This is a genomic window from Candidimonas nitroreducens, from assembly GCF_002209565.1.
Classification (GTDB): domain Bacteria; phylum Pseudomonadota; class Gammaproteobacteria; order Burkholderiales; family Burkholderiaceae_B; genus Candidimonas; species Candidimonas nitroreducens.
The window spans coordinates 230,372-288,042 of the sequence record NZ_NJIH01000010.1; the positions used below are offsets into that span (position 1 = coordinate 230,372).

The window sequence follows — 57,671 nt, forward strand, 5'->3', positions numbered from 1 at the left end:
AAGGGGGCTGAACGCCATAAGCCGGCCGTCGCTCAGGAACAGCGCCAGCCCGAAATCCGGTAGCGCCACAACAACCACCAGCCCCCTTTATCGGCCTTGCATGGAGCCGTAGGTAGCATGCTCCAGATATTTGTAACGCCAATAATAGATACAGCATGGCCACATCACGTGCCAACGTACCTTCGAGTTCACCTAGGCAATTGATGCTCAGCGGCCCCATGTTGCAAAGGGCTTCGCTCCGAAAATCGCTTCGAGCACATATACGCCACCAAGGACGCGGGATTAATCACTAGAAAAGTAAAGCGATCTCCACCCTTCCATGGCCGAAATCGGCAGCACGGCATACACCGTGGAGCCCGATACGACCAAACTCGAAATTCGGTAAATTACATCAAGCTGCCGCCATAATCTCTGGTATAGCCCAAGGCTTTGGAAAGTTGTAGAGCCACCCTGGCAATCAGTGGCCCAAACTCTTTGATCGCTGCAGCGGTCTGACGCTCAAGAGGGCCGGAAATGCCCAACGCTGCAACAGCTTTATTCGATCCGTCGAAAACCGGAGCAGCAACTCCTCCCACACCGTCACGCCATTCGCCACGGTTGACCGCATAGCCATTGGCCATTACTTTGCGCAACTCTCGCTTCAGTACCGATAAGTCGGTGATAGTGGCAGGGGTGTAGCCTACAAACTCATTGCCGAATCTGCTTAGATACTCATCATCCGCAGCGGCTAGCAATGCTTTTCCAGTCGCTACTGCATAGGCAGGGGCACGGCCGCCTAACGACGTATACGCTCGAATCGGCAGCACACCGTCTATCTTTTCGATGTATACGACTTCAAGGTCAATCAGAACCGACAGATGCAAGGTTTCATGAGTCACCTTCGACAACCGCTCCATGAAAGGCAATGCCACCTTCCTGATATCCAACTTTCTTACCGAACGGGCACCCAACTCAAACAACTTCATCGTGCTGTGAAAACCGCTGCGGCCTTTGTCCCGTTCGACATAGCCGGCATGAATGAGAGTCTGCAAGGTGCGATGCGCATTACTGCGGGTCAAGCCCATTTGCGAGGCCAGCTCGTCTATGGTCTGTACGTCGCCCCGCATACTGGCAACCGTCTCGAGTACGGCAAGTCCTTTGAGCAATGTCTTGTCCATAGGGGCACTGGCCTTTCAGAAAAATAGCTTGCCACTTTCGCTACGTCGGCTCGCTTAGCTAGATGATCTTAGGGCGATAGCTACCTTAATTGCCCGTTTTGTTCAAATAGTTTGAACTATGTTTATTTATTTTGAACAAAATTTTAGGTAGGTCTGGCCCACAAGTCAAGCACACCCATGCAAATGACTTGCCGCCCAGTCGATGCCGACTGCCAGCGCCCGGATCCGTGCATCGGTGCTGATCGGTTATCGCGGCATTGGTACGACCTGGCGCGCCCAGCCGATCAAGAGGTGGAATGTAAGGCTTTGCCAATACCGAACTGCTTTCGTAACGTGCTGCACATCAAGGAGACTTTCTATCGCAGCAGGCTCAATCAATACGGCCTGTGCCAGGCTTAAGGCCTACGGCTGATTCCAAATGCTCCGGTGTTCAATGCGCTCCAACAGGGCTACCAAAACATGTCGGATGTGCAGATGTCCTATGGTGAAACTCTGACCTTCGATCGCATCGGCGAGTGCCTGACTGTCTTGGAGCGGGACATCAGCCGCCTGGCCTGCACCGGTTCTGCTAAGCCATTAATCCCATACATCTACAAGTGCGCGTCATCACTGGTTGAGCCGAAAATTGTGGTTAAGGTCGCATGTAGAGAACCGGACGCCCTTGCGCCTGCTGGTAACCGCCAAGGGCAACCATGCCCGCAAGAACACCAATCTTAGGGAGCTGGATTCCTTGCGCAAAGTGCTCGACGACGAGGAGGCGCTCGTCGGGCTGGATGACGACGGCCGGGGCTTCATCGCCCCCTTCAGGGCACAAGTCGTCCCACCTCATCCACGACGAAGAGAAAGTCGCCGGGTTTCTTGCCACATGGGCGCGTACGTGAGCTGTTATCGCAGGAAATTGGCTGTCGATTCCGCCTTATTTACATATGGCCGCAACTTGACGCGACCTCGCCGAGTCAGACTCCCGCATGCCCAATAAGATATCCGACCCTGTCTTCGAGCAATTCCTCCCGCCCGAAAATCGCGCGCAAGGCCCTAAGCCGACAGCGCTAGGGCCGCGGCGGCAAGAGCCCCGGTTTGTCTTCGGAGTAGGCCTTGAGCAGGTGGTAGGCGATGGCGTATGGCTTGGGGCTCGACAGCCCTTGCGGGTGCGTGCCGGCAAGCATGGCGGCGACTTCGGCGCGCGTGAACCACCGGGCATCCTCCAGCTCGGTCGTGTCGACGACGATGTCGGTGTCCAGGGCGCGGGCAAAACAGCCTATCATGAGCGACGATGGGAACGGCCAGGGCTGGGACGCGAAATACGAGACGTCCGAACAGGCGATTCCGCTTTCTTCGTGAATCTCGCGCCGCACCGCGGCTTCGATCGTTTCGCCCGGCTCGAGGAAGCCGGCGAGCGCCGAATACATGCCGGCCGCGAAGCGCTGCTGTCGCCCCAGCAGGCAGCGGTCGCCGTCGACAGCCAGCATGATCACGACCGGGTCGACCCGCGGGAAATGTTGCGCGCCACAGGCATCGCAGTCGCGCCGCCAGCCGGCCGACGATATCCGGCTGGGGGCGCCGCAGTTGGCGCAGAACCGGTGGCGGCGGTGCCAATTCAGCATGGCATTCGCACCGCCCAATTCGCCGAGCAGCGGCGGGGGCACCAGCCCGCGCAAGGCGATCGATCGCAGATCCAGCATTTCCAGGCCAGGGGTGGCCGCCACGCGGTCGGCGCGATCCTTGTCGAACGCCAGCGCGAACAGCGCCGTGCCGTCTTCGCCCTGCCCCAGGAAAATGTCGGCCAAGGGCTCGCCCCACTCGGCCACCTGGCGCTGCGTGAACAGTGGCTCAACTGCATCCCCCCGCACTCCCAGCACCGGAATTTCGCCGACGAACAGAAAAAAACGTGTCGACTCCTCGCTCCGCAGGCCGGCGACATAGTCTTGGTCGTGGCGTATTTCGGACAGCCGGTTCAGCGGATTCAGGTTAAAACCGATGGGAGAAGGACGGTCGAAGGGATACATCTGGACTCCTGATGAGCAATTACAGGCGCGTGAACAAGCCGTGGGTTACGTCTCCGCCGTAGTATTCGATCTGCATCGCTTGCGGCTGGAAGGTCACCGCCGAAACGGATCCGCGCGGGGCATTCTCGCCTTGCAAATCGAAGATGAACGTGTCGCCATCCCAATGGCGCAGCGCATATTTCGTCTGCATGGGGCCGAGCGTAAGTTCCAGGGCACTGCCGTCGCCGTTAAGACTTACGCTGGCCTTGCCGTAATAGGTGTTGGTGTAGCTGCCGGTGTAATTCACCAGCGGCTTGGGCGGCACGGGCGAGGCCGGGGGAGTCTGGCCGGCAAATTTGCCCTCGGGCTTGTACAGGCCGTGCATGGCATCGCTGTTTTGTGTGAAATCCAGCCAATCGCGGCTGGGTGCGCCGCTAGGTGCATCGCCCAGGGCCTGCTCGCCAAAGGCCAGCGCAATGGCTTCGGCCAGGCCGCGCGGCTGGGCATTGGTCAGCACCGTAATGCCCAGGCCCTCTTCGGGCCACAGGATGAAGGCGGTGCCCGCCCCCAGCAGGAACGCCCCGCTGTGCGACACAGTGGGATGCCCATGCGGGTCGGTGCCGACATTGAAGCCGTACCCGTACTTTCCTCCCGGCCGGGCCGTCAGCGCGGCCTGCAGCGCAGTAGGGCTGATCAGATCCTGTCCATGCCACCGGCCTTTGTCCAGCACCAGCTGCATCCACAGCGCCATGTCGGACACGCTGGAGCTGACGCCGCCGGCAGGCGACTGGGCATCGGGCTGGCGCGGCGGGTTCTGCACCTGATAGTGGGCCGGCTGCGCGCCGTAGCTGTCGTAATCGACGTCGATCTGCACATGGCCCCAGGCACGGTTGTCGCGCGCCGCGAAGTCGGCGTAGCGCGAACTGGTGTGGGTCATGCCTAATGGGCGGTACAGGGTCTGCTCGGACAGCGTTGCCCAGTCGGTGCCCACCGCCTGGGCCATGCCCTGGGCGGCGGCGGTCAGGCCGAAATTGGTGTAAGCGTAGTCGCCGCGGTTGCCCACGCTGGCCCAACGCAAGCGATGCAGGATCTCGTCGCGTGAGTAGCCGAGGTCTTCCAGACGGTCTCCGGCATGGTCGTGCAGGCCCGAGCGATGGGCATACAGATCGCCCAAGGTCAGTTGCAGGTTGAGCGACGGGTCGGGGTAGGCCAACTGGAAATAGGGCAGCACCTGCTGGATCGGAGTGTCCCAGTCTATCTTGCCACCGGCCGCGCTGCCGGGCATGTGCCCGGCCATTACCGTAGAGCCGACCGACTTGGATACCGAGGCAAGCTGGAAAACCGTGTCTTCATCAACAAGGGCGCTTTCGCCCAGTTTGCGCACCCCGAAACCGCGGGCATACAGGGTCTGGCCGCGATACACCACGGAGACGGCCACGCCCGGCACACCGGTACGAGCCAGGTATTGCGGAACCAGGGTGTCCAGCTGGGCCACCGCCTGCTGCACCCGGGCCGGCGGGTCGGAGTCATCGCCGCCGCCACCGCAGGAAGACAATAGCAGCGCCAGGCATGCCATGCCGGCAGCCAAGCCGGAAGAAGGGAACGACATGATGTGTATCCTTTTGTGGAAACTGCCGCTTTTTTTTCTCAAGAAACCGAAGAATGGCCGGCCTCGACCGCCATCCGGATGATACCGGGCAATCGAGTATAGAGCTTGGCGCAAAAAATGGGGCGGATCGCGGTTGCGCAGCGCCCTCAGCCTATCCTAAGTTTCGGGATGTAGGCTTTGCACTTTTGCAAAGATACAAGGTACGCAACCGTGGACGGACAATCGGCACCCTCTTCCTGCTTCGCCGCCTCCGACGAGGCGAAGAGCAAAATCCATACCACGTGGGAACATCTCGCGCGCTCGCAGGTCAAGCGCCGCCGCGCGCTGGGCTGGCTGGCCGCCATCGCCATGTGCTCTCTGCTATGGGTAGGATCGGCGTGGCCCGAAGCCAGTATGGAAAACCAGGGCCTGGAGTGGCTCGGCCTGGCACTCATCATCGTGGCAATACTCGGACGTGCCGCCTGCATGCTTTATGTGGGCGGGCGCAAAGGATCGGATCTGGTCACTGAAGGCCCCTATTCCATCAGCCGCAATCCACTCTATGTTTTTTCCATTCTGGCGGTTTTGGGCATCGGCCTGCAGACAGGCAGCCTGATCATCGGCCTGATCCTCGCGGGCGCCGCCTACCTGATCTTCCGCTGGATCGTGGGCGAAGAAGAAACTCTGCTGCGCCTGGTTTTCGGCGCATCTTTTGATGCGTATTGCCGCGAGGTGCCCCGTTTCTACCCGCGATGGTCGCTGTGGCGATCCCCGCAGCACATAACTGTCGATCTGCAGGGGGTATGGAAGACGATCCGCGACGCCCTGCCCTACTTTCTCGCAATTCCGGTATTCGAGCTGATCGAGGCCGCCCAGCAGATGGGCTGGGTTCACGTGTACGTCTCGCTATATTGACCCGGGAATCCTGTCGCTGAATCGCGCAAGCCCAATCTTTCGGGCAGGCGCCTGACACACCGGCCGCCCTCGCGGTTCGCGGCATCTGCGAGCCACCTGCCGCACGCCTCATCGTCGCAAGTCCCTCGATGTACACTGGGCGCATTTCAGCGCCCGCGGCTTTGCGTCGGGCTGTCTTGCGGGCAAAGCCAGCCGCGGCGCCGGGATACGGCTTCGGGCGAGGCCCGGCACTTCAAGTATCTTGCGGCGGGCAAAGCACGAGCCCGGGCACGCAGACGCCCAGACTCCCCGCACAGCACCCGCGCTATGACTGGAGGAGATTGAATTGAGGGTGCTGCTGGTCGAAGACGACCCGATGATCGGCGAAGCCGTCCAGGACGCGCTCAAAGCGGCCGGCTATGCCGTAGACTGGGTCAAGGACGGCTGCGCCGCCGACACGGCGGCACGGACTCTGCGCTACGATCTGATCCTGCTCGACCTGGGGCTGCCGGGCAAGGACGGCCACGACGTGCTGCACGCGATCCGGGCGCACGATGATCCGGTGCCGGTTCTGATCCTGACCGCGCGCGATGCCTTGAGCGAACGCCTGCTGGGGCTGGACAGCGGCGCCGACGACTACGTACTGAAGCCCTTCCAAATGGAAGAGCTCCTGGCGCGCATGCGCGCGGTGCTGCGGCGCAAGGAAGGCCGGAGCGCGCCCATCTTGAGCAACGGCGTCGTTACGCTGGATCCCGCCACACACATAGCGACTACGCCGCAACGCCAGCCGGTGCGCCTGACGGCCCGCGAATTCGCCCTGCTGCGCGCCCTGCTCGCCCGGCCCGGCGCCATTCTTTCACGCAGCAAGCTGGAAGATCATATCTACGGCTGGGGTGAAGAAGTGGAAAGCAACGCAATTGAATACATCATCCACTCGCTGCGCAAGAAGCTCGGCAACAACGTCATTGAAAACGTGAGGGGGCTCGGATGGATGGTCTCAAAAAGCGGCTGAACGGATCCGTCCGATATCGCCTGTCGTTCTCGCTGTCAGTAACAGTCATTGCCATCGCGCTCGCGGCAGGCGCCTTTTCTTTCGTGTCGGCCTTCAATCAGGCAGAAGAACTGCAGGACGACGCCCTGATCCAGATTGCAGCCCTCGCCGACCAGAGCGCCCCCAGGTGGACTCCAGCAGCCGGCGGAACCGAGCTGAAAGACTCGGACAACGACTCTTCGGTCTACCTTCAAACGCTCGGCGCCGCGGCATCGGCGCAACCGCATCGTACGCCGTTGGGCAAGATGCCGGTACTGCCCGCTACGCTTGCCGACGGATTGCACACCATCGACTGGGAGCGGGGGGCGTATCGCGTGCTCGTGAAGACGATCCATACAGGCGACAAGATCGCCGTCTTGCAAGAAACCAGTGCGCGCGACGACACTGCCTATCGCAGCGCACTCAACACCTTGCTGCCCTTTCTGATTCTCGTCCCGGTACTGCTTTTCCTCATCGCCCAACTCATCCGCAAGATATTCCGGCCCATTACAGAGCTTTCCCGGCAAATCGATGCGCGCGCAGAAAACGACTTGCGTCCTGTGCGCGACGCACACCTGCCCTCCGAAATAAGGCCCTTCGTCCTGGCGATCAACCGGCTGCTTGCCCGCGTGGCCGAAGCCGTCAATATCCAGCGGCGCTTTGTGGCCGATGCCGCCCACGAACTGCGTTCTCCGCTGACCGCCTTGTCCCTGCAAGCCGAGCGCCTTGAACATCTGCCGATGTCAGACAGCGCCCGAGAGCGGCTGCACATCCTGGAAGACGGTATCCAGCGCGCCGCCAGGCTGTTGAATCAGCTCTTGAGCCTGTCCAAAGCGCAAACGGCCGCCGGCCAGGCCGATGCAGAGATTTCCATACGAGACATCTACCGGCTGGTGCTGGAAGACCTGATGCCGCTCGCCAAGGCAAAACATATCGATCTCGGCGTACTCCACGGCCCCGACTTGGCCGTCCGGGCCAAAGAGCTGGATCTCTACACCATGGTCAAGAATCTGGTGGACAATGCGATCCGCTACACTCCCGCGGGAGGCCGGGTGGATCTGTCCGCAGAGGCAAGCCCGCAGGGCACCGCCATCCGGGTCGTGGACACCGGGCCGGGAATACCGCTGACGGAGCGGGAGCGCATCTTCGACCCGTTCCATCGGATTCTCGGCACCGAACAGGTCGGCTCGGGCCTGGGCCTCGCAATCGTCAAGGCCATTGCCGAGCGGCTCAATGCGGGCATCCAGCTCGATTTCGCGGACTCGGCCGCTCGAACTGGCCTCGCCATCACCATTACGATTCCCGGGCCGGAGCAGGCATGATCGTCTTTCCATGACGATCTCGCAATGATCCCGCACGATCGTACATAGTCGCTCGGCCGCCAAAGACGCCGAGCGGATGCCAGGCTGCGCCGCAGTTAATATAGAGGCTACGCCAAAAAAATACCGTTCGATCCGCGGACGGTTTTTTTTGATCGACAAGAGAATGTTCGTGAACCCCATACCAAATCCGGCAGGCCCCATCGGCATCGTCGCCGCCCTGCGCCAGGAGCTAAGCGGCCTGCTCGCGCTGATGCACGACGGACAGCCCGTCCATATCGGCAACCGCGAATTCTGGGTCGGAGAGCTGGACGGCAGCCAGGTCGTTGTGGTGCTGTCCCGCGTCGGCAAGGTCGCGGCGGCGGCCACGGCCGCCGTGCTGGCAGCACACTTCGGTGCCCGCGCCATTGTCTACACCGGCGTGGCCGGCGCCCTGGCGCCGCAGGTCGCCATCGGCGACGTGGTCGTGTCGACCGAGTTTCTACAGCACGATGTCGACGCGTCGCCGCTATTCCCGCGCTGGGAAATCCCCTTGACCGGCATTACGCGGTTCAAGGCGGATGCGAAGCTGGCCAAAGCGCTGGCCGCCAGCGCGCGCACCCTGCTGGCGAATCCGTCTTTCCTGGTGGGCGACACGGTGCTGCATGCATTCGGCCTGACGGCGCCCCGCGTGCACACCGGCCTGATCATCAGCGGTGACCGATTCGTTTCGACCGAGGCCGAAAGCACCGCACTGCGCAGCGCCTTGCCCGACGCGCTGGCCGTAGAGATGGAGGGCGCGGCGGTAGCGCAGGTCTGTCACGAGTGGAGCATCCCTTTCGCGGCCGTGCGCATCATTTCCGATCGGGCGGACGACGCGGCAGGTGTGGATTTTCCCCGCTTCATCACAGAAGTGGAATCGCGCTACAGCGTGGCCATCATCAGACGCTGGCTGAGCCATGCCCTGGACGACCAGGGAAAATCCCGTCCCGACGGCCCATTACATCTTTCGAGTGAAGCAGAGCACAAGTCATGGATATAGCAATCATCCTGTTGGTCTTTGCCATCGCATGGCAAGCGCTGCGCATACGCTACCAGGGCGAACGCGTCGCCCTGCTGGGCAGCCATCTCGCCGACCTGCAGCTCGAACGCCACATGGAAACCCTTACGCAGGGCTACCTGCGCGCCATCCACGAGCAAGACGAGTCCCGCCAGCTGCAGGTACTGGATACCTACGCCCCGACCGAGCGCAACGTCGCCGCCCAGGCGAAAACCCTGGCCGACTCCATGCAGAAGGAAAGCCCCCAGGCCATGGGCATGAGCCGCTACCCGTTCTGCCTGCCCTACGCCGAACGCTACCTGACCCGCACGCTCGATTTTCGGGAGCTGCTGCAGATTCACGCCGCCGGCCTGCGCTACGTGGTGGACAATGAAGCCGGCTGGGATCCCAAGACCCGCGCCTACCATCTTTCGGCAGAACTCTATCTGCTGCAACACAGCTGCCACTGGTATTGCAAATCCCGCAACGTCGCCGACGCGCGGCTGCTGCTACGGCATCAGGTCAACCACAAGACCGTATTGGCATCCGTATCCGCAGTGACACGCGAGGCTTATGAAAGATGGATGAAGGGCGGCCAATAGCAGTGAAAATAAGGGCCACCCATACGGGATTCACATATTCAAGAGCGAGTACCGCTCGACCTTCTTTTCCCGAACCCACGGCTGCGAAGCCCGATTGAACGACAGGAAATGCGCAGACGCGAGATGAAGCTTGAATGCATCCTCGCTTGCATACTTCTCATATAGGAAGAACACAGGATCGGCCGCCGCCTCGCACACATCGAATGTCAGGCAGCCCTCTTCGTCGCGCATCGACGTCGCGGCGTTTTCCAGAATCGCACGCCGGAACTCATCGGCGCAGGCCTCATATATCGTGAATGTCGCTGCAATGATAAACATGTTGATCGATCAAGCCAGAAGAAAGAAAAAGAAGGCGCGATTTAAGCACGCCTGCAACGATGGCGCACCAGGACTCGGGCCACTGCCAGGAGCGGGCTAGCCACAAAGGGAAACCTACATGTTCGTCTGATCGGGCGGTATGCCTTCGGGCAATTTCGCTGCGCAAACGGCGTCCTTGCGCAATTCCATTTCCGCCCCCAGCCCGAAACAGGTCATGGACATCGAGCCCATGGCATAGCCACGAACCAAGGGCTCGGGCACGCTGTTTTCCGCCGCCGCCAGCCCGGCCAGATAAAGCAGCGGAATGAAGTGATCTGGAGTGGGTACGGCAAGGCTGTAGTCCGGGTGGCCGGCCATGCGCAGGATATCGCCGGGATCCCGCCGCAGCTGCTCTACCACGGCATCATCGAAGCGTTGGGCCCAATCGAACGCCAGTTCCGGCTGGCGCCATTGCACCTTCCACAGATTATGCACGACGTTGCCGCTGGCGACGATCATCACCCCTCGATCCCTGAGGGGCGCCAGGCTGGCGGCTAGCCCGAGGTGGTATTCCAGCGGCTTGAAGGCATTGATGGACAATTGCAAGACCGGGATGTCCGCGCCTGGGTACATATGTGCCAGCACCGACCAGGCGCCGTGGTCGATGCCCCACTGGTCGCGATCCAGGCCGACCCACTGGGGCTTGACCAGCTCGGCGATTTCACGGGCAAGATCGGGAGCACCCGGAGCCGGGTACTGGAAGTCGAACAATGCCTTGGGAAAACCATAAAAATCGTGAATGGTTCGGGGCTCGGCCATCGCCGTGATTGCCGTGGCCCCGAAATACCAGTGGGCGGATACAACCAGCAAGGCCTTGGGTCGGGGCAGATGCCGCCCGAACGCCTGCCACGCCTCGGTGTAGCCGTTCCGTTCGAGCGTGTTCATCGGATTTCCGTGGCCGATGAAAAGAGCCGGCATTTTGCTCATGCTGGATTCCTTCGATAGATGGGGCCGTGCCGTCCGGCGGCAGGACTGCCTGCCGCCCCTAGCAAAGGGGAAGGCGACGCCCCGGCATGGCCTTCCCCGCTATGCTGCCGCCCCGGCAATAAAGGATACGCCCGACAACGCGGTCATTGTTCTTACTGCTTTTCTATATGCCGAACCTTGACGACGTCGTCGAATCTTTCGATGTCTCGCGCCACGCGGTCACGAAATTGTTCGGGGGTGCTGGGAGAGGCCTGGCCGCCGAGATCCGCGAGCTTTTTCTTGACATCCGGCAGTGCCAGGACTTTGCGCAGTTCCGCGTTGATGTGATCCACGATAGCGGGCGGCGTATTCGGCGCAACGGCAATCCCGAGCCAGGATTCGTATGCCACGCCAGGCAAGGTACTGTCGATGGTCGGAACCGACGGCAATAGCGGAAACGGCTTCGCAGAACTGACCGCGATGGCGCGGATCCGTCCGGACTGGACTTGCGCAAGCCCGGCGGTCATGGTGCTGATGAACAAGTCTACGCGGCCGGCCAAGACCTCGGTAAGAGCAAGCGAGTCGCCCTTGAATGGAACATGCAGCAATTCCACCTTGCCGGCGGCATTGAGCCATTCGCCGAGCAAGTGATGGGCGGTACCCATGCCCACAGAGGAAAAACTGATCTTGCCCGGATTCTTGCGCGCGGCATCCAGCACGTCTTGCAAGGTCTTGTAGGGCGAGTCGGGACGTACACCGATCAGCAAGGGGTAGGTCGTGATGGTGGAGACCCAGCTGAAATCCTTTACCGGATCGAAAGGCAGCTTCTTGCGCATGGCGGCCAGTGTGGCGTGGCCACTGGGCGCGATCAGCCATGTCTGGCCATCGGGCTTGGATCTGGACACGGCTTCGGCCGCGATAGAGCCGCCGGCGCCGGCGCGGTTCTCGACCACTACGTGCTGCCCATCGACTTCCGTCAATTTCATCGCAATGAGCCGGGCGACAATATCGGAACTGCCGCCTGGCGCGAACCCGACGAGCAGCCGGGCCGGCCTATTGGCCGATGCCATGGATGGCTGCGCCAGGGACAGGCCCGGCAAAGATACTGCCGCAACGCAAGCTGCAAGCCGGCCGAGCCGGCGGCGAGTGTGGTTCATTCAAGCCCCCTGATTATTGTGTGCGCGGAATACGTGTAATTCGAGCAAGCAGCTTTATTCTCGTGCGGCAAGCATACACTTCTTTCACGGCGCAAACACCGTAACCTGGGTTCACCAGTCACATCAGCGCAACACGGGCGCCTTTCTTTGCATGGCCACGGCAAGCGCCGCCACCGCCAGCACCAGCGGCACGAACGATACCCAAAGCACGCTGTCCCAGCCATAGGCGCTCAACAGCCCGCCGGAAGAGAAGGAACCCACAGCCATCAGGCCGAAAACAATGAAATCATTGAGCGACTGGACGCGTGTCTTCTCTTCCGGCCTATGGCATTCCAGAACCAGTGCGGACGCACCGAGAAAGCCGAAATTCCAGCCTAGTCCAAGAAAAATCAGCGTCGCCCAGAAATGCGCGACGTCGATCCCGGCCAGCCCTATGACGGCGGCAAGCCCCGTCAACAGCAAGCCCACGGTTGCGACGCTTCCCGCGCCGAAACGCTTGATCAAGCTACCCGTAAAGAAGCTGGGGCCGTACATGGCGATGACATGCCATTGGAGTCCCAAATTGGCCGACTCTTGCGAATGGCCGCAAATGTGCATGGCCAGCGGCGCGGCCGTCATCAGGAAGTTCATCAGCATGTACGAGACCGCGCCGCTGACTGCCGCGGCCACAAAGCGCGGCTGCCGCACAATGACGGGAAGCGGCCGGCCGCCCGCCACCTCTGCGGCGCTGGGCATGGGCAGCTTCACCCCCAGCAGTATCAGCGCGGCGATGGCGGCAACGGCGCCTTGGGCAAGATAAGTGACGGCGAACATGTAGGGAGGCCACAGATTCATGGTCACGTTCACGAGCTGCGGCCCTATGACGCCGGCCACGACCCCACCGGCCATGACCAGCGACAGCGCACGGGCGCGCCGGCCCGGCGCCACACCGTCGGCCGCCGCAAAGCGGAAAGTCAGCACCACTGCGGCATAGCCTCCGCCCAGGAAAGCCGCCAGGCAGTACAGCCAGAACGAGCCCAGGACGACCGCAAGCGCACCCAGCAGCCCCGTCAGCACACCGGCCCCGGTGCCCACCAGAAAGGCAGCGCGACGGCCGTGGCGCCGGGCGATCGACCCCGCGGGCAGAATGCACGCCGCCATGCCCACCACAAAGATGGAAATCGGCAAGGTAGCCAGCATCGGCGACGGCGCCAGCATGTCTCCGACTATCGCCCCGGTGGCATACAGTACAGTCGAATTGGCGCCTGCCAGCGCCTGTGCAATAGCAAGCCGCCAGATATTTCCCGTCTGGATCTTGGCGGGCAGCTCGACGAAAACATCGGCCGCTGAAGCAATACTGCTGTCTGTCATGGTTTTTGAGGGGGCGATTGATAGCCTGGCAACGCGTTCAAGATGGTTTACCAACCCGTCGTCTTGCGTCGCGAGAAAGCGCCTTTCCAGCAGGAAATCTATCTGAATAGAGGCGACAATGGCGCCTTGCGCTGGAAGCAGCCCATGCATTCTCAGCGATTAAGGCCATAGCCGCAACCGCGATATTCTTTATACGGTAAAAAGAAAATCTATCTATTGCGGAAATCGCGCGACACTCCCGGACGGTGTGCGGGCGGGCCCTCGGATATTCCGCTTTCTGTGCGCCTGAACGCCCAAGCCGGATGAAATGCGCGCCGGACAGTTAGTATCCTGTCGCGCCATTGCGCTGCCCAAGAATGCCCCCAATACCGAACCGCAATAGTGCGCCAGACTAGTGCCGTGTCTCAGGATGCAGCACGATCTGCGTGATTTCCGACGGCCGGCCCAGGCGCAAGGGGAAGCCGTTCCACAGGCCCGTGCCGTTGCTGACGTACAGCTTCATCTTGCCGACCTGATACAGGCCCGAAAGAAAGCCATTGTTGGCGCGCCGCACCAGGATGTCGAGCCCGCGGATCTGGCCACCGTGCGTGTGGCCGGATAGCTGCAAGGCAATGCCGGCCTGCGCGTTCTTGACGGCATCGCCGGGCCGGTGCTCCAGCAGGATCACCGGCACCCCTGCGGGAATGCCCTGCAGGGCGGCCTGCAGATCGGGGCGCGGCAGGCCGAAGGAACCGGCCTGCCTGTCGGTGAGGCCGGCGACCGCCAAGGTGGCGCCGCCATGCTCGATCAGTACGTGCTGGTTTTCCAGCATGCGCAGGCCCAGCGCGCGGTCGGCGGCCATCCAGTCGCGGTAATCGGAATAGTATTCGTGGTTGCCGGGAATCGCGAGGACGCCGTCGCGGGCGTGCAAATCGCGGAACGGCCGCACATCTGCCGCCCGCAGCTGCGGTGTGCCATCGGCCAGATCGCCGGTGATAACGATGAGATCAGGGGCCAGCGCGTCGGTCTTCTTTACCACGGCCGCTTGCCAATATTGCGGCAGCAGGCGGCTGGCATGCAGGTCGGTCAGCTGTACGATGCGGTAGCCGTCGAACTGCGGCGGCAGGCCCGGCAAAGAAATGGCCATCGTCTTCACCCGGGGAATCTTGACCGCCTGCCACACCCCCACGCCGGCCAGCACCACGGCAATGGCTCCGATCGTGACATGCAAGCCCTGCGACGACAGAACCGCCCTGCCCGGCGCGCGCGCCACCAGGAACACCAGGCTCCCCGCCACGTCGCGCAGCAATATCAAGATCGCCAACAGCAGAAACGCGCCGAAGGCCCATCCTACGACGATCAGTACCCACTGCGGCAACTCGGGCGAGGCCAGGGTTCCGAAATAGCGGCGAGTGATCCAATGGGATTCCGCCACCAGGAACAGCACCAGGGCAAGCAACAGCCGCGTACCCGGGCCCGCCGACAGCGGCCAGACGAAACGCCACAAGAGAAACAGCCAGATGGCACCGGTAAAGTACGATAAGGTATTGCCCATAAGTTCGGGATAATACTAGATGTTCAGCCGCCTCTCCTTCAAGTAGCCGCTCCGCCACAAAGGCGGCGCCCGGCGACGAGTTTCCGGCCAGCTCATACAACCTCGCCCGGCGGCCGCAGCACCGTAGCCACGCCGTTTTCCGCTGCCTGGATCGCGCCGGCGACATAGCCGGGGAACTGGCGCGACCACTCGCTGGCGATACCCACCAGCCGGTCTTGCCACACGCCCGACTGGGCCGTGGCCAGCGGTGCATTGGCTATGTGATCCGTAGCTTCCTGATCGGCGGCGCTTGCGGTATAAGGCTCGGCGGCCCAGTCCTTGATGAAATCGGCTCGGGGGTTGCGAGCCTGTGGCCCGAACAGGCGCGCGAGCTGGCTGCGGCAGTGCGCGCGCAGCACTTCGTCGGAGACTTGCTGTCGCGTGCGCGCCGGTATGCCGAAGAAACCGAACAATGCCGCGTGCCCGCCAGGGGCCGAGGCGTCGTGGATCTCTACCAAGGGCCCGCATGCGCTGCGGGCCTCGCCGGACAGGCCCTGCCCACGCCAGAACGGCTCATCGTATATGGCGAGGTACTTGGCGTGCGGCGCCATCCATGTCGGCACATCCCGCCAGCCTCGCTGCAGGGCTTCGGGCAGCGCAGGAACAAAATCCATCGCCGTCATCGCCAGGCGCGGCGGAACAGCCAGCAGCACGTGTGCCGCCCGGTAGGTGGCGGCCCGCCCGCATCTGTCCTCGGCAGTCAGGACGATCTTGCCGCCGCCGCACTGCAGGCGGGTAACGGCCCGCCCCGTGTGTATCCGCGCGGCATCCAGGCGTTGATACAGGCCGTCGACAAGCGCCGCCATACCTCCCTCCAGGCGCACGGAAGTCGGCGCGCTTCTGTAGCCTCGCGTACGGACGGGAGACTGGTTCGGCGAGCTTTCGAACACCATGTCGCCGGTTTCGTACTGATCGAAACGATCCAGGCCGAGCGCGCCGATCACACCATCGAGCCGACGCTGATACGCAGGCCAATACCAGGTCGGCCCCAGGTCGAAGCGATCGCGGTTTTTTGCCGGTGATGCCGCCGGCGCCGTTGCGTCATCCGGCGGATACGCAACCGCAATGCGGCCGCCGATGACATCCCTGGCTTCCAGAACCACGTAATCGCTTATGCCCGCGGTTGCCAGGAGATACGCGGCATACAGGCCGCTCAAACCGGCGCCGACGATGGCAATGCTTGCGGTTTCCATGCCTATGCCTGCCCCGGGATGCCCAGCGGACGGCCGGTCTTCAGGTAAAGCGTGGCACCGTTCGCGCCCGCGATATATTCGGGATACGTGCCGCCGGGCAGACGCAGCCAGCCGCCGCACCCGAAAACATGGCCATGGACAAGCAGCTCGCCCGCCAGCACCAGCAGCTCGGCACCATCGACTGCGTGCGCAAACAAGGCCAGCCCGGGCGCGAGGCGCTGCAGGCTAACTTGCTCGATATCAGACGTAAAGAGCGGGCAGATCTCACGCCTGCCCTGCCTCTGCCAGGCGGCCGCGTCATGGGTGTCGACGCGCACACAACGCCGCTCGTCCGCGGGCATCTGGCGCAGCTTGACGAAGATGACCGCCCCCTCCCGGCTGTAGGGCTGATGGCTCGAGCCCGGCGGGTTGCGCAGATACCAGCCTTGGGTGTAGTGCTCGTCGCCCACGGAGAACGTGCCGGACAGCACCAGAATTTCCTCGCCGCCCGGGTGCTCGTGGCGCGGGAAAAACGAACCGGGGGCATATCGCACAATACTGGTGGCACGCGCCTGTTCCGCGCCCAATCGATCCAGCATTACCCGTTCGACGCCCGACTGGGGCGAGGTGACCCACCGATACTGGTGAGGCGCCACGCTAGCCGGGCGCGAAAAATCTGCGTTGAGAAGCATGAAGGGTTCGGTTCCACGCACAAAAAAGGCATGCCCGGCCAGCCGGAAAAAAAGGCGGCCAGGCGCTTGAAGGCAATTCGTACGATACGAGGCCGGAATCAGGCGATCTCGTAGATCCGCGCCTCGGGGGCGGCATCCAACAGAGGCTCGAGGCCGGCGACCACATCGGAGGTGAACAGCTCGCTCTGCAGATACGCCTGCGCGTGCTGCGTGCTGTCGAAACCATGCAGCACCTGCACGTCTTCATCGCGCACCAGCAGTTCCTTGGACTTCGCCCCGGTGATGGTATTGAGGAACGGCGCCTTGTATTTTTGGTAGACGCCGACGGCGCTGGGACGGTTGGCGGCGGAAATTTTGAGGGTGATTTGCAGGTAAGCGGCCATGGCTGGATCCTATGAGATTGAAGAGGAACAAAGCGCGGCCCAATGGCAAGACAAGAAATAATTACTTTTCCTTGCGCCAATCGGGCATGGCTCCATTCTGGCTCTTCACCTTCGAATCAACAAACCATATATAGTTTTCATTATTGAAAGAAAAACTTCTTATGTGCCGCCAGAAGCAGGCTCAGGAGACCTAGGCGTCCAGCACCTGCAGTATCTTGTCCACCACCACCGCGTTGACACGCACCTCCGAGTCGGTCGTGACGCCGGCGATATGGGGCGTGAGGATCAAATTCGGCACCTGCGCGTACTGTGGGCTTTTTCCCAGCGGCTCGTTCTCGAAAGCGTCCAGCGCCGCGCCGCCCAGCTTGCCCGAGCGCAGCGCGGCCAGCAACGCCGTCTCGTCGACGATGCCGCCGCGGGCCGCATTGATAACGACGGCGCCGTCCTTCATGCCGCGAATGCACTTCCCATCGACCAGATTGCGGGTCTGAGGGGTCAGCGGCACATGCAGTGTAATCACGTCGCTGGATGCAAACAGCTCGGCCAGCGACACGTTTTGGTAGTACTGCTGCCCCGCTTGGTTCTGCGCCGCAGTATCGTAGACAAGCACCCGCATGCCCAGGGCGTGCGCGAGCTGCCCGGTTATGCGGCCTATGCCCCCGAACCCAACGATGCCCATGGTGCGCCCCTGGATCTCGCCGCCCAGGTTGAGCCTTTCCTTCGGCCACTGTCCGTCGATGACTTCCTGCGTCGACAGATAGGCGGTGCGCACCAGCATCAATGCCGTGGCAATCACATATTCGGCCACGCTGCGCGCATTGGCGCCAGGTGCCGGGATGACCGCGATGCCGCGCTGCCTGCACGTTTCGACATCGATATTGTCCAGCCCTACGCCCAGGCGCCCCACCGCCTTGCAGTCCGGCATTCCGTCCAGCAACGTCCCGCGCACCTGGGTAAGCCTGCGCACGATGATTGCATTCGCCGGGCGCGCCGCCTCGAGCAATGCCTCGGGGCGCCTGACCAGTTCCGGGTCGTAGTGAACCGTATGCTTCTCGCGCAAGCGCGCCAGGGAATCGGGAAGTATGCTTTCGGGAATGAGGATATGCATGTTCTGAACGCTATGCGGGAAAAGTGGTGATCAACTACGCTTGTATTGCAGCAGGCCGCCGGTGACCTTGGGCGGCCGCGCCCGTATGGCCTCTTCATTGGGCTCTGTACCCCAGCCCGGCCTGTCGGGCACCAGCAGATAGCCATCCTCGAACACCGGAGAATGCGAGTAAAGCTCGCTTTCCCAGGGCAGCCTGTCGACATCGACTTCCATGATGTGCAGGTTCGGGGCAGCCGCGGCAAAGTGCGTGTTCATCATGGTGCACAGGTCGCCGTAGAAATTATGCGGCGCCACGTTCACTTCATGGGCATCGGCCAGTGCGGCGATTTTCATGGACTGCGACAAGCCGTTCCATATGGCATCCACGATGGCCACGTCCATCGCTTGCTGCTCGAAGTACGGCAGGAAGCTGCGCATGCCTATCAGGGTTTCGCACGAGCTGATGGGATGCGGGCTGTGGCGCCGCACGTCGGCCAGCGCCTTGGCGCTGCCCAGGTCGATTTCGGCCCAGAACAGATCGAAGTCGGCCAGCTCGCGCAGGATCCGGATCAGGCCCTCGGGCTTGGCGTTGAAGTTGAAGTCGATGAGCAAGCCCATATCCGGCCCCGCGCCGTCGCGCAGCGCCTCGAGGTGGCTGCGGATATTCCGGATCAGGCGCTTGTCGACGGTCAGCTCCGGCATGAAGGGAACGGCAAAGCCCGCGCGCCAGGCGTAGGCGTCACCTTCGTCGTGAATGAACAGATTGGTTTTCAGCCCCTTGAAGCCGCGCTTCCGGGCTTCTTCGGCCGTAGCCTTGACGCCATCGAGATCGGTGACGGCTGGCTGGTAGAACTTCGGATGGTTGATCCGCCAGGTCGGGCAATGCGACCAATAGACCTTGACCTTGTCTCGCACCTTTCCACCCAGAAGCTCGTAGCACGGCACACCCAGCGCCTTCGCCTTGGCATCCAGCAAGGCATTTTCGAGGCAGCCGATGGCCTGGCCGATGACCCCGCCCGCGGCGGGACGCGTCAGGCAGCTGGCCAATTGAAAGAATTTCTCGGTGGCGTAGACATCCTGGCCGATGAGACGATGCTTGAGCTGCTCGATGACGCCGGTCACGCCCGGCGAACCAAAGCCCTCGTCATACTCGCTCCAGCCGGCAATGCCGGCGTCGGTGGAAAGCTTGAGGAAGAAATAATTTCTCCAGCCCGCATCGCAGGCTATCGTCTCAACCGCAGTGACCTTCATAAAGTTTCTCCTTCCGTGAATTCGGGTCGCCGAATTACCAAACAACAACAGCAGAAACTTTATGATAGAGAGTAACGAGCGGAAGCCATAGCCATTTTTTCAATTTGTCAGCGTCGAAAAATTCGATGCTGGGATCGCTACAGCAATTGACAACTGCCTATAGGCGCCAGGGATTCAGAGCCCGACAGCCCGGGCCGCCCCGACCCAGCCTTGCTCTCATGCAGCCGGCACACAGGCAAATTCCGTTCCCGATATCGCCCCCCGTACGGGCCTGTTCACCCTAAACTACCAAGCCCGCATCACTTCGCAGCGCAGAAGACCGAGCATAGGAATTCGTAAATCTCAGAGTAAGTTATTTAAAGTTTACCGATGTTGCGCGCCATCCTAGAATTTCCGCAAGCACAGTGCTGTCGCGCGGCCAGGCAAGGTCTCGGGCGCGGAGGTACCGGCCAGCCCCAACCACGGCAATCGACACACGCAAAGTAGTCAGAGCAGCGCTTATATGCATACATACGTCCTTTTTTTATTATTCGCCGCCGTTGCGGTCTATGCGCAGGTGCTGACCGGCTTCGCACTGGCGCTGATATTTCTCGGCCTGATCGGCGCTACCGATCTCGTCCCGCTGCCCGATGCCGTCAACGCCGTCACAGTGATCATCATTATCAATTCCTGCATATTCCTCTATCGCCGCAGGGCCCTGCACCTGAACCGCGAGATATGGGCAGCGCTGCTGACCAGCCTGGCCGGCGCCGTCGTCGGCATCGCCTTGCTGACCTGGCTGGCCGGCAACTCCTATCAGGTTCTGCGTATAGTGCTGGGCGTAAGCATCATCCTTTGCGCCTTGCTGCTTTGGCACACGGCCAAGCCCTTGCAAAACACCTCGGGGCAAGGCACGTTCCTGTCCGCCGGCAGCCTGGCGGGCATATTGGGCGGCATGTTTTCCGCCCCCGGCCCTCCGCTTGTCTATATTATGTATAGACAGCCTTGGCCGATTTCCCGCATACAGGAATCATTGATTTTCCTGTTCGGGGCAGGATCGGTATTGCGTCTGATCATCGTCGCATTCTCAGGGCAATTCACAATGGAATCGACCCGACTGACCTTGATAGCCGCACCAGTGGTGATCCTGGTTACGTGGGTGGCGGCACACCAGAAAGTTCCTTTTTCGCCCCAGATCATGAAGAGCATCGTAAGCGTCCTGCTGATTGCGTCCGGGGTAACCATGTGCGTATCGGCGCTGCATATTCTGATGCACTGAACCCGAATACCGCCGCATGCCAAGCGAACTTGCCACTACGCCATCAGGACGTGGCGCGGCGGCGCATAGGCCGCTGGCGGCCCGGCCTGACACTTTTACGGTAAATCCAGGACATACCGACATGAATGAAAGCTCCGACTCCCAGCGCAACGCCGACACGCTTGCGGGCCCGCTTGCAGGCGTGCGCATTCTGGACATGGCCACTGTGCTGGCGGCGCCATTTTCCGCGACCCTGTGTGCCGACCTGGGCGCCGAAGTGGTCAAGCTCGAGCTGCCCGACGGCAGCGACCCGCTGAGGTCGCTCGCCCCGGTCAAGGGCGAACACGCCCTGCATTGGAAGGTTACGAACCGGGGCAAGCGCGGCATCACCCTGGACGTGCGCAAGCCCGAAGGCAAGGCGCTGTTTCTGCGCCTATTGCCTCGTTTCGACGTGCTGGTAGAGAACTTTCGTACGGGAACGCTCGACCGCTGGGGGCTGGATCTGGGCACCCTGCGCAAGGCGAACCCCGGCTTGACAGTGCTGCGCCTGACTGGTTTCGGCCAGACCGGCCCTTATGCGAACCGCCCCGGCTTCGCCCGCATTTTCGAGGCCATGAGCGGCTTTGCGCACCTGACCGGGGAAAAAGACGGCAGCCCGCAGCACATGAATTTTCCGCAAGGCGATGTGATCGCCGGGCTATTCGGAGCCTTCGCAATCGCCTCCGCCATGGCGGAGCGGCGCGGCAACCCGGGCGCGCCGGCACGCGAGATCGATCTGGCGGCTACCGAGGCGATGATACGCCTGCTCGACCCGCTGGCCGCGGAATACGAGCAGCTCGGCAGCGCGCGAGCGCGCGCAGGCAATCGAGCCACCTATACCGCGCCCTCGAACATGTACAGAACAGCCGATGGCGTATGGATGACCGTGGTCGGCACGTCCGAGGCCGTCTTCCGCCGGCTTTGCGCGGCCATGGAGCGCACCGAACTCATCGAAGACCCGCGCTTCGTCACCAACCCGGAACGTATGCGACATATCGAGGAAATCGACGCCATTGTCGCCCAGTGGTGCGCGAGCCGGACTTTCGCTGCGGCAAGCACTGCGTTCAACCGCCACGACGTGCCGTTCACCAAGGCCTATGCGATCGACGACGTGCTCGCCGATCCGCACTTCCAGGCACGCTCTACCATTGTCCGCCTGGCCGACCCCGACTTAGGAAGCATCCCTGCGCCCTGCGTCGTGCCACGTTTTTCGGGTACGGCGCCGCGGGTGCTGCGCACCGGCCCGGGGGTCGGCGAACACAACAGCGAAATCTTCGGTGCGCTGCAGCTTACCGACGCAGATCTCGCCCATCTCAAGGCGGCGGGAGTCATCTAAACAGCTTGCTCGAACTCGTGCCATGGCGGCGCTGCGCCACCAGCCGCCCTGTCATTCCATTTCCAAATCAGTCGCGAAAGCGAAAGGAGTTCTAATGCCGGAATATCAGACCCTACTCGTGTCCCAGGAAGACGAAGGCGTACTCTTGATCAAGCTGCATCGCCCTCAGCGCAAGAACGCCCTCAGCGCCACGCTGGTGCGGGAACTGCAAGATGTCTTCCTGGAATTCGATGCGAACGACGAACACCGCGTGGCCGTCCTGACCTCCAGCGGGGACGACATGTTCTCCGCGGGCGCGGATGTGTCCGAATGGCCCGACGAGCTCTGGCGCTGCATGCCCAACCTCGGCTTCAAGACCGACAAGCCCATCGTCACGGCGGTCAGCGGCTGGTGCATCGGAGGCGCCCTGACGATCTGCATGCTTTCCGATGTACTGGTTGCGTCCGAAAGCGCCAAATTCCTGTACCCGGAAGGGAAGCTGGGGTTCACCGGCGGCATGGTGGCCAGCCTGGCCGCGCGCATACCGCATCATGCCGCGATGGACATGATTCTGCTCGGCAGGCCGCTGGAGGCGAAACGGGCGTACGAGCTCGGATTCGTCAACGAAGTCACACCCGTGGGCGGACAGGTCGAGTGCGCGCTGGGCATGGCGCGCAACCTGGCCCGGATGTCGCCGATGGTGCTCAAAACCATCAAGCGTTTCGTCAACGACCATGTGTTGGCAAAGGGCCCTTCCGAACAAATGGTGCAGACCATGCGTGCCTTGAAGCACGTCGCGGAAAGCGACGATTTCAAGGAAGGAATGGCAGCCTTCAAAGAAAAGCGCCCCGCAGTCTATAAGTGGAAGTCCTGAAACCGCAGGCTGCGCACCTCGTCAATCGCCGGTGCGCGGCCTGCGGGCCGCCTTGGCGGGCGCGGCGCGCCTGGCCGCCGCGGTCTTGCCGGTGGCCGCCGATTCGGCGAGTACGCTTTTGAAGCTGCTCAATACCTGAGCCGTCATGTTCGAGCGTATGTGCGTCTTGCGCTCGGCCATGGAAATGGTGCGGCTCAGGCCGGCAATTCTTGTTATCTTCAAGCGCTCATCGTGGCCGATATCGGCTCCGCGCGTCAGGGGCAGCACGGTTACGCCCAGACCGAACCTTACCGCGGCGAGGATGGCTTCCTGCGAATTGAGCTCCATGATCGGCTCGACGTCTATTTCCTGGCGCTCCAGGTGATTCTGGATCTGGCGGCCCGCCCAGGTGTCGCGATCCAGGGCTATATACGGACACGCGCCGAGCACATCACGCAGCGAGCCCCGCGCAGAGTGCGGCAGCTGTATCAGCGCAATCGGCTCGTCGAAAAGCTTGTGGACTATGAATTCATCGCCCAGGGACTTGGGCGGCTGGCTCACCACGGCCGCATCCAGCAAACCCGCAGCAACCTTGGCGACCAGATCCGGCGAGGTGCCCATGCTGACATTGATTTCCATGCCCGGACAATCCCGGATGACGCGCTGCACTACCGCCGGGAAAACGCCGACGAGCACATTGTTTACCACCCCCAGAGAAATCCGGCCATGAATCGAACTGCTGCCTGAATGCCGCAGCAGCTCTTCGTATGCGGTAAGCACCTTTTCCACCAGCGGCACCACCCCATAACCCGCCGAGGTCAATCGTATGGATCGCTTGGTGCGTTCGAACAACGGAATGCCCAGCTGCTCTTCCAGCAGCTTCAGCTGCACACTTACCGCCGCAGGCGAAAGGTGCACCTCTTCCGCAGCCGCCGCGATGGTGCCGTGTCTGTGAAAGGCAAGTAAAGCGCGTAGTGGCCGCACAGCCATTATCATCACCCATGTCGTCGCCGCCCCCGGTAATGCGAGGCGCAATACATGGGATTCTCTTACATTCGGTACCGGTCGCGCAATCAGGCGCAATCCACAAAGGTATCTCGCGACACTGCGGCTCGCCCGTCGGATGAGCGAGCGAGCCGGGGTCGTTTGTTTCAGTCCAGATGGATATCGAGAGACTTGGCTATCGGCGCCCAGCGCTGATTCTCGGACTTGATGAATTTCTTGAACTGATCCGGCGTACTGCCCACGGGGACGGCACCGAGTTTTGCCAGCTGGTCGCGGATTTTGGGGTCTTTCATGGCCTGGTCGACGATGCTGCTGACCCGCTCGAGCACCTCTTTGGGCGTGCCCTTGGGGGCGAACATGCCGTACCACGAGTTCACGTTGTATCCGGACAGCACGTCGGACACAGGGGGAAGATCGGGCGCCAGGGTGGAACGCTTCAAAGAGGTGATGGCAAGGCCCTTCAGGCGCCCGTCCTGGATATAGGGCAGGGATTCGTTGCCGGCATAGAAAGTGACCCGCCCGCTGATCACATCCATGATGGCCGGCACACCGCCGCGGTACGGTATGGTTTCTATGTGCGTACCCGCGTCCTTGTTGATTATCGCGCAGACCAGGTGCGCCGCGGTGCCTACGCCCGGCGTGGCGCACGTGACTTGCTTGGGATCGGCCTTGGCCTCGTCCAGCAGCTGCTTGAACGAGCTGTACTTGGACTTCGGCGAAACGGCGATATAGTTGGGGATATTGGTAAGCTGCGCGACCGGCGCCAGATCCCGCTCGACGCTCAGCGTCTTCTCGCGATGAAAGAATTCACCAAGCATATTGGCGAAAGCGCCCAGCAAGAAGGTATAGCCGTCGGGCTTCGCGTGCGAGACGTACAGCGCGCCTACCATGCCGCCCGCGCCCGAGCGGTTCTCGACCACCACGGGCTGCCCCAGCTTTTCGGACATGACTTTCGCGAAAAGCCGGGCGTGGATGTCGGCATTTCCGCCAGCCGCCCAAGGCGCCACCACAGTGATCGTATGATCGGGCCAGCTTGCATGCGCCGTGCCGGCAGCAGCCAGCGCGAGCCCGCATGCGATGTTTCTAAAAAACCTGATATTCATGATGTCTCCGTAGGTATCGTTGTGGACAACTGCGGAATCCCGGGACGCAGCTTCGGATGACGCAGCGCAATTTGCATTCTAGGTATCAGGCCAACACACGAATAGCTAATTCTTTTTTCGCTGAGCATTAAAGGTTGCGATGCTGAAAAAAACGGGTGGCGATATGAACCCGCGCGCAAGCGCCTCCGGCCGCGCCGGCCGGATACATTCTGGGAGTTTGTTCGATTGCGCGCCGCACGAAACCGCAGAACGGGCTCGCGCAAGTGGCCATGCGATAGACAGCGGACGCCCGGGACTCGGGCCCGTCGCCTGGCCGCTCTAGGATATGAGACTGGCTAGCCTGGTTCGCCCGGACAGGGTCTCTACAGCCCAGGCGATGGATACAAAGTAGATATATGCCTTACCAGCGTATCATCGAGTTCGGCAAGGCGATTGATGCCCAGCAGCGCCATGTTGCGATGGATCTCGCCGCGCAGGATGGCAATGGCGTGATCCACACCGCGGGCGCCCCCCACGGCAGCGGCGTAGTTGAAGGGGCGGCCGGCGAAGACGCAGCGGGCGCCCAGCGACAGCGCCTTGAGCACATCGCTGCCGCGGCGTACGCCGCTGTCCATCATCACCGTTACGTCGGGCACCGCTTTCACGATGCCGGGCAGTACGTGCAGGGGCGACACCGAGCCGTCGACCTGGCGCCCGCCATGGTTGGACACAATGACGCCGTCCACGCCGGCATCGCGGGCCAGTACCGCGTCCTGCCAGCGCACCAGGCCCTTGACGACCAGCGGGCCTTTCCAGAGTTCGCGTATCTGACGCACGTGCGTCCAGTTGAAATGATCGCGCGCCTGAAAGTCTCTTTCCACTGTGGATGAAAGAATGGGGGCACCGCGTTCGGCGCGCCAGTTCTCGAAGTGCGGCATGCCTCGCCGCACTAGGGTGCGGCCGAAGGTGCCCAGCAGCCAGCGCGGATGGCTGATGCCCTGCCATGCCAGGCCCAGGCCGGGCCGCAGCGGCGAGCTGAAGCCATTGCGCGCGTAGTTTTCCGGGTTGACCGAAACGGGCAGATCCACCGTCAGCACCAGCACGCGATAGCCGGCCGCCGCGACCCGCGCCAGCAAGGCTTCGACACGTGCCGTGTCGCCTGGCATATAGGCCTGGAACCACGTACCGGGCGCGGCCTGCGCCACGTCTTCCATGCGCGTCAGCGAAGCGCCGCTCAGCACGGCGGGAATATTGGCGCGGGCCGCCGCGCCCGTCAGCAGCAGGTCGCCGCGATAGGCGTACATGGCTCCCAGGCCCACAGGCGAAATGCCGAAGGGCGCATCGTAGCGCTGGCCGAACAATTCGATCTGCTGGCTGCGCCCGGAGACGTCCACCAGCATGCGCGGCATCAATACGTATTGGTCGAATGCCGTCCGATTGCCGCGCAGCGTCACCTCGTTGTCGGCGCCGTTGCTGATGTAGCTGAACAGCGGCCGCGGCAGCCGGCTGCGAGCCGGCTTTTCGAAATCGTTCAGGGAGTGGATGCGCCGAAGCGCGCGGGGCAGCCTGGAAGAAGTCATCGGAATGTTGCTTGGGAAAGAGTAGATCGGATCAGGAAATTAAAATGCCAGAGAGCCGCAGCCTCCGGCTTGCGGTCGCATTATTATGCACGCGCGGGAACCTGGCGAAGCGCATGCACCGACGCCGCGCAGCCGTACCACATGCCGCGAGGCCAGAGGGCCTGCCCGCTGCGGCTTGCGCGAGGATGCGGCGATAATATCGCAACATCCGCTCATCGATGACTTTGGCCGCAGCCGAAGGCGATACAGGGTAATGGCATCCCGGGACACCAGCATGAATCCCACCGCACTTGAATATTTCGTCCGCATCGCGCAGTCCGGCAGCATCTCGCGCACCGCCATCGAGGCGGGAATCGAACAATCCACCATGACCCGCCATATCGCGCGGCTGGAGGCGGAACTGAAGGTGCGCCTGTTCCACCGCAGCGGCAGGGGCGTGGTGCTGACCGATGCCGGCGCCCTGCTGCTGACCCGGGCCCGCAAGGTGGCCGAGGCGCTGGATGAAACGCGCAAGCTGGCCGTCACGCTGGCGGACGAAGGCCCGTCGGAACTGGTAATTGCGGCCCAGCCGACGATTGCGCAGCGCAGTTTCGCCGCCGTGGCGCGCGCACTGCGAGCCTGCTTTCCGGACACGCGGCTGCACATGGTGGAAACGCTGGGTCACCAAATCATCAACTCCCTGGCCGACGGCAAGATCGACGTCGCCTTGCTGTACGTGCCCAACACACAGGCCGGCACAGTGGACATGGACGTACTGCTGCACGAGCCCTTGTATCTCATTCTGCCTCCCGACTATCCGCCCGCCGCCACGACCACGCCCGTCACCCGGATGTTCGACCAGCCGCTGATCCTGCCCGGCACACCGCACGGGGTGCGCGGCCTGGTCGAATCCTTGGCGCTGAGCTGCAACCGGCGCCTGCACGTCGAAGTGGAATGCGACGGCTCGAATGCCATTACCAAGAACCTGGTGCGAGGCGGCGTAGGCTGTGCGGTGCTGCCCCTGGCCACCGTGGCCGAAGAGGTAGCGCTGGGCCAGGTGCAGGCGTCACGCCTGGTCGAACCCGAGGTCATACGCCAGATCGCCATCGCCACGGCACGCAACCGGCCGCCGGTGATCGGCCAGTGGGACATCCTGCAAACCCTGCGCCAGGCGATCCTGGGCCAAACCGCGCAAGGCAACTGGCCGGGCGCCACCGAGGCCGCCGGCCCGGCCGGCGCCGGCCTTGAAGCCGGCCCGCCCGATACACAAGATGCTTAATGCAGCTTGATGTGGCCCTTGGCCGCCACGGCCGCCCATTTGGCGACCTCGGCCTTCTGGAAGGCGGCCAGCTCGTCGGGGCCCATGCCCGAGATCGTGATGCCCAGCCCTTCCAGGCGCTTGCGCACCTCGGGCTTCTGCAAAGTCGCATGCATGGCAGCATAGAGCTTGTCGATAATCGGCCTGGGTGTGCCGGTGGGCGCGAACACCGCCTGCCACGACACGACTTCGTAATGCTCCAGGCCATTGCCGAAGTCTTTCAGCGGCTTCACGTCGGGCAGCATGGCGGCGGGCTGGGTCGAAGTAACGGCCAAGGCCCGCAGCTTGCCCGACTGGATCAGCGGCAGCGCCGAGGTGATGTTGTCGAACAGCAGATCGATGTCGCCCGCGGCCAGCGCCTGCAGCGAAGGGGCGCTGCCCTTGTAGGGCACGTGCAGCATATGCGCGCCGATGTCCTGGGCGAACAGTTCACCCGCCAGGTGCTGCGAAGAGCCCACGCCGGACGAGCCGAAAGTCAGGGCGTCGTTTTTGCTGCGAGCCTTCTTGATGAGGTCGTCAACCGTCTTGTAGTCGCTGTTGGCGCGCACCACCAGTACATTGGGCAGCGTGCCGGTAAGGATTATGGGCGTAAAAGACTTGACGGGGTCGTAGCCAATTGAAGGATAGATACTTACATTGATGGCGTGCGAGCTGATCGTGCCGCCCACCAGCGTATAGCCGTCGGGCTTGGCGCGCGCCGCATAGGCCGTGCCCAGGCTGCCGCCGGTTCCCGGCTTGTTTTCTACTACCATCGACACGCCCAAGGCCTGGCCCACATACTGGGCATACATGCGGCCCAGTATGTCCGTGGCGCCACCGGGCGCGAAAGGCACGACGTAATTGATGGGCCGGTCGGGCCAGGCGTTTGCCGCCAGGGCAGGCAAAGGGGCCACCGTCGCAACTGCCAGCATGCCGGCGGCCGATTGCAGAAACTGTCTTCTGGCGATTTTCATGAACTGATGTCTCCTGGTAGAAGTAGGCGTCTCGGAGCCCAGTGGCCGAGCCACGAAAAAGAAGGCACATTCTATCGGCCGCCAAGCTGCGCAACACATGCATTTATTACATATCAGAAATGGCGTTGCGGCCATATCATCACTATGGAATGTATCTATACACTGCTGAGCATCCTTAGCCGAAGCCATGCAAAATTGAAAGGAATTGCAAGATGAAGGACTCGCTCGCCCCAGTGCTTGCAACAGACATACAGACCGCCTCGCCACGCAGCGCGGGCCGCGCCATCGTGGACGCGCTGCGCCAGCATGGCGTGGATCGCATATTCTGCGTGCCCGGGGAAAGCTACCTGGAAGTGCTGGACGCCCTGTACGACACGCAGGAAATCGAGCTGGTCGTAGCCAAGCATGAAGGCGCGGCCGCCAACATGGCCGAAGCCGACGGCAAGCTGACCGGGCGCCCCGGCATATGCATGGTCACGCGCGGGCCCGGCGCGACGCACGCCAGCATAGGCGTGCACATCGCCCAGCAGGACTCGACCCCGATGCTCATGTTCGTCGGCCAGATCGCCCGCGGCCACGTGGGGCGCGAAGCCTTCCAGGAAGTGGACTACCAAGCCATGTTCGGCTCCCTGGCGAAATGGGTGGTCGAGATCAACGACGCCGACCGCATCCCCGAAATCATGGCGCGCGCTTTCCATACGGCGATGTCGGGCCGGCCAGGCCCGGTGGTGATATCGCTGCCGGAGGACATGCTGCTGGATCCCTGCCACACACCGGACTGCCCCGCGCCAACCCTGGCGCCGGCGTCGGTCGCGCCGGAAACACTGGCGCAGATCACCGGCGCCCTGGCCGCGGCGCAGCGCCCGCTGGTGTTCATCGGCGGCCCGAACTGGAGCGAAACCGCCCGCGGGAACCTGGCCGCATTCCTGGAACGCTGGAATCTGCCCGCCTCATGCGCCTTCCGCCGCCAAGACATTCTGGACAACCGCAATCCGCACTATGCCGGCCACATGAGCCTGGGCATGAACCCCGCGCTGGCTCGGCGCATCAAGGAATGCGACCTGATACTGGCCATAGGGACGCGGCTGGGCGACGTCATGACCGATGGCTATACCCTGCTGAAACCACCGCGCCTGGCACAGAAGCTCATCCATATCCACGCCGACGCGGCGGAGCTGAACCGCGTCTTCCAGGCAGATCTTGCGGTGCAAAGCCGCGCCGCCGAGGCGGTCGCCGCGCTGGCCGGCACCACGCCGCCGGCCAGCCGCCCCTGGGACGGCTGGACTCGCGCCGCCCGCGCCGACCAGGAGGCCTATGGCCTTGTGCCGACGCAGCCCGCCGCGCACACGGGGGTGGACATGGGCTTTGTCGTCAAGCACCTGTCGCAGACCCTGCCGGACGACGCCGTACTGACCAACGGCGCCGGCAATTACTCCGTATGGCTGCACCGCTACTACGAATACCGCAGCGGCCGCAGCCAGCTGGCGCCCACTTGCGGCGCCATGGGCTACGGCCTGCCGGCCGCGGTGGCCGCCGCGCTGCGTGACAAGACGCGCAGCGTGGTATGCCTGGCAGGCGATGGCTGCTTCCTGATGTACCCTCAGGAACTGGCCACCGCCGCCGAACACGGCGCCAAGCTGGTAGTGCTGGTGGTCAACAATGGCATGTACGGCACGATACGCATGCACCAGGAACGGCGCCACCCGGGCCGTATCAGCGGCACGCGCCTGCAGGGGCCGGATTATGTGACACTGGCGCAATCCTTCGGCGCCTACGGCGAACGCGTAACGCGCGGCGCAGACTTCCCGGCGGCATTCGCCCGCGCCCGCGAGGCCGGCGGCCTGGCGCTGCTGGAACTGCAAGTGGATCCGCGCCAGATCACGCCGACGATGCGCCTGGCCGAGTAAAGCCGCCGGGCATCGGGCACAGCGATCATACGCCGCCGGCATCAACCCGCCGCCGCGAGCGGCAGCGTAAACAAGATCAGGAAAGACAAGGAACACATCATGAACGGCATTTCAGACAAGCTGCGCCAGGCCTTGACCGGCATCTCGGGCATATTGGTGACCCCCTTCGACAACGCAGACCAGATCGAGCCCGAGCGCTTGCGCCCGGTCATGGACAGAGCCATAGACGCCGGCGTCGACATCTTGGTCGTCAACGGCAACACCAGCGAGTTCTATGCGCTGCAGGCGCACGAAGCGCAGGCCATGATGGAGGCCGTGACCGACATGGCCGCGGGCCGCGCGCCGGTCGTCAATGGCGTAGGCCGCAGCGTGCACGAAGCCTGCGCGCTGGCGCGCGCCTCGCGCAAGGCAGGCGTCGACGGCATCATGGTGCACCAGACGCCCGATCCGTTCGTATCGCCGCGCGGCCTGGTGGATTATGTGCAGCGGGTCGCCGACGCGGCCGACGGCCTGCCGGTCATGCTGTACCTGCGCAACGACGCCATCGGCACGGACGCCATCGTGCGGCTGACGGAAATCCCCGGCGTGGCCGGGGTGAAATGGGCCTCGCCGAATCCGATCAAACTGGCGCAGGCCATCGAGCGCGCCGCCCCCGGGATCATCTGGGTAGGAGGCCTGGCCGAAACCTGGGCGCCGGCGCTGTGCGCCGTGGGCGCGCAAGGCTTCACATCGGGGCTGATCAACATCTGGCCCGAGCGCTCGGTGGCAATCCTGCAGGCGCTGCGTGCGCAGGACTACGCGCACGCCATGCAGCTGATCCGCGGCATCGAGGCGTTCGAGGACATCCGCGCGCAAGAACTCAATGGCACCAATGTCACCGGCGTGAAGGCCGCGCTGCAGATCATCGGCAACGACTGCGGCCCGACGCGCCCGCCCGCCGCCTGGCCGCTGACCAAAGACCAGCAGGCGCGCCTCGAAGAGCTGGTGCGCGGCTGGGGCATCACGCGCCAGTAATGTCTTCGCGGCTCTTGGAGGCTGGCGGCCGTGCGGCTACGTGCGCCGCGCGGCATCCTCGCTGAACGGGAACACGCGCTCCATCTGCAGGTGCTGATAGGGAAGCTGCTTGAGATCGGCCAGCCCGTAATCGGGGGTGTCCACGATCAGGATCTCGCGCGCGAGCGGCTCGTAAAAGGCCCGGAAATGGGTCTTGGAGCGCAAGATGATGATGTCGAAGTCCTCGGGCTTGAGGCCGAAGACGTAGAACGGATCGCCGTCCACCGCAAAGGCGAATCGGCTGACGACACTGACGCTGACGCCATCGATGTCGAGCAGCGCGCACTCCCCCAGATTGACCGGCATCCCATGCATATAGGTGCCTGATACGCGGTACCGCTTGGTGCCGGCCCAGAGCACTTTGGCCTTCACATCCAGCGTCGGGCCGGCCTTGTCCGAACTGTGGCCGCCCAGTTGCAGGCGCACCTCGCTGCCGGCACCCGCTTCACAGGCCTTTTTCGCGCTGGCGGCATCCCAGATGAATGGTGCCGCCACGCGCTCGAGCCGGCGCTTCAGAACCTCTGCGAGTATATAAGTGGAGTCGTTCATCCGGTCGGCGTGTTCCAGCAGGACATAAGGCCTGCCCTTGCCTTCCCCGGCCGCCACCTGCGCGGTGACGTGATCCACGGCCTCGGTCACCGAATATACGCGCAAGGGCCGATACAGCGCGTTCCGGGCTGCCCAGATCTTGTCGGAAAATGTTCTGGCGAGCTTCTCGGCCTGTTGTTGGTCGTCGTCCGCCACCACCAGGACGCTGAAGCCCGTGTTGTGCGCATCCGCATACGAAAACCCCGCCATTACGGAAATATCCAGATAGCGGGCGTTATTCTGCTCGGCCGTTTCGGTCTCTTTGATGATGTCGGCCAAGGGATGCAGGGCCGTGGCGCTGAAGATGCTGGGCACCAGCACGCCGGGCTTGGCAATCGCCCACGTGGGGCGGATTTGCCCGCGCAGCGTCCGTACCAGGCAATCGGCCGCGCGGCGCCCGGTATCGCCGGTGTCCGTGTGCGGAGAGCGTTGATACGCAAACGCGGCAGTGGCGTTTTTCAAGGTCTCGGCATCGATATTGCCATGGTAGTCCAGGGCGACCATGATGGGCTTGCCCGGCCCTATCGCCCCACGCACCCGGTCGATGAAGTAGCGTTCGGGATCGCGATAGGACGGGGCCCAGCAGGCTCCGTGCAAAAACAGCAGCACACCGTCGAGCGTATCGGCCTGTGCACGGATCGCTTGCGCCATCTCTTCGGCATAGCGTTCTACCACCTCGTCGGTAGTCGGGCCTACGGCTCCGAGCGCCGCATTGACGATGGGCATCATGGCCACGTGTTCGCGCTCACACACCTCGATAAAGCCGCCCATTACGGTATTCGTGCCGCGCAGGTTCTCGAAAATGCGCTCGCCCCGGCTGGCCTGGCTCTCGAAATCGGCGTATGTCGCCGCCTTGGGAAGGAAGCTGACGCACTCGATGTGAAATCCGGCCAACGCCACGCGAAATTCGGAATGCTCGCCCCGCGCGGAGCCGTCAAACGTATCGACCATAAAGATCTCCGTAAGTGTGTGTTCGTAGAAACAGGATCAGAGCGCGCGCAGCCTCATACATACCGTCGGTAGATATCTTCACGCCGGTCGGTGAAGATACCGGTCGAAGCCCGATAGCGCGCCACCGCCGAAAGATCTAGATCGGCCCGCACGAGGTCTTCGCCGTCGGTTCCGGATTTCGCGAGCACCTTGCCATCGGGAGCCACGATCAGGCTGCGCCCCAGAAAGTGGAAGCTGCCTTGGTCGCCGGCCCGGTTGCAGCTGAGGAAAAACACGCCATTCTCCACGGCGCGGGTATAGGCCCGGTGCAGAAACAGGTCGGGATCGGCAAGCGGCGTGTCTTCCGGCGTGGCCGACGCCCACGCGCTGGTGATGATTTCCGCCCCTTGCAGGGCCATGATGCGCGTGATTTCGGGAAAGCGGATGTCGTAGCAGATCTGCATGCCGATGCATCCGAGCCCGGTCTGCCAGGTGGATATGCTGTCGCCCGGCACGAAGTAGAGCTTTTCCATGTGCCAGCGATGCATCTTGTGATAGATGCCGACGACGCCTTCGGGCCCGACCAGCACCGACGAATTGTGCATGACGCCGGCAAGCTTGGGGTGGCGCAGCGCCAGGCCCGCCACGAGATAGGCATCGTGCCGGCGCGCGATATCGCACAACATCCGTATGCCGGGGCCGCCTTGCGCCGGCTCCGCCGCTTCGTACAGTTGCAGCGCATACCCGCGATCGTTGTCGATGCGAGCCCCATACGGCAGGCCGGGCGATATGGGATCGACATAGCCCGTGTTGGAGAGCTCGGGAAAGACGATCAGGCGCGAGCCCGACCGGGCCTCGGAGGCGGCCAGCGCGCTCATGGCGGACAGGTTGTGTTCCGGCTCCAGCAGCCTGGGGCTGAACTGGATGAGGCTGGCTTGAAAAGAGCTTGTCATTGCCGATCGAAGTAAGGATTCTACAAAGCCATAGTTGAACGCAGCGCGCTACGCGGCTATGCGCGGCACGGCGTTGATGAGTTTCCGGGTATAGGAATGTGCCGGATGATGAACAATCTGGTCGGTCGGCCCCACCTCGACGATTTCACCGAGATACATCACCGCGGTTCGATGGCAGATCTGCGACACTAGAGCCAGGTCATGGGATATCACCAGCACGCTGAGCTTCTTCTGCGCGCTGATGCGATCGAGCAGCGCGATCACCTGGGCCTGCACCGTGACGTCCAGTGCCGACGTCGGTTCGTCCATCACCAGAACTTCCGGCGACAGGGCCAGCGCGCGCGCCAGGCTCAGGCGCTGGCACTGGCCGCCCGACAGCTGGCGCGGCCTGCGGCCGGCAATGGAAGATTCCAGGCCGACGTCGTTCAGCAACTGCGCCACCTTCTCGTCCAGGTTCATTGCCGCGTACTGGCGGCGATGGATGATGAGCGGCTCGGCGACCAGTTCGGCCGCCGTCATCCGCGGGTCGAGAGCGCCGAAAGAATTCTGGTAGACGAACTGGATCTTGCGCGCGAAGTCGGGCCTGTCGCGGTTTTTGATCGAAGCAACATCGATGCCGCAGATTTTTACGGTACCCGAGGTGGGGGCCTCGAGCCCGACCGCGATGCGCGCCAGCGTCGTCTTGCCGGAGCCCGATTCTCCGACCAGGCCCAGCCATTCGCCGCGATGCAGATCCAGATCTACCCCCTTCAAGGCCAGGACGCCTTCGCGTCTGGCGCCCAGCCAGCCGGATTTTCGCGATCTGAACGATTTCTTCAGATCGCGGATCGAAATGACAGGAGAATCGGACTGTGCTGTTTCAAACAAGATGTCACCTCTAGCCATCGCATCTATCGGAGGGCGTCATCGGGCCGCACCATCTCGTCCCGGAAATGGCAGGCGCTGCCGTGACTGGCGAGCGGATCCAGGGCCGGCTGGACGGAGCTGCAAAGTTCACGCCCCCTGCTGAGGGTGCACCTGGGACTGAACCGGCAGCCGTCGGGCCATTGGCCGGGCGCGGGCACGTTGCCGGGCAGATAGAAGCGCTGCGCATTCCTTTCCCCTAGCTGCGGCCGGCTTTTCAGCAGCGCCGCGGTATAGGGATGGCGCGGCGCCAGCAGCACATCCCGGGTGGAGCCGATCTCGACGATCCGGCCCGCATACATGACCACGACCCGATCCACCAGCCCCGCCACGGCCGCGAGATTGTGGCTGACGAAAATGATGGCGCAATGGCGCTCGCTCTGCACGCGTTTTATCAGCTCTATTACCTGTGCCTGTATGGTGACGTCCAGCGCGGTCGTCGCCTCGTCCGCGATGAGCAGCGACGGCGAGTTGCAGATGGCAATGGCGATGGCCACCCGCTGGGCCATGCCGCCCGACAGTTCGTGCGGATAAGAGTGCGCCACTCGGTTCGGGTCGGTGATGCCCACATCGGCCAGCAGTTTCAGGCCTTCTTGCAAAGCCTGGCGTTGCGGCATGCGACGGCGCGACCGGATGGCTTCGACGAGCTGCGAACCTATCTTGAACAGGGGATCCAGGCTGCCGATGGAATCCTGGAACACCATACCCATGCGCGATCCGCGCAGCGCCTGCAGCTGCGCCGCGCCCGCACTCGTGATCTCGGTGTCGTCCACCTGGATGGCGCCTCCGGCGACATGCACGCCCTTGGGCAGCAGGCCGAAAATGGAACGCACCAGCAGCGACTTGCCGGAGCCCGACTCGCCGATGATGCCCAGCGCCTCGCCGCGCCGCAAGGAGAGTGACAGATCATCGAGCAGGCGGATTTCCTCTCCGCGCTCATTCCAGGTGGCGAGAGTCAGCCCGTCGACGGCCACGAGCGCATCGACCTGGCGGGTGGGGCCGGGCTGGCCGCAGGAATGATCGGCTGCCGCGGCTACGCAAGAAGCCGGACTCACCGCTTTCCTCCAGTGATGACATCGCTCTTGTCTCGCAGCCAGTCGCCAATGATGTTGACCGCCATGGCAGTAACGGCGATGCAAAGCCCGGGGGCGATCGTCAACCACCACGCCTGGGTAATGTACAGCCGCCCTTCCCCGAGCATATTGCCCCACGACGGCGTTGGCGGCGGAACGCTCAGGCCCAGAAAGCTCAGGCCGGCATCGATCACGATGGCGCGGGCCATGACGTAGGTCGCCTGGACGGCAATCGGGCCTATGGTATTGGGCATCACATGCCGGACGGCGGCGCGCCAGCGCGGCCCTCCCATCACTTTCACGGCCTCGACGAAGGGCGCTGAAGTGACCCCGAGAGAGACGCCGCGTGTCACCCGGGCGATTCTGGGAAAGAAAACCACCGAAAGCGCGAAGATGACCTGCCAATATCCGCCGCCGAAGGTGGCGATGATCAGGATGGCGAGAATGATCGGAGGGAAAGCAATGAAGCCATCCAGTATGCGCATGACGAAGTTGTCGAGCCCCCTCCAGACTGCGACCAGAATGCCGCATGCGCCCCCGAGCACACTGCTGACGATGGCCGTACCCAGCCCGATGATGATCGAAGTTCTCGCGCCCACAATCGCCCGGTCGAAGACATCCCGGGCAAAGTTGTCGGTACCGAAGAAATGGGCCAGCGAAGGCGGTTGCAGGCGCGCGCCTAGAATAGGCGTGGTGGCGCCATACCGCGTAATGACATCGCCCAGCACCACCGCGGCCAGAATGGCGGCCAAGGCGACGAACGCCAGTACGACCGAGACATCGGGGCCCCTGGAGCGGCGCGGGCTTGTTTTTTTCGACACCATGACAGCAGATTTCATTGGCATTACCACTCAAGCACCTGCGTCGCGTATCCTCGGGTCAATCGCCGCGTACAGCATGTCGACCAACAGATTCACGACTACATAAGAAACGGCGGCCAACAGCACCGCACCCTGCAATAGCGGATAGTCCCGACGTTGCGCCGCCTGCGTGATCAGCCAACCGAAGCCCGGGATATTGAAGACGATCTCGACCACCACGGCAGCCGTGATGAAGCCGGCGAACGCGTTGCCGATGACAGTGATCGCCGCCACCAGCGAGCTCTTGAGCTGATGCCTGAACAGGATGGTACGCGGCTTCAGGCCGCGCGCATACAGAGACGTAACCCAGGGCTCTTCGCTGGTGGATATGACTGAATCGCGCACAATGCGCGCTACCAGGGCGAGCTGATCGACTGCCAGGGCGATGCCGGGCAGCAGAATGGAATGCAGCCACCCGCTGAGCGACACGTCGGGCGCAACGTACCCGGACACGGGCAGCAGTCCGAGATGCACGGCAAAAATCAGCACCAGCACCATCCCCACCCAGAACTCGGGCAGCGACATGCCCAGGAAACTGAGCGACATCAGGAATTTGTCTTGCACCGTGTCGCGCCGATGCCCTGCAATCAAGCCTAGCGGGATTCCGATTGCGATCATGATGACGAGAGCCAGCCCTGAAATGCTCAGGGTCGGCCAAATATGCTGCACAATGACATGGCCGACGGGCGCATCGAAGAAGATCGACTTCCCGAAGTTGCCGTGCAGCATGTTCGCGCACCAGTGCCAGAGCTGGCTTCCCAGGGATCCGCGCAGGCCCCACTGGGCTTCGAGTTCGGCGACCTGTTGTTGGCTCGCGCCGTCCCCCAGCATGAGCTCGATCGGGTTGCCCGGCGCCAGGCGCGACAGGGTGAAGGTCAGGAGCCCGATCACGACGATGACCGGAATCACCGCCGTGACGCGATATGCCAGATAACGGGTTATCGAATTCTGCCGGCTCGCCATGTGGCATCCTTATCAAGCGCAGCGCTCATGCAAGTTCCCCCCGAATCAACGAACCTTGGCATTCCACCACGTGGGTTGATAGAACGACATGGCCGACACATCCACCGACGGGACAAAGGCGTTGAGGCTGGCGATATCCGCAATCTTGACCGCGGGCACGTCCCGATAGAACTGGGCCTGAATCTCGTTCATGACTTCGGACTGCTTCTTGCTGTCGTTGCCGGCAGTATTCCAGTCGGCCAGCAGCTTGGCCACTTTGCCCTTGCCATACCAGCCGTCGAAGGGGAAGTGGCCGGTCAGAAGCAGATTGGAAGTCGGCAGGATGTAGCCCAGGCCGAAGCCGGTGCTGAACATGTCCCAGGTCTTTGTCTGCTTGTAGTGGGCATTCATGGTGGCCCAGTCCATGACTTTCATTTTGACGTTGAAGCCGGCGGCGGTCAGCTGGCTTTGCAGCACTATCGACGCGTTGTAGATCCATGAAATGGCGGTCGAAGTCATCAAGACGACAGGCTCGCCGTGATAGCCGGCTTCGCTCAGCAACTGCTTGGCCTTCTTCAGATCCGGATGGTCGTAGCTGTCGGCGCCCACGCCGCTGGTCAGTACGCCCATGCCTTTTGGATAGATGCCGGGCGAAAGCTGGTAAAGCTCGGGATCACCGTACGCGAGCTGGCCCAAGGCGCTCTGGTTGATGGCCAGCGCGGCGGCACGCCGCACCTTGACGTTGTCGAACGGCGGCTTGGAGGTATTGAGCAACAGGAACTGCGCGTAGTAAGGCCGGATGATCTGGGGCTTCAGGCTCGCCGCCGTCTTGACCTGGGCATACAGGTCGGCCGGCAAATTGAGAATGGCCTTGTACTGGCCGCCGATGGCACTCTGCAGCCGGGTGTTGCTGTCGGGGACGAAGGACACGACCACCTTGCTGAAGCTCGCGGCCTTCCTGCCCGCGAGACCGCTGGGCTTCGCATCGACGGAACTGTAGCCGTCGTAGCGATTCAGGACATAGTTCTGCCCCCGATGCCACGCCGTCAGCCGGTAAGGCCCGGTGCCGATCAGGTCTTTGACGTCATTGATGCTGGACTTGCCGTACTTGTCGACGATGGCCTTGGGCATGATGATGGCCGGCGCGATCGGTACCGCCAGTGTGCGCACCACATCGTAGGGCTGCTTGAGCTCGATCTTCACCGACAGCGGCGTAGGCGCCGAGATCTGCGCGACATTGGCCCACATGGCCTCGCCGATGGGAGACACTTGGCCCCAGCGCTGGAGCGATGCAACCACGTCGGAGGCCGTCATCGGCGTTCCGTCCTGGAATTTGACGCCAGAGCGCAGCGGAATGGTGTACGTGCGGCCCGCATCACCGATCTGCGGCATGCCCGCGGCCAGCATGGGAACGGGTGAATAGCTTGAATCGACCGTGTACAGGGTTTCGAACACCTGGACGCCGGCGATCTGGGTGGAGCCCTGGGTGGACGCCATCCAGTCGAAGGTCGAGGGCTCCGCGTCGGTTGCAACAGTCAGGGTGCAGGCGGCACTCGTCGTGCCCTTGGGGCAGGCCGGCTCTTTGGCCGCTGCACTGGTGAAATGGCTGAGGAATGCGGCCGCGGCGAGCGCAAGGGCTGCCTTGTGGCCGCGAAACAAAGATTTGCCGGGGGCTGAATGGTGGGATTGCAATTGAATATCTCCGTTGTACCTATCTCGTTCTTCGCAGTTCTTTCTTGATGGCTCCAGGCGAACCCCGCAGAAAACAGCACCGGAACCGACACACGACTGCTGAGAAAATCATGTTATCTGAAGAATCAAACGTTGACAATATCAATTTATACACAACATATGTATCTTCAGGGTAAACACCAGCCAAAACCGGAGCCCATAGGCTCGAGCAGGAATCTGCGCAGGCTTCCAGAAACCACAGCGCCCTGCCGCAGACCGCAACCATGGCGGCTGGCCGCGCCTTTTCGGGCGCAGCGGATATCCATTCACGAACGTTGTCGAACAGCGGGAATCCCCCCGCTTACGCTGCCGGCAATACCTGGCGCACGGTTCGATCCAGCCGGGCAACGATCTCTTCGATCTCTCCCGCGCTGCAGATGAAGGGCGGCGCCAGCAATACATGGTCGCCATGTTCGCCATCGACAGTCCCGCCCATGGGGTAAGTCATCAGGCCGTTTTCCAGCGCCTGGCGCTTCAGGCGGGCATGGGTCTTGAGCGCGGGATCCAGCGGCGATTTGTCCGCCCGATCGCGCACGAACTCCACCCCGACGAACAAGCCCCTGCCCCGCACTTCGCCCACGTTCGGATGGTCGGCAAAAACCTCGCGCAGACGCGCCCGCAGCTGTTCGCCGCGAGCCTGCACGTTCGCAAGCAGGCCATCGCGCTCGATCACCCGCTGCACCGCCAGCGCTGCCGCGCAGGCCGTGGCATGAGCCATGTAAGTATGCCCGTGCTGGAAAAAGCCACTGCCGCCGCAGATGGTGTCATAGATGCGGCGGCTGGCCACCATGGCGCCGATGGGCTGATAACCCCCGCCGAGCCCCTTGGCAATGGCCAGTATGTCCGGCGCAATGCCGTCTTCCTCGCAGGCAAACAAATGACCCGTGCGTCCCATGCCGCACATCACCTCGTCCAAAATGAGCAGCACTCCGTACCGATCGCAAACTTCGCGGATGCGCTGGAAGTACGTACGCACAGGCGGTAGCGCGCCGGCCGTGGAGCCCACTACGGTTTCCGCCACGAAGGCGGCCACCCGATCGGCGCCGACCTCCTGGATCTTGCGCTCGAGCTCGTCCGCCAGCCGGGCCGCATATTGTTCCTCGGCCTCATCGGCGCGCTGGTCGCGATAGGCATAGCAGGGAGACACATGATGCGCAGGCACCAGCAGCGGCAGGAACGGCTCGCGGCGGGCCTCATTGCCGCCGATGGCCAGCGCCCCGAGCGTGTTGCCGTGATAGCTCTGGCGCCGGGCAATGAAGCAACTGCGCTGCAGTTCGCCACGCTCGACGAAATACTGGCGGGCCAGCTTCAGCGCAGCCTCCATCGCTTCGGAGCCTCCCGAGACGAAATACACGCGATCCAGATCGCCCGGCGCGCGCGCCACCAGGAAATCGGCCAGATCTTCACAGGGCTGGTTCGTGAAGAACGACGAATGGGCGTATTCCAGCTGGTCGATCTGGGTCTTGACGGCTGCGATCACGTCGGGATGGCCGTGCCCCAGGCACGATACCGCCGCCCCCCCGGAAGCATCCAGGTATTGGCGGCCTTGGGCATCAAACAAGGAAATACCCTGCCCGCGCACCGCGCAATTCAGCGCGTGCTGCGGGTTGCGATGAAACACATGAGTCATGATGTAGATATTGGGTTATTGTGGCAAGCAACAGAAAGAATGATGGACAAGCAACATACGTTTCATTCATCATATCAAATGAAACGTATAAATCAATCCCTATTCGTGGAATCCACGCATTTCTCATAAAACTGTCATGCCAGCGCCACACACTCTTGACGAGCTGATCCACAGAATAAAGTCCTGCTATGAGGATCTGAGCCCGCAATTCCAGGCGGGTGCACGCTACCTCATCGACCACCCGATTCAGGTCTCGACACTCTCGGCTCGCAAATTGGCTGTCCTGGCGCAAGTCCAGCCCGCAACACTGGTGCGCCTGGCCCAGCACCTCGGCTACGACGGCTGGGACGCCATGAAGTCGGTGTTCACGCGCGACTTTCAGCTGCCCCCGGGCAGCTACGCCGCCCGGGCCCAGTCGCTGGTTCAGCGTCCCGAAACCATCCAGGCGGTGTGGGAAACGGCCATCGCGCAGCACAGCCGCAACCTCAATGCCCTCAGCCTGGCGAACCAGAAGACCATGACCCAAGTAGTGGAGCAGTTGCGAAAGGCCAAGCGCATTCTGGTCGCGGGCTTTCGCTCTTGTTATCCCGCGGCCTTCAACCTGCGGTATCTGTGCAATCTTTTCCGCTCCGACGTGCATCTGCTTCATAACACGGGGGGCACGATGGATATGGATCTGCACCATCTGCATAGCGACGACACGGTGGTGCTGATCAGCTACGACCCATATTCACGTGAAATTTCCGTCGTCGCCAACGCCGCCTACGAAGCCGGCTGCCACATCATCACCCTGTGCGACAGCCAGCTCGCCCCGATTGCCTTGAAAGCCGACGACGTCATGACATTTCCCACCCAGGGAAACTCTTTCATTCCCTCGACGGTGGCCCTGCATGCCCTGGTCGAGATGCTGGCCCAACAACTGCTCGTGCGGGGCGGGGAAGAGGCAATCGGCCAATTGGCACGCACCGAAACCAGGCTGCGCGCCAGCAAGGCTTATCTTTAACAGCGGCCGCGGCGCAAAGAAAAAAACGGCAGCGGCTCGGGGAAGCCGCGGACATGAAAAAGGAAAGCCACATGAACACGCACGAATACATGATGCCGCTGGCCGCCCTGGCGGCCGAACACCCCGCCCTGCTTGCGGGCTTCGACGGCGTGGCCATCGGCCACGACACCGATACGCGCCGCCCTACCGGCTGCACCGTATTCCTGTTCAAGCACGGGGTGTGCGCCTCGGCGGACGTGCGCGGCGGCGCGCCGGGCACGCGTGAAATCGCCCTGCTCGAGCCCGTCAATACAGTATCGAGCATCCACGGCCTGGTGCTGTCGGGCGGCAGCGCCTACGGCCTGGACACGGCCGGCGGCGTGATGCGCTGGCTGGCCGAACGGCGCATCGGCTTCCAGCTCGGCCACCGCGTCATCCCCATCGTGCCGGCCGCGGTGCTGTACGACCTGGAAGTGGGCGAGGCCGAGGCATACCCGGACGCGCAATCCGGCTACCGCGCCTGCCAGCGCGCCGCAACGCTGGCGGAAGTACAGGACGGCTCGATGGGCGCCGGCGCCGGCGCAACCGCGGGCAAACTATTCGGCATGGATCGCGCCATGCGATCGGGCATAGGCATGATGGCCTGCGTGGTGCCCGGCACCGACGTGGTCGTGATCGCCGTAGTGGCGGCCAACCCGGTGGGCGACATCTACGCGGCGCAAAGCCCCGAGATACTAGCCGGCGCCCGCGCCGACGAACGCGGCCGGTTCCTGCACACCACCCGCAGCATGATCGAAGCCGCCGAGTCCGGCATGCAGCATCTGTTCGCCAGCAATACCACCATAGGCGCCATACTCACCAACGCGCCGCTGGACAAGGCGCAGCTGCAGAAAGTGGCGCAGATGGGCCACGACGGCCTGGCCCGCACGATCAACCCCATACACACTCCGCTGGACGGCGACACCCTGTTCGCCGTCAGCACCGCACGCAGCCAAACGTCTTTGTCCGTGGGCCTGCTGGGCACGGTGGCCGCAGAGACCGTGGCCGCCGCTACCGTGCGCGCCGCCATGCAGGCCGACAGCCTGCCCGGGCTGCCCTGCCATCGGGACTGGCGGGTCTGAAGCGCAGCCGCTTTTCAGGCCCGCGTACCTTGGCCAAACCCAGTCTGGCGCAGTTCCCGTAGCAGGCCTTCTTCCAGCTGTCTTGCCGCGCGCCCCAAACCCCGGTTCAAGGGCCAAACAATATCCAGCTGCAAGAACCCGGCGCATTCGATCGGCAATACACACAAACCGTGGCGCCGAGCATAAATGCTGCTCATGCTGTCAAGGATCGCCACGCCAAGTCCACGCTCTGCGAAGGCACAGGCGACGGAATACTGGCTGACTTCTATCTCCGGTACGAAAGGCAGGCGTGCGGCCTCGAACTGCCGTGCGGTCAGCGCGCCGATCTGCAGGTGGCGGCTCAGGGAAATATACGGAATGGACTCGAAATCGGCGAGTACCAGCGACGTGCGCGACGCAAGCGGATGATCGGGTCTCAGTACTGCGTGTATGGCCAGGCGCGCCAGCGTCTTCTGCCCGACGTTGGGCCAGGCCGCGGAACCGATAACGACACCGACGTCGATACGCTGATCCGCCGCCAGCCCGACTACACCCAAGGTCATATCAGTGCGTACCGCCACGCGAACTGCAGGGCTTTGCTGCTTGAGCCACGCAATAGCGCCCGGAAGCACACTTGCGCCAACAGCGGCGACGGCCCCTACTTCCAGCCCCTGCCGCGTGCGTACATACCCGCGCATACTGGCGGCCACACGCTCGGCATTGTCTAACGCCACCAACGCATTGACGATCTCGGGCAGCAATATGCGAGCCTCATCCGTCAACGCCAAACGCCGCTTTTCGCGCGTGAACAACGCAAACCCCAGCTTGCTTTCCAGCCCCTTCAACATGGCGCTCGCGGCCGGCTGCGACATATTCGTGGCTGCCGCAGCCAAGGTCACGGAGCCCGTACGGCCGACTGCTTCGAACAAAGACATTTCGCGCTTGTTCATTGGCACGCCCATTCTCCTCCGAATTACCTGCACCTCCATTTCATACATATTAATGTATGAATACAGCCAACTAATATATTTGACCGTATTAAACGGCTTGCCAGATACTAACCATACGGATGCGCGCCGAAACATACCGCCCGCGGCTCTGCCCGACCAGGCCTTGCTGCGCGCCGCTACCAACCTCCAATATGGCGAAAAATCATGAGTCAACACCTCAAGCTGTTTTCTCTTATTTTGTGCGGAGTGCTTGCCAGCACCCTGAGTGCATCCGGCAAAGCCGAGTCAGGCGAGGCCGCAGGCCCCATCCGCATCGTGATCGGCGCCCCGCCGGGGGGAGCTCCCGACACAGTGGCGCGCATCGTCGCCCAGCACATGCAAGTCGACGGGCGCGGCATCATTATCATGAACAAGAATGGTGCGGCTACCATGATCGCAGCGCAGTATGTCGCCCATTCGCAGCCCGACGGAAATACCCTCTTGTTGGCGAGCCAGACTACAGTTGCTGTCGCCCCCGTCCTGCAAAACGTCACGAGGTTCGATCCCGTCAAAGACTTCACCGGCGTCGCCCTGATCGGCAGCGCCCCGCAGGTGCTGCTGGCCGGCCCCAAGCTGAAAGCCAATACGGTTCCGGAGTTGATTGCGCAGGCCAAGGCGGCGCCCGGCCACATCGACTTCTGCTCGGGGGGCGTTGGCACCTCACCCTACATGGCGGCGGTGCTCTTTGCCCAAATGGCCGACATCCAGCTCAACAGCATTCCTTACGCGGGCGAGCAAGCCTGCATCACCGAAATGCTGGCCGGACGCCTGCCCTTCATGTTTGCCAACGCATCCACGGCGCTGCGCCATCTCTCAGACAAACGCCTGCGGGCACTGGCCGTGACCAGTACCCAACCAGCCGCCTTCGCACCGGAACTGCCGACTGTCGCCGATGCCGGGCTCAAGGGCTACGAAGTGGCAACGTGGCTCGGCTTGCTGGCTCCGGCAGGAACCCCGCAGCAAGCCATCGATCGGATCAACGCAGAAGTCCGCCGCGTACTGCACCTGCCCGATGTGCGACAAAAGCTGGAGGCCCAAGGCTATGCATTGTCCGACGACAGCCCTGCCGCATTCACCCGCTACTACATGGCCGATCGCGAAAAATGGATCAAAGTAATCGAGAAAGCCGGCCTCAAGGGCGCCCATTGACCCACACCCTGCCCCACTCGACGGCACACCAGAGACACACCAGAGATTTACCGCAATGAGCAACAACGACAGCAACATCGGCAGCACCGGCGACCGTACCGTTCTCGGCGTCACGCATAGCATCGTTCCCGCCGCCATTCCTCAGGGCGCCTGCGATTGCCATGTACATATCTTCGGCCCTTACGACAAGTACCCTCTGGCCGCAAACCGCGTGTTCATGCCCAGTCCAGCCTCGGTCGACGACTTATTGGCATTGCACGAGGCCTTGGGCATCGATCGGACGGTCATCATCCAGGCCAGCCCACAAGGAATCGACAACCGCTGCACCATCGACGCATTGAATCAATTAAATGCAGCCGGCCATGCCGCGCGCGGAGTCGCCGTCCCGGCATCGGACGCTAGTGCGGCGGAATTGCATGAACTGCACACGGCGGGCGTACGCGGAGCCCGCATCAATCTGCAATCGTATGGTCAATGCGACCCAGAGGCGGGGCGCCAGGCTCTGGCGCGCACCGTGGCGCAAGTAGCCGATTTGGGCTGGCACATACAAATCTATACCAATCTGGCCGTGATCGCTGCCATGGCCGATGCGCTGGCTCACTGCCCAATTCCCGTAGTCATCGACCACTACGCTCTCGCCAGCGCTGTGGCCGGCACCGGACAGGCGGGGTTTGAAAATCTGCTGGAAATCGTTGCTGCCGGCAATGTGTACGTGAAGCTTTCCGCGCCTTACCGCCTGACCACGTGGAAGGATGGCCGCCCGCCCGAGGCAGCACGAGATATCGCCCGGGCGTTGATCGACACACGCCTGGATCGGATGTTGTGGGGTACCGACTGGCCACACACCGGGCCCTGGCCCGGCAAGCCGAGATCCGTCGACGCATGTGAACCGTTACACCCCATCGACGATGGCCGGCAACTGGCGGCTTTCCGCTCCTGGGTCAGCGCAACAGAAGCACAGGCAATCCTGGTGGACAACCCCGCCCGCCTATACGACTTCAATTCTTAGTGTGGGGGCTTAGGACACCCTCATTGCGCCCATTGCCGCAAGACACCGAAGTTGCCACGATACGGCGCTCGACGGCGAAGCGCCGGCGCTCCCGCTATCTCGGGCATCTTAAAACTGTCATGTTTGCCCCCTACGATACGCGCTGATTTCATAGCCACACGGAGCAACCATGCCGGATCAGTCCCTACTACCGCGCCGCAAAGCGCTGAAACTTCTTGCGGGCGCGCCTATGCTGCCCCTTACCCTGGGCGCCTCTAGCCTGTTGGCGAAACCCGGCACGGCAAACGCCGCCGGCGCAAAAGCCGGCTACGTCGCGGCGCAGTTCATCGGCATGCCCGCCCCCACGCTGGACGATCCGGCGGCCATGGCCACGACATCGGTCGGCTCGACGCTCAGAGTCCGCTACAGCGACGGCGGCACGCGGGACGTGAAACTGGCCTACACGCCCTTCTTCAAGACCGGCGATATGGTGGCGGACGGCAAAGGCGGCCGGATCCTGGCGGGCGGCTACCTGGACATCAACGCTCAGCCCATCATCGACAAGTCGGTTCCGGGCAAAGAACGCCCGTTTTTTTCAGACTGCCCCGACGGCACGTCGCTGCTGACTGTCGAAAATGCCAGAATCGAGGGCATAAAAGGCAAGCCGGTATTCGCCGTCGTCCAGTTCGAATACCTGAGCCGGAACCAGAAAGGCGACGATATGTACGGCACCATGCCTTCGCCGGTCGCTATTCTGACGCTGGATCAGGATCCGGCCACCGGCCACCTGAGCCTGGTGCAATACAGAACCGTGGATACCTCGGGCGCACACGGACTGTGGATTACCTGTGGCGCCAGCCTGTCGCCCTGGAACACGCACTTGTCCAGCGAAGAATATGAGCCCGACGCGCTGAGCATCGACCACGACAAGCCATTTCGCGCATTCAGCCAGAACTTGTATGGAGATTCGGCCAAGGCCAATCCCTACCATTACGGCCATCTGCCGGAAGTCACCGTACATCCTGACGGCTCGGGCACGCTCAAAAAGCACTATTGCCTGGGCCGCATCTCGCATGAACTGATTCAGGTCATGCCGGACAAGCGCACGGCGCTGATGGGAGACGACGCCACCAACGGCGGCCTGTTCATGTTCATCGCCGACAAGCCGGCCGACCTTTCCGCCGGCACGCTTTACGCCGCCCAGTGGCACCAGACCAGCGGCGAGGGCCCCGGTTCAGCCGATTTGAGCTGGATCCGGCTGGGCCATGCCACGAGCGCCGAAATAGAAGCTCTGGCGGATCGCCTGAAAATCGCCGACATCGCCGACGTGCGTACCAAAGATCCGCAGGATGCCAGTTTCACCAAAATCCCCTTTTCGGGGAAAACCAACTGGATCAAGCTGAAACCTGGCATGGAAAAAGCCGCGGCCTTCCTGGAAACCCATCGATACGCCGCATTGAAGGGCGCCAGCATGGGCTTTACGAAAATGGAAGGCACGACCGTCAATGCGCACGACAAAATCGCCTATTCCGCCATGTCGTACATCACTGCCTCGATGCTGAACGGATCGGGCGGCATCAAGGTGCAGGGGCCCGAAGCCGGAGCCGTCTATGCGCTGAATCTGAAGGGTGGCCAGAAAGACGCCGGCGGCCAGCCCATCGCCAGCGAGTGGGTGCCCGTGGATATGGCGGCCCCCGCCGCATTGATCGGAAAAATGCTGCAAGCGCCGGACGCCTTGGGCAATCTGGCCGACCCCGACAGAATCGCCAACCCCGACAACATCAAGTTTTCAGAAAAGCTGCGCACCCTGTTCATCGGCGAGGACACCAGCCTGCACGTCAACAATTTCCTGTGGGCCTATAACGTGGATACCCGCCAGCTGGCGCGCGTGCTGTCCACGCCGGCCGGCGCGGAGGCCACCGGCCTGCATGCCGTGGATGAAATCAACGGCTGGACTTACATAATGAGCAATTTCCAGCACGCCGGCGACTGGAAGCTGAAAAAGGACAAAGAAAGCGGCAAGATCAAGGGCGGGCTGCATGCCGTGGTGTACGAGAAGCTCGACCCCCTGATCGATGCAAACTATCGGGACAAGTTCGCCGCTTCGGTGGGCTACCTGACGGGAGTCTCCTTGGCGGGGAAGCCAGCCTGAGCAGAAACGGCTTTCTGCGATCCGCAGGGGTTGCGGATGCTAGCGGCGAACCCCGTTGGCAAGTATTCACGAGGTGGCCGCCGCCACGCCTGCATCGGCGTCGGCAAGTTCGCTATTTCGCGAAAAGCTGGCCCATGTCCTTGAACGCCTTGAACTCCAGGGCGTTGCCACAAGGGTCGAGCAGGAACATGGTGGCCTGCTCGCCCACCTGGCCCTTGAAACGGACATAGGGTTCGATCACGAACTTGGTGCCGAACGACTTCAGGCGCTCGGCCAGGGCTTCCCATTGCGTCCATTGCAGCACGATGCCGAAATGCGGCACCGGCACCTCGTGGCCATCGACGGGATTGGTGTGGGCGTGATCCTGCGAGGCCGTCTTGGGATGCTCGTGGATCACCAACTGGTGGCCATAGAAATCGAAATCCACCCACTGGGTGCTGGAACGGCCCTCTTCCAGGCCAAACACTTCGCCATAGAAGCGCCGGGCGGCAGCAAGATCGTAAACGGGGATGGCAAGATGGAACGGGGACAGGCTCATGCTGGACTCTGGGGTTGAGGATAGGCTGGGGTTAAGGATGGAGTTCGGAAATGCAAGGATTGTATCCGGGAGGCGAATCGTGCCGCGGCGAGGCCGGCGGGCCGCTGCAGGGCCCATGGGCCGGACGGGAAGGATCACCGCTTCCTGGGCAACTCTTGCAGTCGCCCGCCATCATAAAGCCGGCGACAAAATAATAAAATCAATATATATTTCTATAAAGCACAAATTTAATTGATGAGTCGACGAATTAATGAACCGATGAATCGATAAGCCGATGAGAAATCGAGAGATCGGTGAATTGACGCGTCGACGAATCGAAGTGCCGACGAACCGAAGTGCCGACGAATTGACGTGTCGACCAGTCGATGAATCGATGCACCGATGAATTTTGTGATGGCTGAATGATCCGCGAGCTCAAGACCTTCATCGCCGTCGCCCAGGAAGGCAGCTTTGCCGCGGCAGGCAACAAGATCGGGCTGACGCAGTCGGCGGTCAGCGCGCAAATGCAGCGGCTGGAAAACGAGCTGGGCCTGGCGCTGTTCGAGCGCGCCGGCAGATCCGCGCGTATCAGCACAGCGGGCCGACAAGTCCTGGAACAGGCTCAGGAGCTCGTCCGCCTCTACAGCCATCTTGGTTCGGCACAGGCCGGCACCACGCCCGGAGGCCTGGTGACCCTGGGTGCCATCGCTTCGGTGCAGCGCTCGCTGGTGCCTGATGCGCTGGCACGCTTCTACCGGCGCTACCCAGGCTGCCGCACACGCATCGTTCCGGGCCTGTCCATCGAGCTGGTGAACCTGGTCGATGCGGGCGAAATCGACATGGCCGCGATCATCCGGCCGCCATTCTCGCTGCAAAGCGACCTGCAGTGCACGGTGCTGGCGCGCGAGCCGTTTCGCCTGATCACACCGCGCGGCGTGCCGGGCAGCGACTGGGCCGAGCTGCTGGCCAGCCAGCCTTTCATCCGCTACGAGCGCACATCCTTCGGCGGCCGGCAGGTCGACCGCTTCCTGCGCGGCATGCACCTCACGCCGCACGAGCTATGCGAAGCCGACGAGCTGGAAACCATCGTCAAGCTGGTCGCCAACGGCGTAGGCATCGCGCTGCTGCCGCAAACCGCGGCCTTCCGGCGCTGGCCCGCCGGAGTCAGGGCCATCGACCTCGCGCAACATACCTTCCACAGGGATATCGTGCTGGTGCACCGGGCCGAGCAAACCCTGGCCGAGCCCGCCCTTGCCCTGGTGCAACTGCTGGAGCGCCAGGCTGCCCGATGAAGGCTATAGCCGCACGAGCCTGAGCCCCGTATCGCCGGGCTCGCCGAGCGTGCGCCCCGCAAGCCCCTCCAGGGCAGCCTTGGCGGCATTCTCGACATGCAGCCGGCATGCCCGTTCGGCGCCATCCGCATCGCCGCGGCGGATGGCGTCGAACAAGGCCTCGAATTCACGCAAGGATTCGGCCGAACGCGACGGCTGGGCCAGGGACGCGGCACGCAATTGCGAAACGCGTACATGAATGCTCTTCAGCGGGGGGCCGAGCAAAGGGCTCGCCGCGCCTTTCAGCAGCGCGTCATAGAAGGCTCTTTTGCTGTCGTATATCTTGTCCGGCTCGCCGCTCTTGTACGCGCCGCGCAGGGCGGCGAATGCGGCCGTCAGGGCTTCGACCTCTTGCGGGCCGGCCCGCGATACGAACAACCTGACCGCCAGCGATTCCAGAGCGCCCCTCAATTCAAAGGTCGAGCGCGCCAGGTCGGGATCTATGCGAGACACGATAATGCCCCGGTTGGGTATCGAAGTGACCAGCCCCTCGCTTTCCAGTTCGCGCAAAGCCTCCCGCAAAGAGCTGCGCGACACGCCCGTCGACTCGCACAGAGCCCGCTCGCGCAGGCGCTCGCCCGGCACGAAATGACCGCGCGCAATGGCTTCCCGCAGCCGGGCAACAAGCCTTTCGCGCAAACTGGGAGACGAAGTGACTTTCAGCGAATAATTCAAGATCAGAGCCTCCATCTGGCCGGCGCCCCTTTTCGTCGAATCATTGTGCAGCAGGGCTACGGGAACGGCGCCTTCGAAAATCAGGTCATGCACACGAGCCTTACGGCTCAGGCACGTCCAAGCTTATTGCGTTGGCTTCGATCATATCATATGATTGTCGGACAATATGCCAATGGAGACCTCCATGCTGCTACGCCGCCTGATGCCGCTCTTTTCTTTGCTGGCCGCCGCCGCCATCCACACCCCGGCATCAGCCGCCGACACGAATACGACATATCCCGCAGGGCCGGTTTCCATCGTCGTGCCTTTCGGGCCAGGCGGCGGAACAGATATGATCGCACGCATATTCGCGAAGCCTTTTTCCAAAGAGCTTGGCCAATCCGTCGTCGTAAGGAACCGCGGCGGCGCCGGCACGACCATAGGCACGGCATTCGTGGCGCACTCGGCGCCGGACGGCCTTACCCTGCTGCTCAACGGCAGCACGCTGACCTACCATCCCGCCATGTACAAGAAACTGCCGTATGACGTGAAGAAGGATCTGATTCCGATCGCGTTCATCTCGGATCAGCCCTACGTGCTCGTGGCCAACAAAGACTTTCCGGCCAAGACGCTGGGCGAGCTGGTGGCAATGGCGAAGAAAGATCCTGGCCAGATCCCGTACGGCAGCGCCGGCATCGGAAGCGCCATGCACCTGTCGGCCGAACTGCTGTGGGAAAAGCTGGGCATCAAGATGATGCACGTGCCGTACCCCGGAACGGGCCCGGCCATGACCGACCTGATGGGCGGGCGGGTCAAGGTGGTATATACAACGGCAGCCGGCGCCACAGGCATGGTGCGCTCGGGCGCCGTTCGCGCGCTCGGGGTAAGCAGCCTCAAGCGGCTCGACACGATGCCGGACGTTCCGACCATCGCCGAGTCCGGCCTGCCCGGCTATCAGTTTGGCAGCTGGATGGCGCTGTTCGCGCCGGCCGGCACGCCCCCCGCGGTCGTGAACCGGATTTCACAGGCTACCGCCAAGGCATTGACGGATCCCGAGCTGCTCAAGCAATTCGCCGCCCAAGGGCTGGAGACAAAGACAGGGACACCGGAAGAAGTGAAGCAATTTTTCGATGCCGAAGTCGACCGCTGGAGCGGCGTCATCAAGGCCGCGGGCATTCAGCCTCAATAAGCGTACGTGGCAACCCCGGGGAACCGGGCCCGCCTATGCTCGAAACGGAAACAGGAAACATGGACGAATATTTGGATGTGAACGGCGTGCGCATGCGCTACAGAATCGAAGGCAGCGGCGACTGGCTGGTGCTGATCCACGGCGTCGGGGGCCGGCTGGAACAGTGGGATCAGTTCGTGGCGCTGCTGCAAGGCAAGTATCGAACCCTGCGCTTCGACCAGCGCGGCATGGGTGAAACGTCCAAGCCGGAAGGCCCCTACAGCATCGACGATTTCGTCGGCGATGCCTACGGGCTGATGCAGGCCGTAGGCATACAGCGCTGCGCCCTGGCGGGCTGCTCACTCGGAGCGCTTGTGGCGCAAGGGCTCGCCTTGGCCCATCCCGAAATGCTGGACAAACTGATTCTGCTCGCCGGCATCGCCGGACGCACCGAAGAAGAAAAGCGCCTGGTGCAAGAGCGGCTGAGCATCGTCGCCAACGGCATCCCCGGCCAGCACTTCGAGAACTCGGTGGCCAGATGGTTCACCGACGAATTCCGCGCACAGCACCCGGACATCATCGCCGCCTACGCGGCCAGCAACCGCAAAAACGACCCCAAGGCCTACGCGGCCGCCTATGGCGTGCTGGCCAATACGGATTTCGCCGAACGCCTGCGCGAGATCGCGATTCCCACGCTCATCATCACCGGCGAGTATGACAAGGGATCCAATCCCCGCATGGCTCGCTTCATGCACGAGCAGATAGCGGGATCGAAGGTTCACATCATTCCCAAGCTGCGCCATTCCCTGTTGATCGAGGGGCCTCGTCAGGTGCTGGATTTGGTCGAACCGTTTCTTCAGGCCTGACAAGCAGGGCCGGGCGCGTATCGATTCCTGCCGACCTGAAACAACGATGCGCCAATAACCCGCCAATTATCCAAACGGAACTATTTCCACCCAATTCGCATTGGAGCCGACACTGTAGCGATGCAGCTGCGCCAGCGCCCCGCTGGATGCGTCAATATCATAGACAACCACGGTAGCACTGCGCTGGCCGGCACAAACCAGGAACTGGCCGCTCGGGTCTATAGCAAATCCGCGGGGTGACGGATCGGCACCATAATATCCGACGCACTCGACGCGGCCCGACGCCATGTCGACGCGCAATGCCGCGATGAGGTTGGTGCTGCGCACACTTGCATAAACGAAGCATCCGTCGGGCCTTACATGGACATCGGCGGCCAGGGCATTGCCCTGAAAGTCAGGCGGCATGAGACTGATGGACTGCAGTTCCACAAGCTCGCCTGGCGACTCTTCGATGGCAAATACGGTCAACGATCCCGCAAGCTCGTTGATACAGTACATCACCGGCAATCGAGGATGAAATGCCAAGTGTCTCGGGCCCGATCCGGAACGACATGCAGTAGACACCGGCCCCGACAAGCCCAGGCCTTGGCCGCGAACGCTCTTGCGCCACGCAAGGATTGCATTGCCGGACACCGTCGTCGCGTAGCACACACCGTTCTGTCCTTCGACAATGCAATGCGCCTTGGGCGGTGTGTCGATCGTCTGGACTGGCGGACTCTGCGGCACACCATCGATATCAATTCGATTGACCGAAATCTTACCCTCGGTATAAGAAGCCCCCAGCAGCAGTCCGTCCCGACTCACAGATAGATAGGCCATGGCGGCCGGTAGAGGAGCCGTGCCACGACACGATAGCCCGCCATCCACCTGATCAATGACAAAAGCCGATACCGGGAACGGCGCCGAGCGCAATGCCGCATACAATATGCGCCGATCCGGACTTAAGGCCATAGGCATGCTCGCCGGCGACGGTTCGCTAGTGCCAGGCACTGCGGCAGCCCCCAACACATGCAGGCGACCGTCGGCTTCATTCAGTCGGAAGATATGAATCTCTTTGGTGCCGGCGCAGGAGACATAGACAAAGCAGCCCGGGGAATCGCGGCGGAAGCCAGGCTCTGAAACCGCTGTCGCAGGCATCGGCATTCCTCAGCATTCCGCGACAATAGGGTTGCGCAATACACCTATATCCGTGATTTCTATCTCGCAGATATCTCCGGGTTTCATGTTGCGCGGGGATCCATCCGTGCCCATCCAGATGACGTCCCCCGGATGCAAGGTGCAATACTTGCTTATCTCTGCAATATACGTTTCTACATCATGGATCATTTCCCCGGTCGAAAAACGATCCACCTCTTCGCCATTCAACCGCACGATCGTCGTCATCGCGCGGTAGTCGACATCGGTAACTATCCAGGGCCCCATAGGGTTGAACGTATCCGAATTCTTCGCTCGCCAACTGGTGCGGTCGCTACGCTGCCAGGCCCGCTCGCTTACGTCATTGCCAATTGTCCAGCCGAACACATGCTCCAGGGCACGCGCCACAGGAATATGCCGTCCTCCCTTGCCAATCACCGCTACGAGTTCACCTTCGTACTGGAATAGCTCTCCGGAGTCGGACGGCTTGACGATAGGATCGCCCGATGCGCACAGTGCACTGCTGGATCGATAATTGACACTGGGCCTCTCGGGGAATTTCGGTTCGACGCCACGCCGATTCGCCGACGCGACAAGATGTTCGCGATAATTCAGCCCTGCACAATAAAAAGTCGCTGGGACTACGGGCGACAGCATTTTCACGGCAGATACCGGATACACAGACTGTGTTGCCGCCCAATTTTCCCAAGGCCTACCGTCCACGACAAACACATCCCGGCCATCGATCATTCCATACGATGTCCTGCCGTCGACTTCGAATCTGCACCATTTCGTCTTCATGTCGCGCCTTTCCCAAATTTCCGCAGGAATGCCGGAAACATCAAATAGCAAGTCACGGGCGCTTTTTCGACTGACGCCCGGCCGCCGAGTCATTGACCAGCCGACCCCACATTTCCATGTCCGATCGCAGGAACGACCCGAGCTTATCTGCCGACTCGTAGCTGGGCACGATTCCTTGCTTGATCAGGGGTTCTGCTACCTCTTTCAGCATCAGAGTCTTCGATAAAGCCTGATCCATGGTGTCGACCACATGACGCGGCATGCCGGCAGGCCCCAAGAAAGCGAACCAAGTCGAAATATCCAGCATCGGATAGCCCAGTTCGGTGAACGTCGGCACATCCGGCATGATGGGCGTGCGCGCAGAGCCCGTGACGCCGAGCACCCGGACATGGCCCGAATTCAAATACGACATGCTGGTCGAAATGGGCGCAAACAATAGCTGTATCCGATCCGCCAGCAAGTCCATCATGGCATCGGTCGTGCCTTTATATGCCGCCGACACCACATGAACGCCAGTCGCTTTTTCAAAAGACTCCAGCAAAAAATAGGTCGTGCCAGTCGGCCCTCCCTGCCCAGCCGACAGCTTCCCCGGATTCGCCTTCATATACGCCACCAGTTGGGCCACGGAACTCGCAGGCACTGAACGGTTGACGACCAAGGTGAATGGCTGCCTGCCCACCATAGCGACTGGACTGAAGTCCGAGACTCCGTACTTCACTTTCATGGTGTATACATTGATGGAGAAGCTGACACTGGACAGCAACATGACGTAGCCGTCAGGCTTTGCGCGACGCACATAATCCGTGGCGATATATCCCGAGGCTCCCGCTCGATTCTCCACGACTATGCTGTCATTCCCCAGGTATTTCGGCAGTTTGGCAGCCAACAGACGGCCCACTATGTCGTTGCCCGTGCCCGGGCTATAGGGGATCACGATCGTAATAGGCCTGCTTGGCCATGCCTGAGCGGCAAACAGAGGCATGCTCACGCTCATCAAGGTCGAGGCCAGCAACGATCGGCGCACCATGTCCGGTGTTCGCGCACCGCTGGCGGCACCCTTCGCGTCGGAGTATTGAATTCCGGCCTTCCTGCAAGTGGATTTCATCTTTTTACCCCCCTATACATGAGTGCTCACCGTGCGCGAACGTGCCCTAATCTACATTGTCGAAGGGCTGTGCGGCGTGGGCACATATTGCAGAAAATCTCGATTCAATTCCTCGATGCTTCTGCATCCCAGATACGCAATCGTTCGGCTGATTTCGTCGTGGTAGAACTTGAGGGCGCGCGTCGCCCCCGCGCACCCTCCAGCAGCGGTTCCCCACAAGGTCGGCCGGCCCACCATGACGAATTTCGCGCCAATCGCCAAGGCTTTCACCACATCGCTGCCTCGGCGAAAACTGCTGTCGACAATGACAGTCGTGCGTTCCCCGACGGCGTCGACGATAGGAGACAACGCCTCTATCGGAGCCATGGAGCTGTCGAAATTCCGGCCACCGTGATTGGATACGATGATGCCGTCAGCGCCGTGCGCAACCGCCAGCTCGGCATCATGCGGCGTCAAGATCCCCTTGACGATCAACTTACCCGGCCACATCTCCCGCAGCCTGTCTAGATCGGCCCACGTCAGCGCATCATTCTTGGTCTTGCGCTCGGCCGCGGAAACCTGGGTGAACCTCTCTTTAAGGTCGCTCGGATAGTTCTCCCGACGCGGCATGCCCGTCGTCAGCAAATACCTGAATATCACCGAGGTCAGCCATCCCGGCCTGGCCAGGACACCCGCGATGTTCCGACGGTTGTAGCGGAAGGGAATAGAGAATCCATTGCGGATGTTGTACTCACGATTGGTGTTGACCGGGCCATCTACCGTCACCACCAGCGCATCGTATCCCGCATTCCTAGCACGCTCGACCAACACGTGCGACATGCGTATGTCCGACCACATATACAGTTGGAACCAAAGCGTTCCGCCGACGATCCGTGCTACATCTTCGAGACTGGTTTGCGAAGCCGTCGCCACGGTGAATGGCACGTTTGCCGCCTTGGCTGCGCGCGCAAGCTCCAGCTCTCCTTTGTAGTACAACATGCCGGCAGCACCGGTCGGCGCGACCCCGACGGGCATATCGTGCTGTTTGCCGAATAAGGTTACAGCCGTACTCCGCTTCGACACGTCCATCAGCACTTGCGTCTTCAATTTGACGCGCTCAAAGGCAGCGCGGTTGTTCCGCAGCGCCAGCTCGTCTTCCGTTCCCCGGTCGACGAACTCGAACAACCACTTTGGCAGGCGCCTTTTGGCCATGCGCCTCAAATCATGAACATTGAGAGCTTCCTCGACATTGCCCTTGAACACCGGCGCCTCCCGTCCCACTAGTGCAACCGGCCTCACTGCGC

General features: G+C 62.2%; 51 protein-coding genes. 19 read left to right on the plus strand and 32 right to left on the minus strand.

All coding sequences use genetic code 11. The features are described 5' to 3' along the window. Positions 1–386: 386 nt before the first annotated feature. The 3 genes from CEY11_RS18405 to CEY11_RS18420 form a co-directional block, all read right to left on the minus strand. The gene (locus CEY11_RS18405; RefSeq protein WP_088604858.1) at positions 387–1,157 is read right to left on the minus strand and encodes an IclR family transcriptional regulator; all 771 of its coding nucleotides are present in this window, start codon (positions 1,155–1,157) and stop codon (positions 387–389) included. Positions 1,158–2,206: 1,049 nt separating this feature from the next. Next, positions 2,207–3,163 (minus strand): NAD(+) diphosphatase, encoded by a 957-nt coding sequence (gene nudC, locus CEY11_RS18415; protein WP_088604860.1) that lies wholly within the window; start codon positions 3,161–3,163, stop codon positions 2,207–2,209. A 19-nt stretch (positions 3,164–3,182) separates the two neighbouring features. After that, entirely contained in the window at positions 3,183–4,751 is a 1,569-nt protein-coding gene (locus CEY11_RS18420; protein WP_088604861.1) for a serine hydrolase, read from the minus strand. A gap of 210 nt (positions 4,752–4,961) precedes the next feature. Here CEY11_RS18420 and CEY11_RS18425 point away from each other — a divergent pair, with 210 nt between their 5' ends. From CEY11_RS18425 to CEY11_RS18445, 5 genes are all read left to right on the plus strand, one after another. Next, positions 4,962–5,645 (plus strand): methyltransferase family protein, encoded by a 684-nt coding sequence (locus tag CEY11_RS18425; protein WP_088604862.1) that lies wholly within the window; start codon positions 4,962–4,964, stop codon positions 5,643–5,645. A gap of 325 nt (positions 5,646–5,970) precedes the next feature. After that, positions 5,971–6,636 carry a response regulator transcription factor gene (locus CEY11_RS18430; protein ID WP_088604863.1) on the plus strand — a complete coding sequence of 222 codons (666 nt, stop codon included), beginning with the start codon at positions 5,971–5,973 and terminating at the stop codon, positions 6,634–6,636. Further along, positions 6,612–7,976, plus strand: a complete 1,365-nt coding sequence (locus CEY11_RS18435) for an ATP-binding protein (protein ID WP_088604864.1) — start codon at positions 6,612–6,614, stop codon at positions 7,974–7,976. The genes CEY11_RS18430 and CEY11_RS18435 overlap by 25 nt, the downstream gene beginning before the upstream one ends. A gap of 178 nt (positions 7,977–8,154) precedes the next feature. Then, the gene (locus tag CEY11_RS18440; protein WP_456297775.1) at positions 8,155–8,994 is read left to right on the plus strand and encodes a 5'-methylthioadenosine/adenosylhomocysteine nucleosidase; all 840 of its coding nucleotides are present in this window, start codon (positions 8,155–8,157) and stop codon (positions 8,992–8,994) included. Continuing rightward, positions 8,985–9,593: a hypothetical protein gene (locus CEY11_RS18445; protein ID WP_088604866.1), complete on the plus strand. Its 609-nt coding sequence runs from the start codon at positions 8,985–8,987 to the stop codon at positions 9,591–9,593. The genes CEY11_RS18440 and CEY11_RS18445 overlap by 10 nt, the downstream gene beginning before the upstream one ends. Before the next feature lie 30 nt (positions 9,594–9,623). Here CEY11_RS18445 and CEY11_RS18450 read toward each other — a convergent pair whose 3' ends face one another. The 10 genes from CEY11_RS18450 to CEY11_RS18495 all read right to left on the minus strand — a co-directional run bounded on the left by CEY11_RS18450 (position 9,624) and on the right by CEY11_RS18495 (position 19,521). Next, positions 9,624–9,911, minus strand: coding sequence for a putative quinol monooxygenase (locus CEY11_RS18450; RefSeq protein ID WP_088604867.1), 288 nt, complete (start codon positions 9,909–9,911; stop codon positions 9,624–9,626). Between the two features lie 114 nt (positions 9,912–10,025). Beyond that, positions 10,026–10,877, minus strand: coding sequence for a 4,5-DOPA-extradiol-dioxygenase (gene ygiD, locus CEY11_RS18455; RefSeq protein ID WP_088604868.1), 852 nt, complete (start codon positions 10,875–10,877; stop codon positions 10,026–10,028). A 152-nt stretch (positions 10,878–11,029) separates the two neighbouring features. Further along, positions 11,030–11,926, minus strand: a complete 897-nt coding sequence (locus CEY11_RS18460; protein ID WP_158215371.1) for a tripartite tricarboxylate transporter substrate binding protein — start codon at positions 11,924–11,926, stop codon at positions 11,030–11,032. Between the two features lie 210 nt (positions 11,927–12,136). After that, a complete protein-coding gene (locus CEY11_RS18465; protein ID WP_088604870.1) occupies positions 12,137–13,363 on the minus strand; it encodes an MFS transporter in 1,227 nt (408 codons plus the stop codon). A gap of 391 nt (positions 13,364–13,754) precedes the next feature. Beyond that, a complete protein-coding gene (locus CEY11_RS18470) occupies positions 13,755–14,897 on the minus strand; it encodes a metallophosphoesterase (protein ID WP_088604871.1) in 1,143 nt (380 codons plus the stop codon). Positions 14,898–14,989: 92 nt separating this feature from the next. Next, the gene (locus tag CEY11_RS18475; protein WP_143322922.1) at positions 14,990–16,129 is read right to left on the minus strand and encodes a flavin monoamine oxidase family protein; all 1,140 of its coding nucleotides are present in this window, start codon (positions 16,127–16,129) and stop codon (positions 14,990–14,992) included. 2 nt (positions 16,130–16,131) lie between these two features. Further along, entirely contained in the window at positions 16,132–16,800 is a 669-nt protein-coding gene (locus CEY11_RS18480; RefSeq protein WP_088604872.1) for a cupin domain-containing protein, read from the minus strand. A gap of 98 nt (positions 16,801–16,898) precedes the next feature. Continuing rightward, on the minus strand, positions 16,899–17,183 hold the full coding sequence (locus tag CEY11_RS18485) for a hypothetical protein (protein WP_088604873.1): 285 nt from the start codon (positions 17,181–17,183) through the stop codon (positions 16,899–16,901). 190 nt (positions 17,184–17,373) lie between these two features. Next, on the minus strand, positions 17,374–18,291 hold the full coding sequence (locus CEY11_RS18490) for a hydroxyacid dehydrogenase (RefSeq protein WP_088604874.1): 918 nt from the start codon (positions 18,289–18,291) through the stop codon (positions 17,374–17,376). A gap of 30 nt (positions 18,292–18,321) precedes the next feature. Next, entirely contained in the window at positions 18,322–19,521 is a 1,200-nt protein-coding gene (locus CEY11_RS18495; protein WP_088604875.1) for a mandelate racemase/muconate lactonizing enzyme family protein, read from the minus strand. 502 nt (positions 19,522–20,023) lie between these two features. Here CEY11_RS18495 and CEY11_RS18500 point away from each other — a divergent pair. The 3 genes from CEY11_RS18500 to CEY11_RS18510 all read left to right on the plus strand — a co-directional run bounded on the left by CEY11_RS18500 (position 20,024) and on the right by CEY11_RS18510 (position 22,986). Next, positions 20,024–20,779, plus strand: coding sequence for a sulfite exporter TauE/SafE family protein (locus CEY11_RS18500; protein WP_088604876.1), 756 nt, complete (start codon positions 20,024–20,026; stop codon positions 20,777–20,779). 121 nt (positions 20,780–20,900) lie between these two features. Continuing rightward, positions 20,901–22,133 carry a CaiB/BaiF CoA transferase family protein gene (locus tag CEY11_RS18505; RefSeq protein WP_088604877.1) on the plus strand — a complete coding sequence of 411 codons (1,233 nt, stop codon included), beginning with the start codon at positions 20,901–20,903 and terminating at the stop codon, positions 22,131–22,133. Between the two features lie 94 nt (positions 22,134–22,227). Then, positions 22,228–22,986 (plus strand): enoyl-CoA hydratase/isomerase family protein, encoded by a 759-nt coding sequence (locus CEY11_RS18510; protein WP_088604878.1) that lies wholly within the window; start codon positions 22,228–22,230, stop codon positions 22,984–22,986. Between the two features lie 21 nt (positions 22,987–23,007). Here CEY11_RS18510 and CEY11_RS18515 read toward each other — a convergent pair whose 3' ends face one another. The 3 genes from CEY11_RS18515 to CEY11_RS18525 form a co-directional block, all read right to left on the minus strand. Then, a complete protein-coding gene (locus CEY11_RS18515; RefSeq protein ID WP_088604879.1) occupies positions 23,008–23,961 on the minus strand; it encodes a LysR family transcriptional regulator in 954 nt (317 codons plus the stop codon). 155 nt (positions 23,962–24,116) lie between these two features. Continuing rightward, positions 24,117–25,073 carry a Bug family tripartite tricarboxylate transporter substrate binding protein gene (locus tag CEY11_RS18520; protein WP_088604880.1) on the minus strand — a complete coding sequence of 319 codons (957 nt, stop codon included), beginning with the start codon at positions 25,071–25,073 and terminating at the stop codon, positions 24,117–24,119. A 362-nt stretch (positions 25,074–25,435) separates the two neighbouring features. Further along, positions 25,436–26,632 (minus strand): alpha-hydroxy acid oxidase, encoded by a 1,197-nt coding sequence (locus CEY11_RS18525; protein WP_088604881.1) that lies wholly within the window; start codon positions 26,630–26,632, stop codon positions 25,436–25,438. 274 nt (positions 26,633–26,906) lie between these two features. Between CEY11_RS18525 and CEY11_RS18530 the strand changes: the two genes are divergently transcribed. Next, the gene (locus CEY11_RS18530; RefSeq protein ID WP_088604958.1) at positions 26,907–27,890 is read left to right on the plus strand and encodes a LysR family transcriptional regulator; all 984 of its coding nucleotides are present in this window, start codon (positions 26,907–26,909) and stop codon (positions 27,888–27,890) included. Here the strand turns inward: CEY11_RS18530 and CEY11_RS18535 are convergent. Continuing rightward, complete coding sequence (locus tag CEY11_RS18535) at positions 27,887–28,882, minus strand: Bug family tripartite tricarboxylate transporter substrate binding protein (protein ID WP_088604882.1); 996 nt, start codon at positions 28,880–28,882, stop codon at positions 27,887–27,889. The two genes, CEY11_RS18530 and CEY11_RS18535, sit on opposite strands and share 4 nt — an antisense overlap. Positions 28,883–29,094: 212 nt before the next feature. On the opposite strand from CEY11_RS18535, the gene CEY11_RS18540 reads away from it, so the two are divergent. Both CEY11_RS18540 and CEY11_RS18545 read left to right on the plus strand, forming a co-directional pair. Continuing rightward, positions 29,095–30,789: a thiamine pyrophosphate-binding protein gene (locus CEY11_RS18540; RefSeq protein WP_088604883.1), complete on the plus strand. Its 1,695-nt coding sequence runs from the start codon at positions 29,095–29,097 to the stop codon at positions 30,787–30,789. 99 nt (positions 30,790–30,888) lie between these two features. Next, a complete protein-coding gene (locus CEY11_RS18545) occupies positions 30,889–31,803 on the plus strand; it encodes a dihydrodipicolinate synthase family protein (protein ID WP_088604884.1) in 915 nt (304 codons plus the stop codon). A gap of 36 nt (positions 31,804–31,839) precedes the next feature. Here CEY11_RS18545 and CEY11_RS18550 read toward each other — a convergent pair whose 3' ends face one another. The 8 genes from CEY11_RS18550 to CEY11_RS18585 form a co-directional block, all read right to left on the minus strand. Beyond that, positions 31,840–33,381 (minus strand): M81 family metallopeptidase, encoded by a 1,542-nt coding sequence (locus CEY11_RS18550; RefSeq protein WP_088604885.1) that lies wholly within the window; start codon positions 33,379–33,381, stop codon positions 31,840–31,842. Positions 33,382–33,434: 53 nt separating this feature from the next. Continuing rightward, complete coding sequence (locus tag CEY11_RS18555) at positions 33,435–34,313, minus strand: carbon-nitrogen hydrolase family protein (RefSeq protein ID WP_088604886.1); 879 nt, start codon at positions 34,311–34,313, stop codon at positions 33,435–33,437. 48 nt (positions 34,314–34,361) lie between these two features. Next, positions 34,362–35,180 carry an ABC transporter ATP-binding protein gene (locus CEY11_RS18560; protein WP_158215373.1) on the minus strand — a complete coding sequence of 273 codons (819 nt, stop codon included), beginning with the start codon at positions 35,178–35,180 and terminating at the stop codon, positions 34,362–34,364. Between the two features lie 23 nt (positions 35,181–35,203). After that, positions 35,204–36,271 (minus strand): ABC transporter ATP-binding protein, encoded by a 1,068-nt coding sequence (locus CEY11_RS18565; protein WP_158215374.1) that lies wholly within the window; start codon positions 36,269–36,271, stop codon positions 35,204–35,206. Then, the gene (locus tag CEY11_RS18570; protein ID WP_158215375.1) at positions 36,268–37,128 is read right to left on the minus strand and encodes an ABC transporter permease; all 861 of its coding nucleotides are present in this window, start codon (positions 37,126–37,128) and stop codon (positions 36,268–36,270) included. The genes CEY11_RS18565 and CEY11_RS18570 overlap by 4 nt, the downstream gene beginning before the upstream one ends. Positions 37,129–37,140: 12 nt before the next feature. After that, the gene (locus tag CEY11_RS18575) at positions 37,141–38,112 is read right to left on the minus strand and encodes an ABC transporter permease (RefSeq protein ID WP_088604890.1); all 972 of its coding nucleotides are present in this window, start codon (positions 38,110–38,112) and stop codon (positions 37,141–37,143) included. A gap of 45 nt (positions 38,113–38,157) precedes the next feature. Beyond that, positions 38,158–39,783 carry an ABC transporter substrate-binding protein gene (locus CEY11_RS18580; RefSeq protein ID WP_143322924.1) on the minus strand — a complete coding sequence of 542 codons (1,626 nt, stop codon included), beginning with the start codon at positions 39,781–39,783 and terminating at the stop codon, positions 38,158–38,160. 340 nt (positions 39,784–40,123) lie between these two features. Beyond that, on the minus strand, positions 40,124–41,452 hold the full coding sequence (locus CEY11_RS18585; RefSeq protein ID WP_088604892.1) for an aspartate aminotransferase family protein: 1,329 nt from the start codon (positions 41,450–41,452) through the stop codon (positions 40,124–40,126). Positions 41,453–41,588: 136 nt separating this feature from the next. On the opposite strand from CEY11_RS18585, the gene CEY11_RS18590 reads away from it, so the two are divergent. Together CEY11_RS18590 and CEY11_RS18595 are read left to right on the plus strand one after the other, a co-directional pair. Next, positions 41,589–42,455 carry a MurR/RpiR family transcriptional regulator gene (locus CEY11_RS18590; RefSeq protein WP_088604893.1) on the plus strand — a complete coding sequence of 289 codons (867 nt, stop codon included), beginning with the start codon at positions 41,589–41,591 and terminating at the stop codon, positions 42,453–42,455. A gap of 71 nt (positions 42,456–42,526) precedes the next feature. After that, positions 42,527–43,555, plus strand: a complete 1,029-nt coding sequence (locus CEY11_RS18595) for a P1 family peptidase (RefSeq protein ID WP_233154962.1) — start codon at positions 42,527–42,529, stop codon at positions 43,553–43,555. Between the two features lie 14 nt (positions 43,556–43,569). Here CEY11_RS18595 and CEY11_RS18600 read toward each other — a convergent pair whose 3' ends face one another. After that, positions 43,570–44,619 (minus strand): LysR family transcriptional regulator, encoded by a 1,050-nt coding sequence (locus tag CEY11_RS18600; protein WP_088604894.1) that lies wholly within the window; start codon positions 44,617–44,619, stop codon positions 43,570–43,572. Between the two features lie 69 nt (positions 44,620–44,688). Here CEY11_RS18600 and CEY11_RS18605 point away from each other — a divergent pair, with 69 nt between their 5' ends. The 3 genes from CEY11_RS18605 to CEY11_RS18615 all read left to right on the plus strand — a co-directional run bounded on the left by CEY11_RS18605 (position 44,689) and on the right by CEY11_RS18615 (position 48,812). After that, positions 44,689–45,672, plus strand: a complete 984-nt coding sequence (locus CEY11_RS18605) for a Bug family tripartite tricarboxylate transporter substrate binding protein (RefSeq protein WP_088604895.1) — start codon at positions 44,689–44,691, stop codon at positions 45,670–45,672. Positions 45,673–45,727: 55 nt separating this feature from the next. Next, the gene (locus CEY11_RS18610; protein ID WP_088604896.1) at positions 45,728–46,681 is read left to right on the plus strand and encodes an amidohydrolase family protein; all 954 of its coding nucleotides are present in this window, start codon (positions 45,728–45,730) and stop codon (positions 46,679–46,681) included. 169 nt (positions 46,682–46,850) lie between these two features. Beyond that, positions 46,851–48,812 carry a PhoX family protein gene (locus tag CEY11_RS18615; protein ID WP_088604897.1) on the plus strand — a complete coding sequence of 654 codons (1,962 nt, stop codon included), beginning with the start codon at positions 46,851–46,853 and terminating at the stop codon, positions 48,810–48,812. 112 nt (positions 48,813–48,924) lie between these two features. On the opposite strand, the gene CEY11_RS18620 is transcribed toward CEY11_RS18615, so the two are convergent. Then, a complete protein-coding gene (locus CEY11_RS18620) occupies positions 48,925–49,350 on the minus strand; it encodes a VOC family protein (RefSeq protein WP_088604898.1) in 426 nt (141 codons plus the stop codon). A gap of 401 nt (positions 49,351–49,751) precedes the next feature. Here CEY11_RS18620 and CEY11_RS18625 point away from each other — a divergent pair, with 401 nt between their 5' ends. After that, positions 49,752–50,621 (plus strand): LysR family transcriptional regulator, encoded by an 870-nt coding sequence (locus tag CEY11_RS18625; RefSeq protein WP_088604899.1) that lies wholly within the window; start codon positions 49,752–49,754, stop codon positions 50,619–50,621. Positions 50,622–50,624: 3 nt separating this feature from the next. Here the strand turns inward: CEY11_RS18625 and CEY11_RS18630 are convergent, their stop codons facing one another. Beyond that, positions 50,625–51,428, minus strand: coding sequence for a GntR family transcriptional regulator (locus tag CEY11_RS18630; RefSeq protein ID WP_088604900.1), 804 nt, complete (start codon positions 51,426–51,428; stop codon positions 50,625–50,627). A gap of 91 nt (positions 51,429–51,519) precedes the next feature. Here CEY11_RS18630 and CEY11_RS18635 point away from each other — a divergent pair, with 91 nt between their 5' ends. Next, positions 51,520–52,503 carry a Bug family tripartite tricarboxylate transporter substrate binding protein gene (locus CEY11_RS18635; protein WP_158215376.1) on the plus strand — a complete coding sequence of 328 codons (984 nt, stop codon included), beginning with the start codon at positions 51,520–51,522 and terminating at the stop codon, positions 52,501–52,503. Positions 52,504–52,562: 59 nt separating this feature from the next. Beyond that, positions 52,563–53,348: an alpha/beta fold hydrolase gene (locus CEY11_RS18640; protein ID WP_088604902.1), complete on the plus strand. Its 786-nt coding sequence runs from the start codon at positions 52,563–52,565 to the stop codon at positions 53,346–53,348. Positions 53,349–53,414: 66 nt separating this feature from the next. On the opposite strand, the gene CEY11_RS18645 is transcribed toward CEY11_RS18640, so the two are convergent. Genes CEY11_RS18645 through CEY11_RS18660 form a run of 4 tightly spaced genes read right to left on the minus strand, consistent with a single transcriptional unit; the run spans position 53,415 to position 57,630 of the window. Continuing rightward, on the minus strand, positions 53,415–54,485 hold the full coding sequence (locus tag CEY11_RS18645; RefSeq protein WP_158215377.1) for a lactonase family protein: 1,071 nt from the start codon (positions 54,483–54,485) through the stop codon (positions 53,415–53,417). Between the two features lie 9 nt (positions 54,486–54,494). After that, positions 54,495–55,283 (minus strand): fumarylacetoacetate hydrolase family protein, encoded by a 789-nt coding sequence (locus CEY11_RS18650; RefSeq protein WP_088604904.1) that lies wholly within the window; start codon positions 55,281–55,283, stop codon positions 54,495–54,497. Positions 55,284–55,335: 52 nt separating this feature from the next. Next, the gene (locus tag CEY11_RS18655; RefSeq protein ID WP_088604905.1) at positions 55,336–56,388 is read right to left on the minus strand and encodes a Bug family tripartite tricarboxylate transporter substrate binding protein; all 1,053 of its coding nucleotides are present in this window, start codon (positions 56,386–56,388) and stop codon (positions 55,336–55,338) included. A gap of 51 nt (positions 56,389–56,439) precedes the next feature. After that, the gene (locus CEY11_RS18660; protein ID WP_233154963.1) at positions 56,440–57,630 is read right to left on the minus strand and encodes an alpha-hydroxy acid oxidase; all 1,191 of its coding nucleotides are present in this window, start codon (positions 57,628–57,630) and stop codon (positions 56,440–56,442) included. Positions 57,631–57,671 lie beyond the last annotated feature (41 nt).

What these genes read in the sequence shown, in the direction of transcription:
- CEY11_RS18615 (WP_088604897.1), top strand. Translation starts at nt 46,851, where the DNA reads ATGCCGGATCAGTCCCTACTACCGCGCCGCAAAGCGCTGAAACTTCTT.
- CEY11_RS18515 (WP_088604879.1), bottom strand. Translation starts at nt 23,961, where the DNA reads ATGATAATGGCTGTGCGGCCACTACGCGCTTTACTTGCCTTTCACAGA.
- CEY11_RS18540 (WP_088604883.1), top strand. Translation starts at nt 29,095, where the DNA reads ATGAAGGACTCGCTCGCCCCAGTGCTTGCAACAGACATACAGACCGCC.
- CEY11_RS18620 (WP_088604898.1), bottom strand. Translation starts at nt 49,350, where the DNA reads ATGAGCCTGTCCCCGTTCCATCTTGCCATCCCCGTTTACGATCTTGCT.
- nudC (WP_088604860.1), bottom strand. Translation starts at nt 3,163, where the DNA reads ATGTATCCCTTCGACCGTCCTTCTCCCATCGGTTTTAACCTGAATCCG.
- CEY11_RS18650 (WP_088604904.1), bottom strand. Translation starts at nt 55,283, where the DNA reads ATGAAGACGAAATGGTGCAGATTCGAAGTCGACGGCAGGACATCGTAT.
- CEY11_RS18420 (WP_088604861.1), bottom strand. Translation starts at nt 4,751, where the DNA reads ATGTCGTTCCCTTCTTCCGGCTTGGCTGCCGGCATGGCATGCCTGGCG.
- CEY11_RS18470 (WP_088604871.1), bottom strand. Translation starts at nt 14,897, where the DNA reads ATGGGCAATACCTTATCGTACTTTACCGGTGCCATCTGGCTGTTTCTC.
- CEY11_RS18450 (WP_088604867.1), bottom strand. Translation starts at nt 9,911, where the DNA reads ATGTTTATCATTGCAGCGACATTCACGATATATGAGGCCTGCGCCGAT.
- CEY11_RS18610 (WP_088604896.1), top strand. Translation starts at nt 45,728, where the DNA reads ATGAGCAACAACGACAGCAACATCGGCAGCACCGGCGACCGTACCGTT.
- CEY11_RS18595 (WP_233154962.1), top strand. Translation starts at nt 42,527, where the DNA reads ATGAACACGCACGAATACATGATGCCGCTGGCCGCCCTGGCGGCCGAA.
- CEY11_RS18405 (WP_088604858.1), bottom strand. Translation starts at nt 1,157, where the DNA reads ATGGACAAGACATTGCTCAAAGGACTTGCCGTACTCGAGACGGTTGCC.
- CEY11_RS18520 (WP_088604880.1), bottom strand. Translation starts at nt 25,073, where the DNA reads ATGAATATCAGGTTTTTTAGAAACATCGCATGCGGGCTCGCGCTGGCT.
- CEY11_RS18555 (WP_088604886.1), bottom strand. Translation starts at nt 34,313, where the DNA reads ATGACAAGCTCTTTTCAAGCCAGCCTCATCCAGTTCAGCCCCAGGCTG.
- CEY11_RS18535 (WP_088604882.1), bottom strand. Translation starts at nt 28,882, where the DNA reads ATGAAAATCGCCAGAAGACAGTTTCTGCAATCGGCCGCCGGCATGCTG.
- CEY11_RS18490 (WP_088604874.1), bottom strand. Translation starts at nt 18,291, where the DNA reads ATGCATATCCTCATTCCCGAAAGCATACTTCCCGATTCCCTGGCGCGC.
- CEY11_RS18480 (WP_088604872.1), bottom strand. Translation starts at nt 16,800, where the DNA reads ATGCTTCTCAACGCAGATTTTTCGCGCCCGGCTAGCGTGGCGCCTCAC.
- CEY11_RS18645 (WP_158215377.1), bottom strand. Translation starts at nt 54,485, where the DNA reads ATGCCTGCGACAGCGGTTTCAGAGCCTGGCTTCCGCCGCGATTCCCCG.
- CEY11_RS18570 (WP_158215375.1), bottom strand. Translation starts at nt 37,128, where the DNA reads ATGAAATCTGCTGTCATGGTGTCGAAAAAAACAAGCCCGCGCCGCTCC.
- CEY11_RS18495 (WP_088604875.1), bottom strand. Translation starts at nt 19,521, where the DNA reads ATGAAGGTCACTGCGGTTGAGACGATAGCCTGCGATGCGGGCTGGAGA.
- CEY11_RS18525 (WP_088604881.1), bottom strand. Translation starts at nt 26,632, where the DNA reads ATGACTTCTTCCAGGCTGCCCCGCGCGCTTCGGCGCATCCACTCCCTG.
- CEY11_RS18460 (WP_158215371.1), bottom strand. Translation starts at nt 11,926, where the DNA reads ATGGCATCGGCCAATAGGCCGGCCCGGCTGCTCGTCGGGTTCGCGCCA.
- CEY11_RS18635 (WP_158215376.1), top strand. Translation starts at nt 51,520, where the DNA reads ATGCTGCTACGCCGCCTGATGCCGCTCTTTTCTTTGCTGGCCGCCGCC.
- CEY11_RS18465 (WP_088604870.1), bottom strand. Translation starts at nt 13,363, where the DNA reads ATGACAGACAGCAGTATTGCTTCAGCGGCCGATGTTTTCGTCGAGCTG.
- CEY11_RS18550 (WP_088604885.1), bottom strand. Translation starts at nt 33,381, where the DNA reads ATGGTCGATACGTTTGACGGCTCCGCGCGGGGCGAGCATTCCGAATTT.
- CEY11_RS18625 (WP_088604899.1), top strand. Translation starts at nt 49,752, where the DNA reads ATGATCCGCGAGCTCAAGACCTTCATCGCCGTCGCCCAGGAAGGCAGC.
- CEY11_RS18605 (WP_088604895.1), top strand. Translation starts at nt 44,689, where the DNA reads ATGAGTCAACACCTCAAGCTGTTTTCTCTTATTTTGTGCGGAGTGCTT.
- ygiD (WP_088604868.1), bottom strand. Translation starts at nt 10,877, where the DNA reads ATGAGCAAAATGCCGGCTCTTTTCATCGGCCACGGAAATCCGATGAAC.
- CEY11_RS18590 (WP_088604893.1), top strand. Translation starts at nt 41,589, where the DNA reads ATGCCAGCGCCACACACTCTTGACGAGCTGATCCACAGAATAAAGTCC.
- CEY11_RS18545 (WP_088604884.1), top strand. Translation starts at nt 30,889, where the DNA reads ATGAACGGCATTTCAGACAAGCTGCGCCAGGCCTTGACCGGCATCTCG.
- CEY11_RS18575 (WP_088604890.1), bottom strand. Translation starts at nt 38,112, where the DNA reads ATGGCGAGCCGGCAGAATTCGATAACCCGTTATCTGGCATATCGCGTC.
- CEY11_RS18510 (WP_088604878.1), top strand. Translation starts at nt 22,228, where the DNA reads ATGCCGGAATATCAGACCCTACTCGTGTCCCAGGAAGACGAAGGCGTA.
- CEY11_RS18505 (WP_088604877.1), top strand. Translation starts at nt 20,901, where the DNA reads ATGAATGAAAGCTCCGACTCCCAGCGCAACGCCGACACGCTTGCGGGC.
- CEY11_RS18485 (WP_088604873.1), bottom strand. Translation starts at nt 17,183, where the DNA reads ATGGCCGCTTACCTGCAAATCACCCTCAAAATTTCCGCCGCCAACCGT.
- CEY11_RS18640 (WP_088604902.1), top strand. Translation starts at nt 52,563, where the DNA reads ATGGACGAATATTTGGATGTGAACGGCGTGCGCATGCGCTACAGAATC.
- CEY11_RS18530 (WP_088604958.1), top strand. Translation starts at nt 26,907, where the DNA reads ATGAATCCCACCGCACTTGAATATTTCGTCCGCATCGCGCAGTCCGGC.
- CEY11_RS18435 (WP_088604864.1), top strand. Translation starts at nt 6,612, where the DNA reads ATGGATGGTCTCAAAAAGCGGCTGAACGGATCCGTCCGATATCGCCTG.
- CEY11_RS18600 (WP_088604894.1), bottom strand. Translation starts at nt 44,619, where the DNA reads ATGTTTCGGCGCGCATCCGTATGGTTAGTATCTGGCAAGCCGTTTAAT.
- CEY11_RS18445 (WP_088604866.1), top strand. Translation starts at nt 8,985, where the DNA reads ATGGATATAGCAATCATCCTGTTGGTCTTTGCCATCGCATGGCAAGCG.
- CEY11_RS18585 (WP_088604892.1), bottom strand. Translation starts at nt 41,452, where the DNA reads ATGACTCATGTGTTTCATCGCAACCCGCAGCACGCGCTGAATTGCGCG.
- CEY11_RS18500 (WP_088604876.1), top strand. Translation starts at nt 20,024, where the DNA reads ATGCATACATACGTCCTTTTTTTATTATTCGCCGCCGTTGCGGTCTAT.
- CEY11_RS18475 (WP_143322922.1), bottom strand. Translation starts at nt 16,129, where the DNA reads ATGGAAACCGCAAGCATTGCCATCGTCGGCGCCGGTTTGAGCGGCCTG.
- CEY11_RS18655 (WP_088604905.1), bottom strand. Translation starts at nt 56,388, where the DNA reads ATGAAATCCACTTGCAGGAAGGCCGGAATTCAATACTCCGACGCGAAG.